We start from the raw sequence: 56,546 nt of genomic DNA on the forward strand, positions 1-56,546 counted from the left end.
CTCGTTCAGTGAGTGGGCTTATAATCCCACCCCCTTTTCTAAGTCAACAGCCATTCCAAAAGTTTTTTGACATTTTTGTAACAGGCTGATTTTGCTTAGCTTTTTGTTACAGTCTTTAAAAACCCGCAAAATTGCCGCCCGATTGGGCAGTTCTGAGGGTCTGTCTTAACCGAATCTCGCACAAATCGCTTCGAAGGCGTTGTCATGACCTATATGGGAAGTCTGCAGCTGTAATTCCAGGGCGCTTGCGTCTCACGTACGCCCCTCGCTAATTTGGCTGGAAGAACGATCCGGCGGAGTGAAGAATGCTTGTCCTCAACGAAGAACAGACGCGCGCGGCCCTGCCCTGGCCCAAGCTGATTGAAGCGATCGCCGCCATGTTTGCGAGCGAATGCGTGATGCCGGTGCGTCATCACCACGAGATGGACGTGCCCGGTGAAGAGAGCGCAACGCTGCTTCTGATGCCGGCCTGGGTTCCCGGGCGTTATGCCGGGGTGAAGATGGTTTCGGTCTTTCCCGGCAATGCACAGCGAAGCCTGCCGGCAATTTCAGGGACCTATCTTCTTTCCTCAGGCGCGACCGGCGAGATGCTGGCCGTGATTGACGGCGCCGAGCTGACGGCGCGGCGGACAGCAGCGGCATCGGCGCTCGCCGGCCGTTATCTCGCCCGCCCGAATGCGGAGGAAATGCTCGTCTGCGGAACCGGGCGCCTGTCGCTCAACCTGATGCTCGCCCACGGCACGACCCGGCCCATAAAGAGATACAGGATCTGGGGACGCAACGCGCAGGCGGCGGAGAAGATCGCGGCGGAAGCGCGAGTGCTGGGCCTCGATGCTAGAGCCGTCACCGACAGGGAAGCGGCGGCACGGACGGCCGACATCATTTCCTGCGCCACACTTTCCAGCGAACCGCTGGTATCGGGCGAATGGCTGAAGCCGGGCGCGCATCTCGACCTCGTCGGCGCCTTCAAACCGAGCATGCGCGAAAGCGACGACGAAGCCATTCGCCGCGCTTCGGTCCATGTCGATACCCGCGCTGGCGCCACCAGCGAGGCCGGCGATATCGTTCAGCCGATTAAAAGCGGCGTGCTCGACATGAACGATATCCAATCGGAGCTTGCCGAACTCGTCAGCGGCGCGCATGGCGGACGAAGCCATGATGAGGAGATTACGCTGTTCAAGTCGGTCGGCGCAGCACTCGAGGATCTCGCCGGCGCCATCCTTGCCTATGAGACGGTGGCGGGCCGCAAGTGACAATCAGTGCATCATTGCCGGAGCTTCCGGTTTCGCATGTCCTGCCAGCCGTCGCGGCGGCGCTGGGCGAGCAGCGACGCGCCGTTCTTTCCGCGCCTCCCGGCGCCGGCAAGACGACGCTGGTGCCGCTTTACCTGCTCGATCAGCCCTCGCGCGGCGACGGCAAGATCATCCTGCTCGAACCGCGGCGGCTGGCGGCGCGAGCCGCAGCCAGCCGGATGGCGTCGCTCATCGGCGAAAAGGTGGGCGAAACGATCGGCTACCGCATGCGCCTCGACAGCAGGATATCGGCGGCGACCCGGGTCGAAGTGGTGACAGAAGGGGTTTTCGCCAGGATGATCCTCGACGATCCGGAACTGACCGGCGTCTCGACCGTGCTTTTCGACGAATTCCATGAGCGGTCGCTCGATGCCGATTTCGGGCTGGCGCTGGCGCTCGACGTGCAGTCAGCGCTGCGCGAGGATCTGCGCATCCTGGTGATGTCGGCGACGCTCGACGTGGAGCGTGTGGCCGCCCTGCTCGATCACCCGCCTATCATCGAGAGCCTGGGACGCAGCTTTCCGATCGATATCCGCTATCAGGACCGGGCCGGCGGCGAGCGCATCGAGGACGCCGTCTCGCGGATGATTATCGAGGCTCACGCCGATGAGGACGGCTCTATCCTCGCCTTCCTGCCCGGCCAGGCGGAAATCACGCGCACCGTGGAGCGCCTGCAGGGGCGATTCGGGCCCGAAACCTTGATTGCCCCTCTCTATGGCAATCTTAGCCAGAAGGAGCAGGATGCAGCGATTCGCCCGGCGCCCAAGGGAGTGCGCAAGATCGTTCTTGCCACCTCGATCGCCGAAACATCGATCACCATCGACGGTGTTAGGATCGTGATCGACAGCGGATTGCAGCGTCTGCCGATCTTCGAGGCCTCGACCGGGATTACGCGGCTCGAGACGGTGCGGGTGTCGCAAGCCTCGGCCGATCAGCGGGCCGGCCGCGCGGGACGAACCGAGCCCGGCATCGCCATCCGGCTGTGGCACCAGGGGCAGACGGCGGCACTGCCGGCTTTCACACCGCCGCAGATCCTCTCCAGCGACCTCTCCGGCCTGGTGCTCGATCTCGCGCATTGGGGGGTCCAGGATGCCGCATCCCTTGCCTTCGTCGATCAGCCGCCGGAAACGACGCTTAAGGAAGCGCGGGCGCTGCTCGGTCAGCTCGGAGCGCTCGACAAGGATGGCGCGTTGACTGCCCGTGGCAAGATGATGCGCGATCTCGCTTTGCCGCCGCGACTTGCCGCTATGGTCGTCTCATCAGGCGAATCGGGCCATGCCCGGGAGGCGGCGATGATTGCCGTGCTCCTGACCGAACAGGGGCTTGGCGGATCGAGCATCGACATTGAGGACCGGCTGCGGCGATTCAAAGCCGAGCGCGGTGACAGAGCCGACGCCTCGCGGCGGCTGGCTGGACGACTGGCCGCCGGTCTCGAGACCGTCACAACAGCCGCACCCGTATTGGCGGGTCAGCTGCTGCTGCACGCATTCCCAGATCGAATCGCGCTTCTGCGCGGGGGGCGCGGGCGATTCGTCATGGCGAACGGGCGGGGAGCGGAACTGCCGGAGACTGAGCGGCTCGCCGGCAGCCAGATGCTCGTCATCGCCGATCTCACCGGGCGCGCGGCGCAGGGGCGGATTCTGGCGGCAGCGGAAGTGACACGTGCGGATATCGAAGCCAAACTGCCTGGCGAGATCAGAACCGATGACCAGATATTCTTCGACCGGCAAAGCCGGCAGGTGCGGGCGCGGCGGGCAACTCGGCTTGGCGCAATCGTCTTCGAAGAGACGCCCTTGCCGCGTCCTTCCGGAGCCGCCGTCACTCAGGCGCTGATGGAGGGCGTGCGCGAATTGGGGCTTGATCAGCTCGCCTTCTCGAAGGAGGCCATGCAGCTCCGCGAACGGATCGGTTTTCTTCATCGGACGATCGGTGATCCCTGGCCCGATGTCAGCGACGATGCTTTGCTTTCTCGGCTGGAGGATTGGTTCGCTCCCTTCCAGGAGGACGCCCGTAGCCTTTCCGAGGTCTCTGCGGCAGGGCTTTCGAACGGCCTGATGTCGTTGGTACCACACGAGCTGCAGCGCGATCTTAGCCGGCTTGCTCCGACGCATTTCGAGGCACCGACCGGTCAAAAACATCCCATCCAATATGAGGGCGAGGAGCCGGTCCTGACGATCCGCGTGCAGGAGCTGTTCGGGCTCAAGCAGCATCCGGCGGTCGCCGGAGGCCGCCTGCCGCTACTCCTGGAGCTGACGTCACCGGCGCACCGGCCGATCCAGACGACACGCGACCTGCCCGGCTTCTGGGTGGGCTCATGGAAGGACGTGCGCGCCGAGATGCGTGGACGCTATCCCCGCCACCCCTGGCCGGAGCGGCCGGAAGAGGCGTTGCCGACGACACGGGCAAAACCACGTGGTACATGAGAGCCATCAAGGAGCCCCGGCATGATCGACAAGCCCGGTGTCATCGACAAGACCGAAAGCCATACGCTGGAAGACCGGCACAGCAGCCGCAGGCTGCGGCTACAGACGCTGGTGCGGCTTCGCTGGCTTGCGGTCGGCGGCCAGGCGCTGACGGTGTTCATCGTCGCTTTCTGGCTGAAATTTCCCTTGCCGCTGATCGCCAGCTCTTTGCTGATCGCCGCTCTGGCCTGGGTGAATTTCTACCTGACAATCCGGTATCCACCGACGCATCGGCTGGAGCCGCCGGCCGCCTTCGCTTTGCTCGGCTTCGATCTTCTGCAGCTTTGCGCGCTGCTCTTCATCACGGGCGGCCTCGCCAATCCGTTCGCCGCACTCGTCTGCGTGCCCGTCATCATCTCTTTCGCCTCACAGCCAATCCGCTACAGCACGGCGCTGATCGGCTTTGCCATGGTCTGCATTACAGTGCTTGCCTTTTCGCCTTTCCCGCTGCCCTGGTTCGACGGGGTCGAGATCAATGTCCATAATGTCATGCAGTTCGGCGTCTGGTGCTCGATCGCCTCGACCATGGCCTTTGCCGCCTTCTATGCCTATCGCGTCTCGATGGAAGCGAGCCAGCTTGCCGATGCGCTCGCCGCGACCGAACTGGTGCTACAGCGGGAAAAGCATCTTTCGCAGCTTGACGGTCTGGCTGCGGCCGCCGCTCATGAACTCGGCACGCCGCTTGCCACGATCAGCGTCGTCGCCAAGGAAATGGAGCGCGAGCTCAAGGATGATGATCGCTTCCGCGAGGATGTCATGCTGCTGCGAAGCCAGAGCGAACGCTGCCGTGACATTCTGCGGCGGCTGACGACGCTCTCCTCCGAAGGCGAGGCGCATATGCGCCGGCTGCCGCTTTCCTCCATGATCGAAGAAGTCGTCGCACCGCACCGGGAATTCGGCATCACGCTCGAGCTCATCGAGAAGAGCCCGCGCAAGAGCGAGCCGGTCACCGATCGCAATGCCGGCATCATGTACGGGCTCGGAAACCTCATCGAAAATGCCGTCGATTATGCCAGGGAGAAAGTGACCGTCACCGTCGAGCACGATCAAGACAAAGTATTGATCGTCATCGAAGACGACGGCAATGGTTATTCGCCTGACATCCTGACGCGCATCGGCGAGCCCTATGTGACCAAGCGGCAGAAGGAAGATACGGCCGGCGGCCTCGGGCTCGGACTTTTCATCGCCAAGACACTGCTGGAGCGCTCGGGCGCATCGCTGGTTTTCGAGAACCGAGAGCCGGAAAGAGCCGGCGCGCGCATCCGCATCGAATGGCCGCGAATGCTGATCGACGCAAATTCGACAAAATGAGTTTGTGGGCATAAGTAGAATGAGAAACGGTTGACCAGGATCAGGCGCAACCGCCGGGACCCGAGACGATGACAGAACAGAATCATGGAAATTTCGCCACATCGGATGAAGACCATATCGGGCCCGACGCCAGCCTGCTGATCGTTGACGACGACGGGCCCTTCCTGCGCCGTCTCGCACGGGCGATGGAGACCCGCGGTTTCGACGTGGAGACGGCCGAATCAGTGGCGGAAGGCGTTGCGAAATCGAAAGGCAGGCCGCCGAAATATGCGGTAGTCGACCTTCGCCTCGGCGACGGCAACGGCCTCGACGTCATCGAAGCGATCCGGCAGCGGCGCGACGATACCCGGATCATCGTGCTGACCGGCTACGGCAATATCGCAACAGCGGTGACGGCCGTAAAACTCGGAGCCGTCGATTATCTGGCCAAGCCCGCGGACGCCGACGAGGTCTTTTCAGCGCTGACGCAACGGCCGGGGGAAAAGGCCGAGCTGCCGGAGAATCCGATGTCGGCCGATCGGGTGCGCTGGGAACACATCCAGCGGGTCTACGAGATGTGCGAGCGCAATGTCTCGGAAACAGCACGTCGGCTCAACATGCATCGGCGAACGCTGCAGCGCATACTTGCCAAACGCGCCCCGAAATAGACGAAACCTTCGTCAGACATCATCCACAGTGAATGGTTTTCCGTTGGCCCATTCGGCCATCATCAGCCTTTGCGCAGCGGCGCGCGAGAAACTGAGCGTGACGGATTTGCGCGTGGCCGGTGCCATGCGGTGTTCCGGCGCCTCGCGGATCATATGGGCGCCATAGCCATCCGAGAGGAAGAGCCCGCATTCCTCGGGAAAGATGTCAAGCGGCACACCTTCATGAGTCGCAAAGAACAGGCGGTCGCAATGCAGCCTGTATTCCGGCCATTTGCGATCCACCCGGAAATCCTCGATCGATGTCTTGATTTCGATGATCCAAACTTCGCCCTTTTCCGAAAGCGTGATCAGATCGGCGCGTCGGCCGCTGGCGAGCGGCAGTTCCGGCAGCACCGCATGGCGCATTTCGTGCAGCAATATCTGCGTTCCGCGCCGCACCATCATGGCCCTGTCCGATTGCCGGCCATCGATTAACGGATTGTTATTGTAAACGCTCAAAATCGTCATGGATAACCATCGCCGAGCCGGGTGTGTTGTTGCAAAAAAACCATGCGCTTTTAATTTGCGCGGCAGACGGATTCCTCGCGCCGAAGCAGTCTTGCAAAGCGCAAGTTAATCGAAAATAAACCATAATCAACGATGGTCGAAAGACTGTTCTCCTCGCCCGAAAACTTCAAGAGTTATCTATGCGCATCCGCAACGCATTCCCTGTATTTGGCCTGCTGACGACACTCGCACTGGCCGGCTGCTCCACCAATTCCGAAAGCGCATCCGTCGACGACAAGGGCGCAGGCCCGACGGTACAGACAGCTCAAATCTTCAACGACGCCTATGGCGTGACGAAGGACGCCGGATACTCCCTGCCGGCGATCCCGATCGACAGGGTCAAGCCGCAGTTCCGCCGCCAGGTCGTCAGCTACCAGACCACCGAGCGTCCAGGCACCATCATCGTCAATACGCGCGAGCGCTTCCTCTATTACATCCTGCCGAACGGCAAGGCGATGCGCTACGGCATCGGCGTCGGCAAGCAGGGCTTCGCATGGGCCGGCACTGCCTATGTCGCCTGGAAACAGGAATGGCCGACCTGGCACCCGCCGAAGGAAATGGCTGAACGCCGCCCCGACGTCGCCAAATACGTCGAGGAGGGCATGGGCCCCGGTCTCAGCAATCCGCTCGGCGCGCGCGCCATGTATCTCTTCAACGACGACGGCAAGGACACCCTGTTCCGCCTGCACGGCACGCCGGAATGGGCTTCGATCGGCACCGCCGCTTCCTCGGGCTGCATTCGCCTGATGAACCAGGACGTCATCGACCTCTACAGCCGCGTCCGCCCCGGCAAGGGGACCTCCAAGGTCATCGTCATCCAGTAGGCTAGATATCGAATTCGGTATAAAAAAGGCCGCCGGACAGTCGTCCCGGCGGCCTTTTTGTATTCTCGGTTACACCGATTGTTTCGCCTTGAGCTCGAGGCGGCGGCGGTGAAGCACCGGTTCGGTATAGCCGTTCGGTTGCTCCCTGCCCTTCAGGACGAGATCGAGGGCGGCCTGAAAGGCGATCGAATCATCGAAATTGCCGGCCATCGGCCGGTAGGCTGGATCGGATTTGTTCTGTCGGTCGACGACGGCAGCCATGCGTTTCATCGTTTCGACGATCTGAGCTTCGGTGACGACTTTGTGATGCAGCCAATTCGCCATGTGCTGGGCCGAAATGCGCAACGTGGCGCGATCCTCCATCAGGCCGACATTGTTGATATCAGGCACTTTCGAGCAACCGACGCCCTGATCGACCCAGCGCACGACGTAACCGAGGATACCCTGGGCATTGTTGTCGAGTTCCCGCTGGATTTCCTCGGGAGTCCAGTTCGGCCGCACCGCAACCGGCACGGAGAGAATGTCGGAAAGCTTGGCGCGAGCCCGGTCCTTCAGCCCCTGCTGAACCCGGGCGACGTTGACGCGGTGATAATGGGTGGCATGCAGGGTGGCGGCCGTCGGCGACGGCACCCAGGCGGTGTTGGCGCCGGCCTTCGGATGGGCGATCTTCTGTTCCAGCATCGCCGCCATCAGATCCGGCATCGCCCACATGCCTTTGCCGATCTGGGCGTGGCCGGAAAGGCCGCATTCCAGACCGATGTCAACGTTCCAGTTCTCATAGGCCGATATCCACGCTGCCTGGCGCATATCGCCCTTGCGAATCATCGGACCGGCTTCCATCGAAGTATGGATCTCGTCGCCGGTGCGGTCGAGGAAACCGGTGTTGATGAAGACGACGCGCTCGCGGGCGGCACGAATGCACTCCTTGAGATTGACCGTCGTGCGCCGCTCCTCGTCCATGATGCCCATCTTGATGGTGTTGCGCGCCATGCCGAGCGCGTCTTCGACCCGGGAGAAAATCTCGACGGCGAAGGCGACCTCTTCTGGCCCATGCATCTTCGGCTTCACCACATACATGGAGCCGGTGCGGGAATTCTTCTTCCGGCCGGCGGGACCGATATCGTAAAGCGCGATCAGAGCAGTGATGATGGCATCCATGATGCCCTCGGGCACTTCGTTGCCGTCCTTGTCGAGGATCGCGGGATTGGTCATCAGGTGGCCAACATTGCGCACCAGCATCAACGAACGGCGATGCACCTCGAACGAAGCGCCATCCGGGCCGGTATAGTCCAGATCCGGGTTGAGGTTGCGGATGAAGGTCGTTCCGCCCTTTGCCACCTCTTCCTGCAGATCGCCCTTCATCAAGCCGAGCCAGTTGCGATAGACGATCACCTTGTCTTCGGCGTCGACGGCTGCAATCGAATCCTCGCAGTCCATGATCGTGGTAATCGCCGATTCCAGCCAGACATCGGAAATATGGGCCGGATCGGCCTTACCGATCGCCGTCGTCGGGTCGATGACGATATCGATATGAATGCCGTTGTTCTTCAGGAGAATATGGCTCGGCGTGGTGGCATCGCCGCGATAGCCGGCAAAATGCCGGCCGTCTCTGAGCATTGTCTGCTCGCCGTCCACCGATTTGACGACGAGCATTCCGTCCTTGACGGCGAAGCTGCCGACATCCTTCCAGCTGCCGTCCCGCAGCGGCGTCGCCGTATCGAGGAAATCTCGCACCCAGGCGATGACCTTTTCGCCGCGCTTTGGATTATACCCCTTACCCTTCTCGGCGCCGTCGCTCTCGGGAATGGCGTCGGTGCCATAGAGCGCATCATAGAGCGAGCCCCAGCGAGCGTTGGCGGCGTTCAAAGCGTAGCGGGCATTCATCACGGGAACGACGAGCTGCGGACCGGCGATCGAGGCGATCTCGGGATCGACGTTTTCGGTCGAGACCTGGAAGTCCGATCCTTCCGGCAGGAGGTAGCCGATGCTGCGTAGAAAGGATTGATAGTCGTCCATATCCGACGGGGCGCCATGCTGGCGATACCAGTCATCAATCTTCGTCTGCAGCTCGTCGCGTTTGGCCAGCAGTGCGCGATTGCGCGGGGCGAGATCGTGAACGATCGCCGAAAAATCGGCAAAGAACCTGTCCACATCGATCGCCAGACCCGGCAGAACCTCCTGCGTCAGGAAATCGTGGAGGACGGTTTCGATGGCAAGACCGTTCTTATCAATGCGGCTCATGCGATATTCTCCCTGGCAGCGCCTGTGAATGCTGCCACTTTGCCCGGCTTTCATTCACAGTCAATTCCGCAATAGTTCGAAAGATTTATGCCGTTCCGGAAATTATGCGCGACGTCACGCGCATGGGAAGCCCGTTCTGCGGCTGAGTCGTCAGCTTCTGCACCGGCCAAGGATTGGTGGTTGCGGTCTGATCGAAACGGAAGCGGCGCATCATCACGGCCAGTGCGATCACCGCCTCCTGCAGCGCGAAGGTCGCGCCGATGCAGACGCGCGGGCCGGCGCCGAACGGCAGAAACTGAAACCGGCCGATGCTGCCGCGGTTTTCCGGCAGGAAGCGCTCCGGCATATAGGCGCGCGGCTTTTCCCAATAAAGTTCATGGCGATGCAGCGTCCACGGCATGATCAGCACGGTAATATCCGCCGGTATTTCGACCTTTTCGCCCTTGGCATTCGTCCAGAGGTCATCGGCTATGGCGGCGCGATTGATCGAAGGAGCCGGCGGGTAAAGTCTGAGGGCCTCTTCGAACGCCGCCCGCGTCACCGGCATCAGATCCAGCCATTCCACCGGTTCGGCTCCAGTCGCCAGGACGGCATCGATCTCCGTCTCCATCGCCTCACGAATATGCGGGCTGTTGGCCACACAATAAAGTGTCCAGGCAAGCGCACGCGCCGTCGTCTCGTGGCCGGCTCCGATGAAAGTCAGGATATTGTCCTCGATCTCCTCCTTGGTCAGGCCATCCGGACCTGCCTGTTCCAGGAGCAGCGTCAGAAAATCCTCCGGTGCGGCGGCGCGATCGGCCTTCATCTTCGCCAGACGCACATCCATGGTATCGCGGACGATAGCCCGGAATTTTTCCAGCACCTTCTGACCGCCGATACGGGTCAGGCGTGGCACCCAGGAGGGCGCGCGCAGCAGGTCCATCGGGTCGACGCGGCCCATCCGGTGGAGAAGCTGGTTGACGTCGTCGGCGAAATGGCCGCTCGACGAGATGATTTCGCCGGAGAAGAGCGTTTCGGCAAGGATAGCAAAGGTCAAATCGGTCATGTCGGCGGCAATGTCGAAAATTTGACCCGCCGCCTCGCCGTTCTCGTATTTGCGGACGAAATCTTGCGATTGCCGCAGCATCTGGCCGGCAAAGCCCTTGGCGTGGCGCGGCGTGAAGACTGGCGCGACCGCCTTTCGCGATCGCTTCCAGACCTGGCCTTCCGCCGTCAACAACCCGTCACGCAAGATTGGCCGCAGCACCAGCTGGCGAATGTCGGACATACGGTAATTGGCGGCATTGTCGACCAGCACGTGCTTGATCAAGCCGGGATCGTTGACGATGAGCGTGTGTTGCCCGAAGAAACTCGTTTTGATCCAGGGTAGCGTATAGGAGGGCTCGCCCCAGAGTTCGAGCGGGTTGCGCAGGATGATTCGGATGATATCCAGCCGGCTCGGCGGCACAGTGCGAGGCAGCGGTGCCGGCGGAACGAAGGGATCCGGACGCATGTCCATCGTCAAAGCCTTTCGGGGAAGAGCGACGCCTTCCCGGCAAGCTTGAAGCTAGAGCAGGCCCTTGAGTTCGTCCAGCTTGTCGTTGATCAGCCAGCCGTAATAATTCTCTTCAGGCCAAACAGTCGCACCGGAAGAGCGGTTTTTCGCCGCAAGGGCTGTGGCACGCTGGCGGGAATTGCCGACATTATACAGCGTCGCCGTCAGGCCGGGATTGCCCGAGATATCCATGCCGGCAATCTCCTTGTAATCTTCGATCGACCGGCGGATCGAGGCCGCGACGAAGGCGAGCGAGATATCTGGATCCATGATCGCCTTATAGACGTCGCCGGCATTCTTCTCGTTCAGCTTCGGATAGCCGGAGACGCGGCTGACGAGATCGGAGAGCATCAACGCCGTCAGCGGATTGACCTGACCGAGGCCGAAGGTCTGGCCGGCATAGAAAGGCTGAAAGAAGACCGCACTGAAGCGGTTGTTGGGGAAGCTCTCGCCACCCACGGTCTTGCCGCGGAAATCGCTTTCCCAGACATCTTCCCGGCAGGACCAGAGCGTGTAGGAATCACTCTTGCCCTTGCACTGCGCAAATTGCGGCCGCGCCACGAAATCGTCGACGTTTTCGCCGTCATAGGCGAAGCGGAAACTTTCCCCGGCATAGGAAGCGGCTTTGACATAATAGGCCTGCAGCCTGTCGTAAGCGTCGACGTTATAGGTATGTTCGCCAACGATCGCGCCGACGACATGGATGGGATTGATGCCGTAAGCGCTGGAGACCTTGCGGATCTTGGCCATCAGCTCGCGATCGGTCGCAAGAAGCTCGTGGACCTTCTCATATTTCAGATCGAAGCTGCTCTTGGTGCCCTTGGTGCGGCGGACGGACGCGCCGGGAATATCGGGCTGCTCAGCGTGGCGATTGCCGGCCGGCACCGTCTGCATGGCGAAGGCCGGCGCCGAATTCACCAGGGCAACGGCAATTAAAAGGCTTGTCAAAAGGCGTCGCACGATCCGCTATCCCGTCCGTTCATCGTCCTGTTCGCGATGCGGCTGACTGGACCAGAATCTTGGCCGAATAAAGCCGTAGCGGAAAACAAAACGGGCCTTCACTAAAAAGGAAAAGGCCCGCTGTCGATAGTCGAGGTCAACGGAATGCGGCATTCACATCGGTAAAGCCACGAGCCGGTGCGCCGATATCACAGAATGAAGCGTGACAGGTCGGTATTCTGCGCGAGATCGCCGACATGTTCGCGCACATAGGCTGCATCGATCGTGATGGCTGCCCCTGCCCGATCCGGCGCATTGTAGGAAATATCGTCCAGAACCCGCTCCATCACCGTCTGCAGACGGCGCGCACCGATATTCTCGACCGAGGAGTTCAAATGCACGGCGACATCAGCCAGCGCGTCGATCGCGTCCTCGGTGAAATCGAGGTTCAGATTTTCGGTTTCCATCAGCGCCCGGTACTGGCGGATGAGGCTCGCTTCGGTCTCTGTCAGGATCCGGCGGAAATCCTCCTTGTTCAGCGGGCGCAGCTCGACGCGGATCGGCAGGCGGCCCTGCAGCTCCGGCAAGAGATCCGAGGGTTTGGAGACATGGAAGGCGCCAGAGGCGATGAAGAGGATATGGTCCGTCTTCACAGGCCCGTATTTGGTCGAGACCGTCGTGCCTTCGACGAGCGGCAGCAGGTCGCGCTGGACACCTTCGCGTGAAACGCCGGCGCCCATGCCGCCGTCGCGGGCGGCGATCTTGTCGATCTCGTCGAGGAAGACGATCCCGTCATTTTCGGTAGAGCGGACGGCCTCGCGCTGGATCACCTCGTTGTCGATCAGCTTGTCGGATTCATCGCGAATCAGATCGGTATAAGAAGCCTTGACAGTCGTGCGCACCTTCTTAGTGCGTCCGCCCATTGCCTTGCCGAACATTTCCGACAGGTTGAGCACGCCGATATTGGCGCCCGGCATGCCGGGTATTTCGAAGCCGCCCATGCCGGAGCCGGCATCGGCCACCTCGATATCGATTTCCTTGTCGTCGAGCTCACCGTCTCTGAGCTTCTTGCGGAAACTTTCGCGGGTGGCGGGCGAAGCGGTGGTGCCGACCAGCGCATCGAGCACACGCTCCTCGGCGCTCACATGCGCCTTGGCCTGCACCTCGGCCCGCTTCTTCTCGCGCACCAGGCCGATACCGACCTCGACCAGATCGCGGATGATCTGCTCGACATCACGGCCGACATAGCCGACTTCGGTGAACTTCGTGGCTTCGACCTTGATGAAGGGCGCGCCGGCGAGTTTTGCCAGGCGGCGGGAGATCTCCGTTTTACCGACACCGGTCGGACCGATCATCAGGATGTTTTTCGGCATGACTTCGTCGCGCAGGCTCGGGTCGAGCTGCTGGCGACGCCAGCGGTTGCGCAGCGCAATCGCGACGGCGCGTTTGGCATCATGCTGGCCGATGATGTAGCGATCGAGTTCGGAAACGATCTCGCGGGGGGAAAAGGTCGTCATTGCGTATCATTCTCCTGGCGGTCCGGAGCCATCAACGCCCGGCCGAGATTCATCGTTGTCGCGCCGCGACGGGTCAGCCGCGGCAGCAGCCGGAAGGCCGGAATTCAGCTTTCGACGTCCAGCAATTCGACCACGATATTGTGGTTGGTGTAGACGCAGATGTCGGCGGCGATATCGAGGGCGCGCCGGGCGATCTCTTCGGCCGATTTGTCGGTATCCATCAGCGCTCGGGCGGCGGCGAAGGCAAAATTGCCGCCAGAACCGATCGCCGTCGTGCCATGTTCGGGCTCCAGAACATCGCCATTGCCGGTGATTGCCAAGGTGATCGACTTGTCGGCGACGAGCATCATGGCTTCGAGATTACGCAGGTATTTGTCGGTGCGCCAGTCCTTGGCGAGCTCGACGGCGGCGCGCATCAGCTGACCGGGATATTGTTCCAGCTTCTTTTCAAGCCTTTCGAGCAGGGTGAAGGCGTCGGCCGTGGCGCCGGCGAAACCGGCGATGACCTCGCCCTTGCCGATGCGCCGGACCTTGCGGGCATTGCCCTTCATCACGGTCTGGCCGAGGCTCACCTGGCCATCGCCCGCCATCACCACCTTGCCGCCTTTTCGAACTGTAATGATTGTTGTCATAAAACACCTGTCTGCCCATGAGCCGGGCCTTTACATGAGACCGCAAACCGGTCCTTGTTGAACCCTATGTAAGCCGGCCGGAGCCGATTGCAAATGGGCGAGCTTTTCTCCTGCCCGGCTTCTGGATATTTGCCGATGCGCCTGATAAGGAACGGCCTTATTCCGATGGAGGGCCAGATGGCCGAGACCGCAGCAAGCCGTACCGGCAGCGTTGCCCGCAAGACCAACGAGACGTCGATTTCAGTTTCCGTTAATCTCGACGGCACCGGCAAATCGAAGATTTCGACCGGCGTCGGCTTCTTCGACCATATGCTCGATCAACTTTCGCGGCATTCGCTCATCGACATGGAAATCGAAGCCAAGGGTGACCTGCATATCGATGATCATCACACGGTCGAGGATACCGGTATTGCGATCGGCCAGGCGATCTCGAAGGCGCTCGGCGACCGCCGGGGCATCACACGCTACGCTTCGATCGATCTCGCTATGGACGAGACGATGACCAAGGCGGCGGTCGATCTTTCCGGCCGGCCCTTCCTCGTCTGGAATGTCGCCTTCAGCGCGCCGAAGATCGGCACCTTCGACACGGAACTCGTGCGCGAATTCTTCCAGGCGCTCGCCCAGAACGCCGGCATCACCTTGCATATTCTCAATCATTATGGCGCCAACAACCACCATATTGCCGAGACATGCTTCAAGGCGGTCGCGCGCGCATTGCGCACGGCGACAGAGATCGATGCGAGACAGGCGGGCCGTGTTCCCTCGACGAAGGGCACGCTCGTCTGAGCCCCTCAGGGAGCGGCGACAATGACCTCCAGCTATATTTTCCTGACACCGCCCGGCGCGAACCCAGCGACCGATGAGGTGCGCACTATTCGCGACGGCTTCACCTGGCTCGGCTTCATGTTTCCATGGGTTTGGCTTCTGGTGCACCGGCTATGGCTGCATGCGGCCGCGGCGTTTATCCTGCAGGGAATCGGCGGCGCACTGATGGACGAACCCGGTCTGGGACCGGCGGGCGCGGCGATCATGCTGGGCGTGAATATAGTGGTCGGTCTCGAAGGCCAGAACTTTCGCATCCGCCATCTTGCCGCCAAGGGCTGGAACGAGGACGCCCTCATTGCAGCCGATAAGCTCGATATTGCCGAGCAGGTCTATTTTGCGGACAAGACAGTCCCTGTGAGCAGTGACGATACGGTCGCACCGGATTGGCAGAACAAGCCCGGTGCAAACAGCCTGCGCGGCCAAGCGACATCGCTTGATCTCTTTGGTTTTGATGGAGGACGCTGACGATGCGCGTCGCGATTATCGACTACGGTTCCGGCAACCTTCGTTCGGCGACCAAGGCTTTCGAACGTGCCGCGCGCGAGGCGGGCATCAATGCCCATATCGATCTCACCGATAAGGCGGAGGAGGTTGCTGCGGCCGATCGCATTGTGCTGCCCGGCGTCGGCGCATACGCCGATTGCCGGCGCGGACTGGACGCCGTGCCCGGCATGAACGAAGTGCTGATCGAGGCTGTCGAGAACAAGGCGCGGCCTTTCCTCGGCATCTGCGTCGGCATGCAACTGATGTCGTCGCGCGGTCTGGAGAAGACCGTGACACACGGCTTCGGCTGGATCCCAGGCGACGTCATCGAGATGACGCCTGACGATCCCGCCTTGAAGATTCCGCAGATCGGCTGGAACACGCTCGACCTGAAGCGCGAGCATCCGCTCTTCGACGGCATTCCCACCGGGCCGCAGGGGCTGCATGCCTATTTCGTCCATTCCTACCATCTTGCCGCCGAAAATGCCGAGGATGTCATTGCGACCGTCGATTATGGCAGGCCGATGACCGCCCTCGTCGGGCGCGACAACATGGTGGGGGCCCAGTTTCACCCGGAAAAGAGCCAGAAGCTCGGCCTCGCCCTGATCGCCAATTTCCTGCGCTGGAACCCGTAATACCTCCGCCTTATTTCCTCTTTATGAAAAGAGCGGAACAGGAGTGCGCTCGATGCCGGCTTCGCGGAAATCAGGCAAGGTGTTCTATATGCTGAGACCCTCCAGAGAGGGTCTGCCTCCCTTCTCGGACATCCGGCTTCCCGACGGGACGATCATTCGCCGTGTCGACGAAGCCCTCCATAGAAAAGCGCTTTCCAATGCGGCCAAGGCATTGAAAGAAAGGCCGGACCGATGATTCATGAATTTCTTGCCGGCAACGAGAATTCGCAGCTGCGCGCCAATGGGATCAATGCCGGCGATATCACCGAAGCCGTGCTGGAATTCTATATCGAAGGCGAAGACGATCTGATCGGCCTGCTTGCCTACGCCCTTTACGAGCGGCAGAAGCGCGATTTCGTCGTCAGCTATCGAAAGCGGAATGCCGGCCGTTCGCCCAATGAGGCCGAGCTTGCCGCAGTTTCCAGCAATTATCTCTCCACTGACCTGCGCAATACGCTGCGCGATCGCGCCTCGCAGATTCTTTCGAGCTATGCCGAGACCTATGTGGAAGCGATGGAGCCTGAGATCCGGCTCGCCGCCGTCAACAGCGACGCCCTGCGGCGGGTGCGGGAGATCGAGAAATCGGTGAAGAAGCGCCTCGGTTTCTGGCGGCAGGTGCGTGCGGGCTTCATCGCCATCCTTCTGCTTCTGCTGCTTTTGAGCGCGGCCGCCATTGCCGCTGTCTTTTTCCGCTCGGATATCGTAGATGCGTGGAATGCGCTGATGGCAGCGATCACTCTACGGACGTAAGACGACATGATCCTTTTTCCCGCGATCGATCTGAAGGGCGGCCAATGCGTTCGCCTGAAGCTCGGCGACATGCAACAGGCGACGGTTTACAATACCGATCCGGCCGCCCAGGCGAAGTCCTTCGAAGACCAGGGTTTCGAATGGCTGCACGTGGTCGATCTCGATGGCGCCTTCGCGGGACATTCGGCCAATGGCGACGCCGTCGAGGCGATCCTGAAGGCGACAAAAAATCCGGTGCAGCTCGGCGGCGGCATCCGCACCCTCGACCACATCGAAGCCTGGCTGTCGCGCGGGTTGCGGCGGGTCATCCTCGGCACCGTCGCCGTCAGAAATCCGGCGCTGGTCATCGAGGCCTGCCGGAAATTTCCGGGCGGCGTCGCTGTCGGTATCGATGCCAAGGGCGGCAAGGTGGCCGTCGAGGGTTGGGCTGAAGCTTCCGAACTCGGCATCATCGAGCTTGCCCGGAAATTCGAGGGCGCCGGCGTTGCGGCGATCATCTACACCGATATCGACCGCGACGGCATTCTGGCCGGCATCAACTGGAGCTCGACACTGGAACTCGCCGATGCCGTCTCCATTCCTGTTATCGCTTCGGGCGGCCTTGCTTCTATCGAAGATATCAAGCGCATGCTGCAGCCCGACGCGCAGAAGCTGGAAGGGGCGATTTCAGGCCGGGCGCTTTACGACGGCCGCATCGACCCCCAGGAAGCGCTGGCGCTGATCAAAGCCAACAAGGCCAAGGAGACTGCCTAATGACCCTCAAGGCTCGTGTCATTCCCTGCCTCGACGTCAAGGACGGCCGTGTCGTCAAGGGCGTCAATTTTCTCAATCTCGTCGATGCCGGCGATCCGGTCGAAGCGGCAAAGGCCTATGACGCGGCCGGCGCCGACGAGCTCTGCTTCCTCGACATCACCGCATCCTCGGACAATCGCGAGACGATTTTCGATGTCGTGGCGCGCACGGCCGAGCAATGTTTCATGCCGCTGACCGTCGGCGGCGGGGTCAGAACCATTGCCGACATCCGCAAGCTCCTGCTGTGCGGCGCCGACAAGGTGTCGATCAACTCGGCAGCTGTCAGCAATCCCGATTTCGTCGCCGAGGCGGCCGATAAGTTCGGCGACCAGTGCATTGTCGTCTCGATCGACGCCAAGCGCAGGCGCACGCAAGCGGTCGGCGGCGACAATCTCAGCGCCTGGGAAATCTATACGCATGGCGGCCGCAACGCGACCGGCATCGATGCCATCGAATTCGCGCAGAAGATGGTGGCGCGCGGGGCCGGCGAACTGCTGGTCACCTCCATGGACCGTGACGGCACCAAGGTCGGCTACGACCTTGAGCTGACGCGGACGATCGCCGATGCGGTGCGTGTGCCGATCATCGCATCCGGCGGCGTCGGCGACCTCGACGATCTCGTCGCCGGGGTGAAGGAGGGCCATGCCAATGCCGTGCTGGCCGCATCGATCTTCCACTTCGGCACCTATACCGTTGGCGAGGCAAAACACTATATGTCGAAGTGCGGCATCGACATGCGTCTCGACTGAAGCCTGAGAACGAACAATGAGCGGATTTTCCCTTTCCGACCTCGAACGCATCGTCGAAGAGCGATCGAAAGCCTCACCGGAGCAGTCCTGGACAGCCAAACTCGTGGCCGCCGGCCAGCCTAAAGCGGCGAAGAAGCTCGGCGAAGAGGCAATCGAAGCGGTGATGGCGGCGGTGACGGGCGATCGCGACAATCTGACCTATGAGGCGGCCGATGTGCTCTATCACCTATTGGTCGTATTGAAGATTGCTGAAATACCGCTAGAGAATGTCATGGCCGAACTCGAGCGCAGAACCGCGCAGTCCGGTCTCAAGGAAAAGGCCAGCCGGCAGAGTTCATGAGTATCGCGACTGAGATTATCGGGGTGCCGGAGATATTGGATCACTTCCAGTCTGAATCCTATTCGCCCTACCATTTCTTCTCTTCCGAGCAATGGGCGAAATTCCGCGCCGACACGCCGCTGACGCTCACCGGTGACGAGGTCAAGCGGCTGCGCTCAATGGGCGACCCGATCGATCTCGACGAGGTCCGGCGCATCTACCTCTCGCTGTCGCGCCTGCTCTCGTCGCATGTCGAATCTTCGCAGATGCTGTTCGACCAACGCAACCGCTTCCTCAGCATGTCGGATGTAACGAAGACGCCTTTCGTCATTGGCATCGCCGGCTCGGTCGCTGTGGGAAAATCGACCACAGCCCGTATCCTGAAGGAGCTCCTGGGCCGCTGGCCTTCCAGCCCGAAGGTCGATCTCATCACGACAGACGGCTTCCTCCACCCGAATGCGGTGCTGCAGCGGGAAAAGCTGATGCAACGCAAGGGTTTCCCGGAAAGCTACGATACTGGCGCGATCCTGCGCTTCCTCTCGGCGATCAAGGCCGGGCGGCCCGATGTGAAGGCGCCGTGTTATTCGCATCTCGTCTATGACGTGCTGCCGGACGAATACAAGATCGTCGACCGGCCCGACATTCTGATCTTCGAAGGCATCAACGTGCTGCAATCGCGCAACCTGCCAGCCGACGGCAAGATCGTGCCGATGGTGTCCGACTTCTTCGACTTCTCGATCTATATCGATGCCGCGGAAGACCAGATCCACAACTGGTACGTGACGCGCTTCATGCGGCTGCGGGAAACCGCCTTCCGCGATCCGAACTCCTATTTCCATCGCTACGCCTCGATCACCGATGGGGAAGCGCTCGAAATCGCCGAAGATCTCTGGGCGAACATCAACCTGAAGAACCTGCGCCAGAACATCCTGCCGACGCGGCCGCGCGCCGATCTCATCCTGAAAAAGGGCAAGGATCATCTGATCGAACAGGTCGCGCTCAGAAAACTATAGCGATCAAATTTCACGGACGAACGCGGCGCAGCGTCAGATTGATGCGGCCGCCGTTTCTCAACAGCGTCGATGTCGCGGGGTAGATGCGGTCGACGCCATGATAACAAAGCCTCCCCTCGCCGCCCAGCACGACCAAATCACCGCTCGCAAGCTTGAAGGACAGCGTGCGATCATTGCGGTTGAGGCCGCCGATGCGGAAGAGGCAGCTGTTGCCGAGCGAGATCGAGACGACCGGCGCCTGCAGATCCTGCTCGTCCTTGTCCTGATGCAGGCCCATGCGGGCGTCGTCGGAATAGAAATTGACGAGGCAGGCCTCCGGTGGCTTCTCACAGCCGGAAACCTCATTCCAGATATCGAGCAAAGGCGCCGGCATCTCAGGCCAGGGCCGGCCGGTTGCCGGGTGCGTCGGCTGATAGCGATAGCCGCGCTCCTTGTCCGTCACCCATCCGAGCGGCCCGCAATTGGTCATCCTGACCGACATCGGTTTGCCGGTGCCGGGCATCGCGGGCACATAGAGCGGCGCTTCAGCGACGACGGCACGGATCACCTCGACCAATTCCGCCTGGCGCGCCCGGTCGAGATAGCGGGGCAGATGGCGGATGCCGTTCAGAAGCTCGGGCATGTCATTCGCCGCCGCCGGGGCGGCCCCGCATTTTCTTGACTTCCGAGCGGCCGGATTTTTCCTTCAGGCGGCGTTCGACCGAACCCTTGGTCGGCTTGGTCTTCTTGCGCGGCGGCGGCGGCGGCTTGGCCGCCTCCAGAATCAGTTCCTTCAGCCGCTCGCGCGCATCCTCGCGGTTGCGGTCCTGGCTGCGAAAGCGGCTCGCCTCGATCATCAGCACGCCCTCCTTCGACATGCGTCGGCCGGCGAGCTTGATCGCATTGGCTTTGACGCGATCATTGAGGGAAGGCGAATTCGCGATGTTGAAGAACAGCTGGACCGCGGTCGAAACCTTGTTAACGTTCTGCCCGCCGGGACCGCCCGCGAGGACGAACTGTTCAGTCAGTTCCCATCCCGCGATGGTGATCCTGTCGTCGATATAGAGTGCGTCGCTGGCCATGCGGCGTTCTATCTCATATCGGCCGCCAATTGAAAATATCGGCCGTTAAAGAGAAAACCCGGCAATCCTGCGATGCCGGGTTTCACGTGAATCAGAGATTCTGTTTAGCGCAATTCCCGGCAAAAGCGCTTCGCGCTTTGCCTGGCAAAACCGCTGCACACTGGCTGCGCTTCTTATTCGGCTGCGACCTTCACACCTGGAGCCGCATCGCGGACGCCGCCATCGACGTGGTTCTCGAACTTCGCGAAGTTGGCGATGAACATCGAGACCAGCTTTTCGGCCTGCGCGTCATAGGCTGCCTTATCGGCCCAGGTCGAGCGCGGATCGAGAATGCCGCCGTCGACTCCATCGACGGAAACCGGCACGGCAAAGCCGAAATTCGTGTCCGTGCGGAATTCGACCTTTCCGAGTTTGCCGCTGAGCGCGGCAGCGAGAAGAGCTCGCGTCGCCTTGATCGGCATGCGCTTGCCGGTGCCGTAGGCGCCGCCTGTCCAGCCGGTGTTAACGAGCCAGCACTCGACGCCGTGGCGGCTGATCAGCTCCTTGAGCAGGTTGCCGTATTCGGCCGGATGACGCGGCATGAAGGGCGCGCCGAAACAGGTGGAGAAGGTCGCTTCCGGCTCGACGACACCTTTTTCGGTGCCGGCCACCTTGGCGGTGTAGCCGGAGAGGAAGTGATACATCGCCTGATCGGGCGTCAGCCGCGCGATCGGCGGCATAACGCCGAAGGCATCGGCGGTCAGCATGATGATCGTCTTCGGATGCCCGGCCCGGCCGGTTTCCGAGGCATTCGGAATGAAATGCATCGGGTAGGCGCAACGGGTGTTTTCAGTCAGCGAACCGTCATCGAAATCGGGCTCGCGATTTTCGTTGAGGACGACGTTTTCGAGCACAGTGCCGAAGCGCTGCGTCGTTGCGTAGATTTCCGGCTCGGCCTCGGCCGAGAGGCGGATGGTCTTGGCGTAGCAGCCGCCTTCGAAGTTGAAGATGCCGTTTTCGCTCCAGCCATGTTCGTCGTCACCGATCAGCGTGCGGGCCGGATCGGCCGAAAGCGTCGTCTTGCCGGTGCCGGAAAGACCGAAGAAGACCGCCGCGTCACCGTCCGGGCCGACGTTGGCCGAGCAGTGCATCGGCATGACACCCTTGGCCGGCAGCAGGTAGTTGAGCACGGTGAAGACCGACTTCTTCATTTCGCCGGCATAGGAGGTGCCGCCGATGAGAACGAGACCGTTGGTGAGATCGCAGGCGATCACCGTTTCCGAACGGCAGCCGTGGCGGGCCGGATCGGCCTTGAAGCTCGGCAGATCGATGATCGTCAGCTTCGGCACGAAGGTCGGCAGCGCCGCCGCCTCGGGGCGGATCAGCAGATTGCGGATGAACAGCGAATGCCAGGCGAATTCGGTGATGACACGGGTCGGCAGGGCATGGCCTTCCTCGGCACCGCCAACAAGATCCTGAGCGAACAGCTCCTTGCCGGCTGCATGCGCCAGCATGTCGTCGCGCAGCAGGGCAAAATGCTCCGGCGAGAGCGGCTTGTTGTTGTCCCACCAGATTTGACCATCGGTATTGGCGTCGCAAACGATGAATTTGTCGCGCGGCGAACGGCCCGTATGCTGACCGGTGAGGGCCCGAAGCGCGCCCTGAGCGGTCAGTTCGGCTTCACCCCGGCGGATCGCTTCTTCATAGAGCGCTGCGGCGGAAAAGTTATAGCGGACGCTGGCTGCGCCGCCCAATCCAACCGTTGCAAGCTCCGTTGCCGGGTTATGAACTCCGAACTTTTCCATGGCTAGTTCCCTTTGCTCAGGCTCGTTGCCGTTAAAACTAACCGGGAAAATACGGGGAGAAATTTTAAAAGACAAGAGACAAAAATCAAGAAAATATAGTAATATCAATTAATTAATCGATTTAAATTTGTTTCGGTCTTTTTAAATCGTTTGAAGAGACAACGTTGAAAGATTTTCGGCCACAACTTACGCGTGCCGCCGAATTTAGCGACAATCTTCCCCTTTATCTTTGCCACAATTTGTTCCACCTTTATCCTCCATAAGCGCATCCGGTCATTGAGACCGCCTGGGGACGACGAAAATCCGGGAGATTGCGCACTGATGACGGAGACCAACACCATGCCGACAATCGCGCTCGTTGACGACGACCGCAACATCCTCACCTCGGTGTCGATCGCACTGGAGGCAGAAGGATATAAGGTCGAGACCTATACGGACGGTGCTTCGGCGCTCGACGGCCTTCTGGCGCGACCGCCGCAGCTGGCGATCTTCGACATCAAGATGCCGCGAATGGACGGCATGGAGCTGCTGCGCCGCCTGCGGCAGAAATCGGATATTCCGGTCATCTTCCTCACCTCTAAGGATGAGGAGATCGACGAGTTGTTCGGCCTGAAGATGGGCGCGGACGATTTCATCACCAAGCCGTTTTCGCAGCGTCTGCTGGTGGAGCGCGTCCGCGCCGTCCTGCGTCGCGCCTCCAGCCGCGAAGCCGCGGCCGCCGGCGGCACAAGCCCCGGCGCTGCGCCGAAAGCCGGAGCGGTGCAGCAGGCCCGCTCGCTCGAGCGCGGACAGCTGGTCATGGACCAGGAGCGCCATACCTGCACCTGGAAGGGCGAGGCCGTGACGCTGACGGTGACGGAGTTCCTGATCCTGCATTCGCTGGCGCAGCGCCCCGGTGTCGTGAAAAGCCGCGACGCGCTGATGGATGCGGCCTATGATGAACAGGTCTATGTCGACGACCGGACGATCGACAGCCACATCAAGCGGCTGCGCAAGAAATTCAAGATGGTCGATACCGACTTTGATATGATTGAAACGCTCTACGGAGTGGGATACCGCTTCCGCGAAGCAGCTTGAGCCCGAGCGGCACAGCTGGAAATATTGAAGGTTGCCGGCCAGTTTATCGGGCCCAACCTTTCGAAAGGGCCTATCATTGGCACAGTTGGTGCAGGAAAGGGATTTGGACGACGCGGAGGGCGTGAGCACCCGTCGCGTCCGAGGCCGCCGTTGGTCGCATCCCTTTACGCTGATCCGCCGCATCTTCGGCAATGCGGTGTTTTCGAGCCTGACGCGGCGCATCCTGTTCTTCAATCTCGTCGCGCTGGTGGTGCTCGTCGGCGGCATTCTCTATCTCAACCAGTTTCGCGAAGGCTTGATCGACGCCCGCGCCGAAAGCCTGTTGACGCAGGGTGAAATCATCGCCGGCGCCGTTTCGGCTTCCGCGTCGGTCGATACGAACTCGATCACCATCGATCCGCAAAAGCTGCTCGAACTGCAGGCCGGCCAGAGCATCACCCCGGTGCCGAACGACGAGGACCTGGAATTTCCGATCGACCCCGAGAAGGTCGCTCCCGTCTTGCGTCGGCTGATCTCGCCTACGCGCACACGCGCGCGCATCTTCGATGCCGACGCCAATCTGCTGCTCGATTCGCGTCACCTCTATTCGCGCGGTCAGGTGCTGCGCTTCGACCTGCCGCCGGTCGAGGAAGAGAAGCAGACCTGGAGCGATTGGTTCGCGACGCTGTTCAACAAGGCGCTGCAGCCGGGCAATCTGCCGCTCTACAAAGAAGCGCCGGGCGGCGACGGCTCGATCTATCCGGAGGTCATGAACGCGCTGACCGGCGTGCGCGGCGCGGTCGTGCGCACCACCGAGAAAGGCGAACTCATCGTTTCCGTCGCCGTTCCGATCCAGCGCTTCCGCGCCGTGCTCGGCGTGCTGCTGTTGTCGACGCAGGCCGGTGACATCGACAATATCGTCCATGCCGAACGACTGGCCATCATGCGCGTTTTCGGCGTGGCGACGCTCGTCAACGTACTGCTGTCGCTGGTGCTCTCATCGACGATCGCCAATCCCCTGCGTCGTCTTTCGGCAGCCGCCATCCGCGTTCGCCGCGGCGCCAAGACACGTGAGCAAATTCCCGACTTTTCCGCTCGCCAGGACGAAATCGGCAACCTCTCCATCGCATTACGCGAGATGACGACAGCGCTTTATGACCGCATCGACGCCATCGAGAGCTTTGCCGCCGATGTCAGCCACGAGCTCAAGAACCCCCTGACCTCGCTGCGCAGCGCCGTCGAAACGCTGCCGCTCGCCAGGTCGGAGGATTCCAAGAAACGGCTGCTTGACGTCATTCAGCACGATGTCCGCCGCCTCGATCGCCTGATCAGCGACATTTCCGACGCCTCGCGGCTCGATGCCGAACTCGCACGCGTCGACGCCGCCTCCATCGACATGGAGGTGCTGCTGCGCGACCTGATCGACGTGTCGCGCCAGATCAGGGGCAGCAAAAAGCAAGTGCAGATCGACTATGTCGTGGAGCGCAAGCCGAACATCAAGACGCGCTTCGTCGTCAACGGTCACGACCTGCGCATCGGCCAGATCGTCACCAATCTGATCGAGAACGCCCGCTCCTTCGTCCCTGAAAAGGACGGGAAGATCATCGTGCGGCTGATGCGGACACGGTCGCGCTGTGTCACCACGATCGAAGACAACGGTCCCGGCATCCAGGCGGAAAATATCGATCGCATCTTCGAGCGCTTCTATACCGACCGACCTGAATCCGAAGGCTTCGGCCAGAATTCGGGGCTCGGCCTGTCGATCAGCCGCCAGATCGCCGAAGCGCATGGCGGGTCGCTCAGAGCAGAGAACATTACCGACGCCGAAAGCGGGCAGGTGCTCGGCGCGCGCTTTATTCTCGCCCTGCCCCTCGATCCAGCCGCATGACGGCGGCCGCCAACATCCATGCCACGGCGATCGTCGTCGGCAGAACGGGGCTGCTGTTCGGCGGTCCCTCGGGCTGGGGGAAATCGATGCTGGCTTTCACCTGCATGACCGAGGCGCGCCGCCTTGGGCTGTTCACGGCGCTGGTCGCCGATGATCAGGTGCTTCTGTCGGGAGAGACCGGCACGGTGATCGCCACCTGTCCGCCGTCGATCGCCGGGTTGATCGAACTTCGCGGCACTGGCATCGTCCGGCAGGATCACGTGTCCCCGGCAACCATGCATTATGCCGTGCTTCCCGGCAGCGCTTCCGGTGAAAACCGCGTCCCTGCGGAGGGCGAAATCGTCAGTCTCGCCCCGGGTTTTTCGCTTCCCGCATTGCGGCTGCTCACAAATGTTGCCTCGCCGCTGGCGATCCTGATGGCGAAAGCGCCTGACATCGGATGCTGAAGGCTTCCGGATTGATCAATCCGCCTTATATATTTGCATTTTTATCTTGCACTTCGGCTTTTCATAGCCAAGATGTGCCGCCACCGGTGGACGAAATTGCTGCATTGCGATATCTCAGCCACCGTTTGCGTATATGGGAGCAGTAATATCATGATCGGACTTGTGCTTGTCACTCATGGCAAGCTGGCTGAAGAGTTTCGTCATGCTGTCGAGCACGTCGTCGGTCCTCAGAAATTCATCGAGACGGTCTGTATTGGCCCCGAAGACGATATGGACCAGAGACGGCAGGACATTCTGCAAGCCGTTTCCGGCGCCGATGACGGCCATGGCGTTGTTATCCTGACCGATATGTTCGGCGGCACGCCTTCCAACCTCGCCATCTCGGTCATGAGCAGCGGCCATACCGAAGTCATTGCCGGCATGAACCTGCCGATGCTGATCAAACTCGCCGGCGTACGCGGCGAGAACAACATGGAGAAGGCGCTGGTGGAGGCTTCCGAAGCCGGGCGGAAATATATCAATGTCGCGAGCCGCGTGCTCAGCGGAAAATAACGGCGCTTCATGACATCGCTTTCCCGGGAACTCCTCATCATCAACAAGCGCGGCCTTCACGCTCGCGCCTCCGCTAAATTCGTGCAGATGGTCGAGAATTTCGATGCAGCCATCACCGTTTCCAAGGATGGAATGACGGTCGGCGGCACCTCGATCATGGGTCTCATGATGCTTGCGGCAAGCCCCGGCTCCAGCGTCGTCGTCTCGGCAAGCGGCAGCCAGGCTCAGGAAGCCCTGGAGGCCCTGGATCAGCTGATCCAGAACAAGTTCGGCGAAGAAATGTGAGTTCGCCCGAGCTCATATAAACATATAAAGACTTCTTTATATCCTTATTGCCATCCCAGGCGAAGCCTGCTAAACGGCGGATATGCCGTGCGCTTGCTTGCGCCTGCGCCAATTTTTGAGACGTTTTTCAGCCTGGAGACCTCTATGAGCACTGAAAAAGATTATGTCGTCGCCGATATCGGGCTTGCGGATTTCGGCCGCAAGGAAATTACGATCGCCGAAACCGAAATGCCGGGGCTGATGTCCTGCCGCGCCGAGTTCGGTGAGGCAAAGCCGCTCAAGGGCGCGCGCATCACCGGTTCGCTGCACATGACCATTCAGACAGCCGTGTTGATCGAAACCCTGGTTGCGCTCGGCGCCGAAGTCCGCTGGGCTTCCTGCAACATCTTCTCGACCCAGGACCATGCTGCAGCCGCGATCGCCGCCGCCGGCGTTCCGGTCTTCGCTATCAAGGGCGAGTCGCTCGAGGACTATTGGGTCTATACCGACAAGATCTTCCAGTGGGCCGATGGTGGCCTTTCCAACATGATCCTCGATGACGGTGGCGACGCCACCATGTACATCCTGCTCGGCGCCCGCGCCGAAGCCGGCGAGGACGTGCTCTCAAACCCGCATTCGGAAGAAGAAGAAATCCTCTTCGCCCAGATCAAGAAGCGCCTCGCCGCTTCTCCGGGCTGGTTCACCAAGCAGCGTGACGCGATCAAGGGCGTCACCGAGGAAACGACGACCGGCGTCAACCGCCTTTACCAGCTCAGCCAGAAGGGCCTGCTGCCCTTCCCGGCGATCAACGTCAACGACTCCGTCACCAAGTCGAAGTTCGACAACAAGTACGGCTGCAAGGAATCGCTGGTTGACGGCATCCGCCGCGGCACCGACGTTATGATGGCCGGCAAGGTCGCCGTCGTCTGCGGTTACGGCGACGTCGGCAAGGGTTCCGCTGCCTCGCTCTCCGGCGCCGGCGCCCGTGTAAAGGTGACCGAAGCCGATCCGATCTGCGCTCTGCAGGCCGCCATGGACGGTTACGAAGTCGTACTTCTGGAAGACGTCGTTTCCTCTGCCGACATCTTCATCACCACGACGGGCAACAAGGACGTCATCCGCATCGATCACATGCGGCAGATGAAGGATATGGCGATCGTCGGCAATATCGGCCATTTCGACAACGAAATCGAAGTCGCCGCGCTGCGTAACCTCAAGTGGACCAACGTCAAGCCGCAGGTCGACCTGATCGAGTTCCCCAAGGGCAACCGCATCATCCTTCTCTCCGAAGGGCGTCTGCTCAACCTCGGCAATGCGACCGGCCATCCGTCCTTCGTGATGTCGGCTTCCTTCACCAACCAGACGCTGGCGCAGATCGAACTCTTCACCAAGCCCGGCCAGTACGAGAACAAGGTCTACATCCTGCCGAAGCATCTCGACGAAAAGGTCGCACGCCTTCATCTCGACAAGCTCGGCGTGAAGCTGACCCAGCTCAGCGAAGAGCAGGCTGCCTATATCGGCGTGAAGCCGCAGGGCCCGTTCAAGTCCGACCACTACAGATATTGATAGGGTCGTCGATATCCACAAGATGTAGAAGCCGCGGCATTGACAAATGCCGCGGCTTATTTTTTGGCCGCTCCCTTCCCGCCGATTCCCTTCCGAAGTATTGTTTTAAGACTTGATTCGGGACGCCGGACTCCGTCCGACCGCTCCGAAAATGGGATGTCTTGTCGTAATGCGGCACATTGAAGGACGGAGACATACCGCGGATGTCGGAAGTGAAAAACAGCCTGCCCGGTCAGGCGGATGATGATGCTTGTAAGCATCGCCGTCCGTTCATGGCAGGCCAGGGATATAAATCTGCAACGGCACACGAGGCCGCAAAGCAAAAGCATGGATCATTGGCGCGCTTCTTGAAAACTTGCGCGGCCGGCACGGCGCTTGCCGCGCTGGCGCGGCCGGTCCTGGCACAAAGCGAGCAGCAGGCGGCGGCCTCGGCTCATCTTTTCACCTCCTCGCAGGTCGTTGGCGTTTCCGTCGTCATCGGCGTCATATCGGCGGCCCTGCTTTCAACGCTCTGGCTCGTGCGCCAGCGCGGCAATCTGGAAAACGAGAGCCGGGACATCCGCTCGGCGCTCTCGGATGCCCAGCAACGCATTTCGCAATATCAGGCGCTGATCGCCGACAAGAACCGGCGCATCGTCATCTGGGACGGCAATGCGCGCCCGGAACTGCTTGGGCAGCTTCCGCCCGAGACTGGCGCACCGCAGGATGGCGAATTCCTGGCCTTCGGCCTCTGGCTGAAGTCACACTCCGCCTCGGAGCTGGAAAAGGCGATCGACCGGCTGCGCGACGGAGCGCAGAGTTTCGACATGGTGGTCGAGACCATCCGCGATGAAATCCTCGAGGCGCAGGGCCGGGTTTCCGGCGGACGCGCCTTCGTCCGCTTCGTGGCACTCAACAATCTGCGCGCCGAGCTTGCCGAACTCAGGATCGAGCGCGACCGGTTGATGACCTCGATCTCGGCCTTCCAGACCATGCTCGACGCGATCGACATGCCGGCCTGGCAGCGCGACCCGGCGGGCCGCCTGACCTGGGTCAATCAGGCTTATGGCGATGCGGTCGAGGCGCGCTCGCCGCAGCAGGCGATCAACGAAGGCCGCGAGATGCTGACGACCGTGGCACGCGAACGCATTCGCGCGACGGCGACGCCGGAATCACCTTTCCATGACACGATCTCGACGGTCGTGCGCGGCAACCGAACCTTCTTCGACGTCGTCGACGTCAAGGTTCCCGGCGGCTCGGCCGGCATTGCTGTCGACGTATCCGACATCGAAGCGGTCCGCGCCGAGCTGGAGCGGACCCTGAAGAGCCACGCCGAAACGCTCGATCATCTCGCGACACCCGTCGCCATCTTCGACGGCGAGCGGAGGCTGCAGTTCTACAACCAGGCCTTCGTCGCCCTCTGGGAACTGGATATCGCCTTCCTTGAAAGCCGGCCCGACAATAGCGAGCTGCTCGAGCGGCTGCGGGCGGCCAAGAAACTGCCGGACCAGCTCAACTGGAAAAGCTGGAAGGAAGCGGCCCTTTCGGTCTATCGCACGCTCGATACGCAATCGGATCTCTGGCACCTGCCGAACGGCCAGACGCTGCGCGTCTTTGCGACCGCCCATCCCCAGGGCGGCGCCACCTGGGTTTTCGAAAATCTGACCGAACAGGTCGATCTCGAAACCCGCTACAACACGCTGGTCAAGGTACAGGGTGAAACGATCGATCACCTTTCCGAAGGTGTCGCGGTATTCGGGCCCGATGGACGTATCCGCCTGTCGAATCCGGCCTTCCGGGCGCTCTGGGGAATTACCGAAACCGAAGCCAAGCCCGGAACCCATATCCGCGCGCTGGGCGAGGCGTGCGCACCGTCATATGATCGGCCGGACGGCTGGAAGACCTTTGCGGAACTGATCACCAGCTTCGATGACGAACGTCGCTCGAGCCAGGGGACGCTGGAACTCTTCTCCGGTCTCGTGCTCGACTACGCAGTCATCCCACTGCCGAACGCGCAGACGATGCTCACTTTCGTCAACATGACGGACAGCGTTCGCGCCGAACGCGCGCTGACCGAGAAGAACGAGGCGTTGCGTAAGGCGGACGAATTGAAGAACGACTTCGTCCAGCATGTTTCCTACGAACTCCGCTCGCCGCTGACCAATATTATCGGCTTCACCGACCTTCTCCGCACTCAGGGCGTCGGGCCGCTGAATGAACGGCAGGCCGAATATATCGACCACATTTCGACTTCGTCCTCGGTTCTGCTGACGCTCGTCAACGATATCCTCGACCTTGCGACAGTCGATGCCGGCATCATGCGGCTCAACTATGCCGAGATTGATCTCAACGACCTGCTCGATGACGTCTCGATGCAGATCGCCGACCGGCTGCACGAAAGCGGCGTCGCACTCGAAATCACTGCGCCCGCCTATCTCGGCTCGATCGTCGCCGATCCGCAGCGGCTGAAGCAGATCCTTCTGAAGCTTCTTGCCAATGCCGCGAATTTCTCGCCGGAGGGCACTTCGATTTCACTGGAATGCCATCGCGAAGGCACGGATTTCGTCTTCTCCGTCCGCGATCGCGGTCCCGGCATATCGCCTGATATGATTGCCACCGTCTTCGACCGCTTTGCGACAGGGGCTAAAAGCGGCAAACGTGGCGGCGCCGGCCTCGGCCTCTCGATCGTCGACAGCTTCGTCAGCCTGCATCACGGCGACGTGATGATCGACAGCGAGCCAGGCAAGGGCACGACGGTCGTCTGCCGTATCCCCTCGGTCAACATACCGCATTCCGCCGCCGCCGAATGACCCCGGAAGATGCAATCTCGCTGTTCCTGAAAGACGAAGCGGCCACGGTTCGCCTCGGCGAAGACCTGGCATTGGCCTTGAAGGCCGGCGATTGTCTTGCCCTGTCGGGCGATCTCGGCGCCGGCAAATCCTCGCTTGCCCGTGCGATCCTGCGTGCCATTGCCGATGACGATGGGCTCGAAGTCCCGAGCCCGACCTTCACACTGGTGCAATCCTACGACCTGCGTATCCCGGTTTCGCACTTCGATCTCTACCGGCTCGGCGATCCCAGTGAATTGACGGAGCTCGGATTCGACGAGGCCCTGCAGAACGGCATATGCCTCGTCGAATGGCCGGAGATGGCAGCGAGCGAGTTGCCTGAGGAATGCATCACGTTGACGCTGACCCATGAAGGCAACGGCCGCCGGGCGACGATCAGCGCCGCCGGCGCACAGGCTTTGCGCATCCGGCGCGTCCTGGCGATCCGCAATTTCCTCGAAGACGCAGGCTGTTCCGATGCCAAACGTCGCTTCCTGACTGGCGATGCATCGCTGCGTGCCTACGAGGCGATCTATTGTGAGAGCATCAAGGGCCGTCTCATCCTGATGGACTGGCAGCCGCATGCCGAGGGACCGCCGGTCCACGACGGCAAGCCCTATCCCAAGGTCGCACATCTGGCACAGAACGCCTATCCCTTCGTTGCGATTGCCGATGCGCTGCGCGAACGGGGATTTGCGGCGCCGGAGATTTATAAGGTCGATTATGACAAGGGCATCCTCTTGATCGAGGATCTCGGCACCGAAGGCGTGCTCGATGACGAGGGGCGGCCGATCGTCGAGCGTTACCGGCAAAGCGTCGCCTGTCTTGCCCATCTTCATTCCATGCAATTTCCGCAGGATATACCGGTTTCCGCCACCCATAGGCATCGCATACCGGACTTCGATCGCACGGCGATGAAAATGGAGGTGCAGCTTCTGCTCGACTGGCACATTGCCTGGAAGCGCGGCACCGCCCCCTCGGAGGCAGAGCGCAAGGAATATCTGGCGATCTGGGACGCCCTGATCGATGAACTTGCCACGGTCGAAAAGAACCTGCTGCTGCGCGATTTCCACTCACCGAACATCATTTGGCGGCCGCGGGAGCCGGGCATCAGAAAGATCGGCCTCATCGACTTCCAGGACGCCATGATCGGGCCCACCGCCTATGACCTTGCCTCCATTGTCCAGGACGCCCGCGTCACGATCGAGCCGCAGCTTTTCCGGCAGCTGATGGATGATTATATGGCGCTTCGCCGCAGACAGGGCGGCTTTGACGAAGTCGGATTTCTGAAAGCATGGGCGATCATGTCGGCGCAGCGCAATTGCAAGCTTGCCGGTCTCTGGGTGCGGCTGCTGCAGCGGGACGGCAAGCCCGGCTATCTCAAACATATGCCGCGCACACTCGCTTATCTGGATGTCGCGCTCGAGCACGAGGCGCTTACCCCCTTGCGCGATTGGTGTGCAAGGGCTGGAATAGGCCAGAGCGAATCATAAGTTCCGGATCAAGATGACCATCAGACAAGCCATGGTACTGGCCGCGGGTCTCGGGACCCGCATGCGCCCGATCACCGATACGATTCCGAAGCCGCTGGTGAAGATCGACGGCAAGCCGATGATCGACTATGCGCTGGACGCGCTGGTTTCGGCCGGTGTCGAGCGGGCCGTCGTCAACGTTCATCATCATGCCGAGCAGATGCTCGACCATCTCGGCAAGTATCGCGGCCTCGACATCGTCATATCGGACGAGCGGGACGGACTGATGAATTCCGGTGGCGGGCTGGCGAAGGGCCTGACGCTGCTGGACCGTGACGATCTTTTCGTCATGAATGCCGATCTCTTTTGGATCGGCGAACAGCCGGGACGGCCGACGAACCTGCAGCGCTTAGCCGGATTCTTCGATGCCGAACACATGGACATGGCGCTCCTTTGCGTTGGGATCGAGGATACGACGGGTCACAACGGCAAGAACGATTTCAGCCTCGCTGCAGATGGCCGGCTGACGCGCTATCGCGACGATCCATCCAATCCCGTCGTCTACGCCGGGGCGATCGCCATGAATCCGGCGCTATTTGACGATGCGCCGAAGGATGCCTTCAACCTCAACATCTATTTCGACAAGGCGATCGCGCGCCGCCGGCTGTTCGGCATTATACTCGAAGGCCATTGGCTGACAGTGGGAACGCCAGAGGCGATCGGCGAAGCGGAGGAAACGATCCGCCGACTGCGGGCGTTCGCGTGAGCTCATGGCGGACCGGCACCAGCCACGCATCCTGACGATCCCGGCGGGCCTCCCCTTCCTGAAAACGCTGGCAACGACGCTTTGCGACGGACGCCTGACGCCGCTCTTTCGGCATGAGCCCGCTGATCCGCTGTCGCTCGCCAGGGTGACGATCTACCTGCCGACCCGGCGCGCCGTGCGTGTGCTCCGTTCGGAATTCGTCGATCTGCTCGGCGGCCGCTCGGCGATCCTGCCGGTCATTCGTCCGCTCGGCGAAACCGATGACGACAGCGGATACTTCGAAGAGGCGCTGCCGGTAACGATCGATCTCGCCCAGCCGCTGTCGAATACCGCCCGGCTGCTGGAACTGGCGCGCCTGATCCTTGCCTGGCGAAACAAACTGCCGGAGATCGTCCGTCATATCCATTCGGACTCGCCTTTGGTTGCGCCGGCCAGCCCGGCGGATGCTATCTGGCTCGCCCGCAACCTTGCGGAGCTGATCGATTCCATCGAAACCGAGGATCTTGACTGGTCGGAACTGTCGAAACTCGACACCGGTGACTACGCCGCCTGGTGGCAGCTGACGGCGGAGTTCCTGCAGATCGCCAGCGCCTTCTGGCCGGAGCGGCTTTCCGAGCTCGGCAGGTCCTCGCCGGCGCGGCACAGGAACGCCATTCTGCGGGCCGAGGCAGCCAGGATTTCTGCGGCGAAGCCGGCGGGGCCGATTGTCGTCGCCGGTTCGACGGGTTCGGTCCCTGCCACGGCCGATCTCATCGCCGCCGTTGCCAATCTGCCCGAAGGCGTGATCGTCCTTCCCGGCCTCGATCTCTCCATGCCCGATAGGCATTGGCAAATGGTCGCGCCGGAACCGGCACCGGGCCAGCATGCCAATCCGGCCAGCCGGAGCCATCCGCAATATGGCCTGTCCTCGCTGCTGAAGAGGCTGAGGCTGAACCGAGCCGACATCAGCCTGCTTGAGAGGCCTGAGACCGATCTCGATCGGCGCGCCGAAATCCTATCGCGCGCGCTCTCGCCGGCAGAGGCGACCAGCGACTGGGGGGCCTGGAAGAGCGCGTTGCCCGAGGGAGCGCTGACTTCGGCCTTCGCCGATGTTTCGCTGATCGAAGCCGCCAATGAACGCGAGGAAGCAACCGCAATTGCCATCGCGCTCAGGCTCGCACTGGAAAGGCCGGGCCAGGACGGCGAAAGCCGGGCAGCGCTGATTACGCCCGACCGCAATCTCGCCCGTCGGGTGATGGCCGAACTTTCCCGCTTCGGCATCCTCGCCGACGATTCGGCCGGCACGCCGCTTTCGGCCACGCCGCAGGGCACCCTGCTGCAATTACTGCTGGAGGCGGCGCTGCGCCCGGGCGATCCGGTGGCGATCGTCTCGCTGCTCAAACATCCGCTGGCCCGCTTCGGCCTCGAACGTGGGGCCCTGATTTCTGCGACCGAGGCGCTTGAGCTGCTGGCACTGCGCGGCGGCGTGGCGGAGGTGGATATCAGTGCGCTCGAGTCGCTCCTGGCCCATCAGCTCGGCGAGCAGGCTCTGGACCGACACACGCCGCAATGGCGAAAAACGCTGCCAGCCGAGGCGGCCAATGCCGCATGCGAGCTTGCCCGCCGGGTTGCCCGCGCAACCGAGCCTCTGGCTTCCGCGCTGGTCCGGCACCGGCCGGAAGAACGCGGCAAGACGGCGCGTTTCACGCTGTCCGAATGGGCGGAGCGGACCGGCCGTTCGCTCGAAGCTATCGCGGCAGATCCGCACGGCAATCTTGCCGATCTCTGGTCGCACGAGGCAGGAGACGCCCTTGCCTCGCTTCTCAGCGAAGTGATCGACACGGATGGCCAGATGGAGGCCGACGGGCCGCAATGGATCGACATCATGGCCGCACTTGCCGCCGGCCATGCGGTGAAACCCCGGGCACTCAGCCATCCCCGCCTCTTCATCTTCGGCACGCTCGAAGCCCGCCTACAGAGCGTCGACACGCTGATCCTCGGCGGCTTGAACGAAGGCTCCTGGCCAGGGCAGAGCGCAAACAATCCCTTCATTCCGCGCATGATGAAGACGGAGATCGGGCTCGAACCGCCGGAGCGGCGCATCGGCCAGCTGGCGCATGATTTCGAGATGGCGAACGGCACTCGCCACCTGATCTATTCGAGAGCGCTGCGCCAAGGTTCGACGCCGACCGTCGCCTCGCGCTGGCTGCAGCGGCTGCTGGCGCTCGGCGGAGAGACATTTGAAGCGGCATTGAGAGGGCGCGGTAACCGGTATCTGCAATGGGCCGGCCTCATCGATCGGGGAGAGGTTCAGGCGCCGGCGCAGCGACCCTCGCCGAAACCGCCTCTGGCGCTGCAGCCGAAGTCCTATTCCTTCAGCGAGGTCGGCCGGCTGCGCCGCGATCCCTATGCGATCTATGCCCGCCGCATCCTGCGGCTCGATCCGGTCGACGCGTTCAACCGGGATCCGGGAGCGGCCGAACGCGGAACGCTCTACCACAAGATCATCGACCGGTTCATCCGCGAAGCCCATGTCGCCGGCACGCCGGAGGCGGCAGCGGCGATGGAGCAGATTCTCACCGAGCTTTTCGACATGGAGAAGCTGCCGCCACATGTCGATGCCGTGTGGCGGCCGCGCTTTCGCGACGTGGCCGGCGCCTTCCTCGAATGGGAGGCCGGACGACGTCCCGCCATCCGCAGGACACTGACGGAAGTGCGCGGCGGCGTGGAGCTGGAGGCGATCGATGTCCGGCTGAACGGCGTTGCCGACCGGATCGATATTACGGGACCGGGGGCGGCCGATATCATCGACTACAAGACCGGCTACAACCCCTCACCGGCACAGGCACGCGCGCTTCTCGATCCGCAGCTCGCGCTCGAAGCGGCCGCGTTGAGCGCCGGCGCCTTCCGCGATGCCGGCAGTCTCATCCCGCAGGATCTGCTCTATGTCCGTCTGCGTCCGGGACGCCGGTTCCAGGTCGATACGGTGAACAACGAAAACTCGGCCCGCAGCGACAAGGCAAAATCGGCGATGGACCTTGCCGCGGACTCGGTCGACCAGCTGATCAAGTTCGTCAGTTTGCTGCAGTCCGGCGAAAAAGGCTTTACCTCGCGGCTCATTCCGGCGCAGCAGTTTGATTTCGGCGGCGACTATGATCATCTCGCCCGCGTCTCCGAATGGTCGACGGCCGAGACCGAGGAAGGCGGCGGCGATGAGTGACCAGACTGCACTTCCGATTGACGACGATCCCGGCGCCTGGATCGGCTGGACCACGATTCAACAGGCAATCGCCTCCGATCCCGAGCGCTCGGCCTGGGTCTCGGCCAATGCCGGTTCCGGCAAGACGCATGTCCTGACCCAGCGTGTCATTCGTCTCCTGCTCGCCGGCGCACGGCCTTCCGCCATTCTCTGCCTGACTTATACCAAGGCCGCGGCCTCCGAAATGTCGAACCGCGTCTTCGAACGGCTGGCAGACTGGGTGGTGCTTGACGACGAAAATCTCAGCCGGCGCATCACGCAGATCGAGGGTACGGCGCCGGATGCCTTAAAGCTTGCCGAGGCGCGCCGGCTGTTTGCGAAGGCACTGGAAACACCGGGCGGATTGAAGATCCAGACGATCCATGCCTTTTGCGAAGCGCTGCTGCACCAATTCCCGCTGGAGGCCAATGTTGCCGGGCATTTCTCGGTCATCGACGATCGCGCGGCGGCGGCACTGCTTTCCGATGTACGCCGGGCGCTGCTGACGGCAACGGCGCCGGAGGAAGGCAGCGCTCTTGCCGAGGCATTCGCCTATGTGCTCAATCTCGGCGATGAATCCGGGCTGGAGAACCTGCTCGCCGACATCATCGCCAACCGCAATGCCATTCGCCGCTTCACGGCGGCTGCCGAGCGACAGGGCGGCGTGGAGACGGCTCTGCGCGACAGGCTCGGCCTTGCCGTGGGCGATACTGAAAGCCGGATCGCGGCGCAATATTGGCCGTTGCCGGAGCTTTCAGGCGGCATGCTCGAGCTTTATTTGGCGCTTGCCGACCATAAGGGCGGCGCCAAGGCGCAGGAGATTGCTTATGGCCTCAAGCTCGCCGGCCGGGAGCGCGATGATGCCAAGCGCGCCGAGATGCTGGAGAAGATCTTTTTGACGGCAAAAGGCGAGCCGAAAACGGACTCGCAGTTCCTGGTCAAAGCCATGCTTGCGGAAGCGCCGGAATTGACAAGCGCCATAGCCGCCGCCCGCGCGCATGTCGCCGCAAGCCGTGACCGGTTGAAGCTGATGCGGATGTTCGGCGCCACGAGGGCGGCGCTGGTGCTCGCCGGTCGGCTGAACCACGATTACGAGGAACTGAAGAAGCAGCGCAGCCAACTCGATTTCGAAGACCTGATCACACGCACCGCCGACCTGCTGACGAAGAGTGGCGTCGGTCCCTGGGTCCATTACAAGCTGGACCGGGGTATCGATCATATCCTCGTCGACGAGGCCCAGGATACCAGCCCGATCCAATGGAGCGTGATCCAGTCGCTCGCCGAGGATTTCTTTTCCGGCGAGAGCGCCCGGCCGGTCGTGCGCACGCTCTTTGCCGTCGGCGACGAGAAACAGTCGATCTACTCCTTCCAAGGAGCGCGACCCGAGCGTTTTTCCGAAGAGAGCGACCGGACACGGCGGCGGGTCGCCGATAGCGGGCAGAGATTTTCCTCCGTGCGGCTGCCGCTCTCCTTCCGCTCGACCGCCGACGTGCTCGAAGCCGTCGACCAGATCTTCCGGACGGCGGACAATGCGCGGGGTCTCAGCGCTGTCGGCGAACCGGTCATACATCGATCCAGCCGCATCGGACATCCCGGCGCCGTCGACCTCTGGGAGATGGTCGCGCCTGAGGCGGTGGTGAAGGAAGAGGATTGGACGGCGCCCTTCGATGCGACGCCGGAAAGCGCGCCGGCCGCAATCCTCGCGCGGCGGATCGCCCATGCGATCGGCACGCTCGTCGGCCGTGAAACGATCGTCGACAAAGGCACGGAGCGGCTGATCGAAGCCGGCGATATCCTCGTTCTGGTGCGCAAGCGCGACGCCTTCGTCAATGCCTTGACCCGCGCCTTGAAGCGCCGTGGCGACATTCCCGTCGCCGGCGCCGACCGACTGACGCTGACCAGCCATATCGCGGTGCAGGATCTGCTGGCGCTCGGCCGTTTCCTGCTTCTGCCGGAGGACGACCTTTCGCTCGCTGCCGTGCTGAAGAGCCCGCTTTTCGATTTTTCGGAGGACGATATCCTTGCAATCGCCGGCCTTCGGGGCGACAACGAGAGCGTCTGGAGCCATCTCAAGAGGTTTGCGGCCGATGGTACTGAACGATTCCGTGCTGCCGTCGAAAGGCTGGAGCTGTTTCTTCAGCAGTCGCGGCATCTGTCGGTCCACGATTTCTATGCGCGCGTGCTGGGCAGCCATGGCGGTCGGCGGCAATTCCTTGCCCGTCTCGGCACCGAGGTCAGCGATATTCTCGACGAGTTCCTGACCTTTACGCTCGACCACGAGAGTTCCGGCCTTCCCGGGCTGCAATCCTTCATCTCAACGCTAGAGCTCGAAGCGCCGGAGGTTAAGCGTGAGCAGGACAAGGGGCGCAACGAGGTCAGGATCATGACCGTGCATGCCTCCAAGGGTCTTGAAGCACCGATCGTCTTCCTCGTCGACGGCGGCTCCAAGCCGTTCACGCATACACATCTGCTGAAGCTTCGCCTGATCGAAACGGACGCCGACGAGCCGCCGCTGCCGGCCTGGGTTCCCGTCTCCGACCTCGCCAATTCGCTGACGCAAAACGATGCAGCACGGATCCGGATGCTGGCGGAAGAGGAGTATCGCCGGCTGCTTTACGTCGCCATGACACGGGCTGCCGACCGGCTTGTTGTTTGCGGCTACCGTGGCGTTCGTGTCAACAACGATACCTGGCACATGATGATCTCAGCCGCGCTCAGCGAAGGCCATCCGCACGTGGAGGCGGCCACCTTCTCCGGCCCAGACGGGGAATGGCCGGGCATCCGATGGCGGGTGCCGCGGGTGGAGCGGCGCTTCGAGCGTATCGACCGCCATGAGGCGCGCGACAGCCAGGAGGCGTTGCCGGAAGGCCTATTGCGGCCACTGCCGCCGCAGGCTGAGCTGCCCCGCCCCCTCAGCCCATCCGGCGCCGGGACGATCGTCGACGAAGACGAGGGCAGCTTGTTTGTCGCTTCGCCGCTGTTCGGCGAGAAGGAGCGCAGCGATCGTTCCCTGGAAAAGGGCAGGTTGATCCATCGCATGCTGCAGGCGCTTCCCGACATTCCCCCGGTCAAACGGCCGGATGCCGCAAGCCGCTATGCCGAGCGGGCGGCGCGGTTCTGGCCTGAAGCGGAACGCCGCCGGCTCGTCGATTCGGTTCTGAGACTAATGGACGAAGAAGGTCTGCAGCCGGTTCTCGGAGTAGAGGCCCAGCCGGAAGTTTCGATCATGGGAACATTGACGCTCGCAGACAGGCGCTATGCGGTCTCCGGCCGTATCGATCGGCTCGCCGTGCTTGCCGATCGCGTCGTGATTCTTGACTACAAGACCAATCGGGTGCCACCTTCGACCGAAGAGGCGATCCCTTTCGCACATAAGGCTCAGCTCGCGATTTATCGTGAGATCCTGGCACCGCTCTATCCCGGCAAACGCATCGACTGCATGCTCGTCTACACCGAGAATGCGTCGCTCTACACTTTGAGCGAAGAGGCACTCGGTTTGGCGCTTGCAGGACTCAAGACAAAGTGAAATACCGGACATTGAAAATTTGGCGCCGCACCATCACATGTGGTTCAACATCTTCTTCGGTCAAAGGAGCAGCCTATGGCTACCGTGAAAGTCGATATCAATAACTTCCAGTCGGAAGTTCTGGAATCCGCAGAACCCGTCGTCGTCGATTTCTGGGCTGAATGGTGCGGTCCGTGCAAGATGATTGCTCCGAGCCTCGAGGAAATCTCCGTCGAGATGGAAGGCAAGGTCAAGGTCGCCAAGCTCAATATCGATGAAAACCCGGAACTCGCCGCCCAGTTCGGCGTGCGCTCCATTCCGACGCTCGCGATCTTCAAGGGCGGCGAAGTCGCTGATATCTCCGTCGGCGCCAAGCCGAAGACAGCGCTTTCGAACTGGATTTCGAACGCCGCCTAATCGATATCGTCTTCATATATCGCATGGAAAAGCCCGGCTTCGGCCGGGCTTTTTTCGTCTGCTTATTTCGGGGGCGTGCCGTTGTCGGCAAGCACATCCCCGACGAGATAGAGAGAGCCGCCGATGAGGATGCGGGGCGGCAGTGCCGCTGGGTCGAGGGCCGATTTTATCGCTTCCAGCGCCTCGCCGACCGTCGACATCGGTTCGGCGATCAAACCGGCATCATAGGCGGCGTTCGACAATATCACAGGGTCGATCATCGCGTCGCTGCCGCGGATCGGCACGCAGAACACCTTCTCGACCAGGCCTGTGAAAGCCTTGAAATAACCGATCGGGTCCTTGGTGTTGATCATGCCGATGATCAGGAAAAGCGGCCGCGGCTGGCGCTCCTCGAAATTGGCCATGGCTTCGGCGATCACTTCGCCGGCGCCGGGATTATGCCCGCCATCGACCCAGATCTCGGCACCGGCCGGCGCATATTGCATCAGCCGGCCTTCGCTGAGGCGCTGCAGCCGGCCCGGCCACTCCACGAAATTCATCGCCTTTTCCATCATCGTCTCGGTGACAATGAAACCCGCGGCCTTGACGGCGCGGATGGCCGCGGCGGCGTTGGCATACTGATGGCGGCCGGGAAGGCGCGGCAGCGGCAGGTCGGCAAGGCCGAACTCGTCCTGATAGACGAGCCGCCCATATTCCTCATGCGCCATGAAATCCTGACCGAAGACGGCGCTCGGGCAATGCAGCCGCTCCGCCGTCGACATCAGCACGTCGAGTGCCGCATCATATTCCTGGTGGCCGATGACGACAGGCAATCCCGGCTTCATGATGCCGGCTTTTTCGGCCGCGATCAGCTCAACCCTGTCGCCGAGATAGGGCTGGTGATCCAGCGAGATTGGCATAATCACCGAGACGGCCGGATCGGAAATGACATTGGTCGCGTCGAAACGGCCGCCGAGACCGACTTCGATGATCGCGGCATCGGCCGGATGTTCGGAAAACAGAATGAAGGTGACCGCCGTCAGGATTTCGAAGACGGTGATATGCTGCCCGGCATTGGCATCCGCCACACGTCGCACAGCATCGGCGAAGACGGCGTCATCGACGAGCTGCCCGCGCCCGCCCTTGACACCGATGCGATAGCGCTCGTGCCAATTGACGAGATGGGGCGAGGTATGGACATGGGCGCTGTAGCCGCCGGCCTCGAGCAAGGCGCGGCAGAAGGCGGTGACCGAGCCCTTGCCGTTGGTGCCGGCGACATGGATCACAGGTGGCAGTTTCCGGTGCGGGTTGCCGAGTTGATCAAGAAGACGGGTGATGCGATCGAGAGACAGATCGAACCCCTTGGGATGCAATCCCATGAGTTTTTCTATCTCTTGCGCTGCCTCACTCACCGCGGTTTGGCCTCTTGGTATCAATTCGGCACCCCCGCCTGTGTGTCGGTTATCAGGCGCTCGCCGCCAGAGCGATCGCGCCGCCATTCATGTCGTTGGCCGCCGAAACGGGCTTCTTCGTCAGGATCTTCAGCAGACGCGCCAGTGTCTCCGGAATATCGTGACGTTTGACGACCATATCGACCATACCATGTTCCAGTAGATATTCGGAGGTCTGGAAACCCTCAGGCAGCTTCTCGCGCAGCGTCTGCTCGATCACGCGCTTGCCGGCAAAGCCTATTTCGGCGCCGGGCTCTGCTAGATGAATATCGCCGAGCATGGCGTAGGAGGCCGTCACACCGCCTGTGGTCGGGTTGGTGAGCACAACAATATAAGGCTGGCCGGATTCCTTCAGCAGGTCAACGGCAACGGTTGTCCGCGGCAGCTGCATCAGCGACAGAATGCCTTCCTGCATGCGCGCGCCGCCGGAGGCGGGGAACATCACCAGCGGGCACTTTTCGGAGGTCGCGCGTTCGAAAGCCTTGACGATCGCCTCGCCGGCGGCAATGCCGAGCGAACCGCCAATGAAGTTGAATTCATGCACAACGGCAACGAGTTTCAGACCGTGCACCTTTCCGAGGCCGGCAAGGATGGTATCCTCCTGTTCGGTCTTCACCCGGCTGTCGCGGAGCCGATCGATATATTTTTTGGAATCGCGGAACTTCAACGGATCCTGGGCGACCTTCGGCTGCGGCAGCGATTCATATTCGCCATTGTCGAAAAGGTCGGCAAGGCGCGCCTTGGCCGGCATCTTCATGTGATAACCGGATGCGGGAATGACCCATTTGTTGGATTCCAGATCCTTGTGGAAGACCATTTCGCCCGTTTCCGGGCACTTGATCCACAGGTTCTCGGGAACTTCGCGGCGGCCCAGCATGGAATTGATCCGCGGGCGAACGTAGTTGGTGATCCAGTTCAACTCGAAATCTCCTAACTGATTGGTGCCAATGTGGGAAAACTATTCGGCAGCAACAAGGCGCGCCGAACGTGTTCCCGAGGAAAGGCCGCGCACCAGCGTTGCGACCGCCTGAACGGTGTCGGCCGTCGCCTTTCCGTCTTTCGTCAAACTGGTTGCGACCTGATTGACAATGGCAGTGCCCACGACAACGCCATCGGCAGAGCCGCCGATGACCTTGGCATGTTCCGCCGTCTTGACGCCGAAGCCGACGCAGACGGGCAGCTCCGTATGCTGCTTGATGCGCTGGACGGCGCCAGAAACCAGCGACGGATCGGGCAGCGCCGAGCCGGTGATGCCGTTCATCGAGACGTAATAGACGAAGCCGGAGGTGTTTTTCAGCACCGCGGGCAGGCGCTTCTCGTCCGTGGTCGGCGTCGCCAGGCGGATGAAGTTGATGCCCTTGCGGATCGCCGGAATGCAGAGTTCGTCATCCATCTCGGGCGGCAGGTCGACGACGATCAGGCCGTCGATACCGGCGGCAAGCGCATCATCCAGGAACGTCTCGACGCCGTAGATGTAGATCGGATTGTAATAGCCCATCATGACGATCGGCGTCGCATCGTTGGTCTTGCGGAAGTCGGCAGCCAGCTGCAGCGTCTTCTTCAGCGTCTGGCCGCCTTTCAGCGCCCGCTGACCGGCCAGCTGGATCGCCGGGCCGTCGGCCATCGGATCGGAGAAAGGCATGCCGAGCTCGATAATGTCGGACCCCGCTTCCGGCAGTGCCTTCATGATACCGAGAGAGGTGTCGTAGTCAGGATCGCCGCCCATGAAATAGGTCACAAGCGCCGGACGGCCCTCGGCCTTCAGCGCGGCAAAGCGTTTGTCCATGCGTGCGGTCATGTCTTACAGTCCCATTCCCAGAATCTTGCCGACGGTGAAGATATCCTTGTCGCCGCGGCCGGAGAGATTCATCAGGATGATCTCATCCTTGCCCATCTTCGGCGCGCGCTTGATGACTTCGGCAATCGCATGCGCGGCCTCGAGCGCCGGGATGATGCCTTCGAGGCGGGTCAGGGTCTGGAAGGCCTCGAGTGCTTCGTGGTCCATGATCGGCACATAGTCGACGCGGCCGATATCGCTCAGCCAGGAATGTTCGGGACCGATGCCAGGATAGTCGAGACCGGCCGAAATCGAGTGACCTTCCTTGATCTGGCCATCGCCATCCTGCAGCAGGTAGGTGCGGTTGCCGTGCAGCACGCCGGGCGTTCCGGCGGTGATCGAGGCGCAATGTTCGTCGCCCTGCAGGCCCTTGCCGCCGGCTTCGACGCCGACGATCTTCACGGAGGAATCATCCAGGAAGGGATGGAAGATGCCGATGGCGTTCGAGCCGCCGCCGACGGCAGCAATGACGAGATCCGGCAGACGGCCTTCGGCTGCCAGCATCTGCTCTTTCGCTTCGGCGCCGATCACCGACTGGAAGTCGCGGACCATCTCCGGATAAGGATGCGGGCCGGCCGCCGTGCCGATCAGGTAGTAGGTATCCTCGACATTGGTGACCCAGTCGCGCAGCGCCTCGTTCATCGCGTCCTTCAGCGTGCCGCTTCCTGCCGTAACCGGCTTCACTTCGGCGCCGAGCAGCTTCATGCGGAAAACGTTCGGCGCCTGGCGCTCGACGTCGGTGGCGCCCATGTAGACGACGCAGGGAAGGCCAAAGCGGGCGGCAACGGTGGCCGAAGCGACGCCATGCTGGCCGGCGCCGGTTTCGGCGATGATCCGCGTCTTGCCCATGCGCTTGGCGAGCAGGATCTGGCCGATGCAGTTGTTGATCTTGTGCGAACCGGTGTGGTTCAGCTCCTCGCGTTTAAAATAGATCTTCGCGCCGCCGAGTTCGGCCGTCAGCCGTTCAGCGAAATAAAGCGGGCTCGGGCGGCCGATATAATGGGCGCCAAGATGCTTTAGTTCCGCCTGAAAGGCCGGATCGTTCTTCGCCTTGTTCCATTCATCCTGCAGATCGAGGATCAAAGGCATCAACGTTTCGGCAACGAAACGGCCGCCATAGATGCCGAAGCGGCCATCTTCATCGGGCCCGGAACGGAAGGAATTCGGTTTAGGCGTTTCGTTCACTCTCAACTCCCTGAGGCCACGACGGACTTATCCGCCTCTTCGACCGCATCGAAAAATTCATCGATCAACGCGACGCTCTTGACGCCGGGCTCGGTTTCGACACCGGAGGAAACGTCGATACCACGTGCCTTTGTCTTCACAAGCGCATCCGCGACATTGTCCTTGTTCAGCCCGCCGGACAGCATGTAGTCGATGCTGCCGTCGAGCCAGCCGAGAAGGCTCCAGTCGAAGGAAATCCCGTTGCCGCCAGGCAGTTCCGAACCCTTCGGCGCTTTCGCATCGAAGAGGAAACGGTCGGCGATGCCGATATAGGCTTCGACGCGCTTGAGATCGTCGGCCGTACGCACGGAAAAGACTTTCATCACAGGCAGACCATAGAGCGCCTTGATGGTCAGCACATGTTCGGGACTCTCGTTGCCATGGAGCTGCAGAATGTCAGGCTTCAGCAGCGACACGATTTCGTCCAGATCGTCATTTGTGGGATCGACGACGACGGCGACGATCTTCGCCCTGCCACGCGCCGGTCCGGCAAGCTTTGCCGCCACATCCGGCTCGACGTAACGCGGGCTCTTTTCGAAGAAGATAAAACCGATATGGGTCGCGCCGCGTTTCAACGCGCGATCAATCGCTTCGGGCGTCTTCAAGCCACAGATCTTGATATCGGGTTTCATGGCAGCGAAGTGACACGAAATGCTGCAAGAGTCGAGCCAATTTGCATGGAAAGCTGTATTTAGCGCGGCTTGGGTCTAATCGAAATCGATGGCGTGCAGCTGGCTACCGTGCCGCTTCAGCCACAATTTCGCTTCCTCCATGCCGGGGCAAAGCTTCTTGCAAAGTGCCCAGAAGCGGGGGCCGTGGTTCATCTCCTTGAGATGGGCAACTTCGTGAGCGGCCAGATAATCGATCACCGAAGGCGGCGCCATGACGATACGCCAGGAGAAACTCAAATTTCCCTCCGACGAGCAAGAGCCCCAGCGGCTGCGGGTATCTTTCATCGAGATCGAGCGGATCGGTGCCCGGATCGTTGCCGCATGCATCGTCGCCAGCCTCTCGAGATCGGCGCGCGCCTCCTTCTTGAGGAAGGCCGAAATGCGCCGTCCGACATGCTCGGGCAGGCCGCTGACGCGCAACACAGGGCTGCCATCCACAGCGACCGCCTCCGTCAAGCCGCGCAGACTGCCTGTGTGCTCGATGCGATGGGAAACGCCGCGCAGGAGAATCTTCCCGCCGTCGCTTAAGCCGGTATCGATCGAAAACTTGGCGAGCTTGGTGAGCAGCCATCCCTGGTGCCGATCGAGGAAAGCGTTGACCTCACGCGCCGCAAGGCCTCTTGGCACCGTCATCCTCAGAGCCCGCCCGCCCGGCTCGATGCGCAGGGTAATACGGGTTGCCTGATCGTGCTGCTTGATGGTCAGCGGCATGAGCCGGCCGGCGACATCGAGCGTCCGCGTTTCGGGCGGAGCCGGCTTTCGCGCCTTTGGCCGTGTCTTCAGAAGCGGAAACATGGGGGTTTTCTATACGATTCGCCGGTGAATCCTAAACGATTTGCGAGGCTGGCGGACATGGAAAAACCGGCATCGGTGAGATGCCGGTCACCATTTCATCGCCTGAAGCGCGTCGCGATCTTTCAGATTCGCTCCTTGCGCTTTAGGTCTTCGTTTACGCATGTCGTTGCCGCAAAAGCGCTTCACACTCCTGCGCGACATGCTTTAAGCCTTCACGGCGTCTGGAACTCCGCGACCGGGCCGTTATCGTCGCGCTTGGCGTTTTTGCGGTCACGCATGAAGCGGTCGAACTCTTCCTGGTCCTTAGCGCGGCGGAGTTCACGCAGATACTCGTCGAATTCCTCGCGCATTTCGTCGAGCTTGCGGCGCTCTTCCTCGATCCGGTCGAGCTCGGCCTTACGCCAGTCGTCGAATGCGACGTTGCCGGTCGAAAAATGCGGGCGGTGGCGGCCATGCGAACGGCGGCAGGAGGCAAAAAAGCCGTCGGTCGCCTGATTGACGTCGCGCTTGAAGCCGCGCAGACGATCGCCGAAAATGATGTAGGCTAGCATGGCCAGACCCAGAGGCCAGAAAACCATGAAGCCGAGAATCATCAGGGCAATGGTAGCCGGAGTCCAATCCGGTCGAAGCAATGCTGACTGGTTCATCGTGCGGTATCCTCGCTTTCCGCGGCCGGCAAGATGCCGAACGCTGGAAATCGATGTGGTTACCGCAAGAACCGCCTTCAAGACGATTGCCTGCGAAATCGAACAAGGCCTTGAATCCACTTCCCTAATTCAGCTGTCGCTAAATCAGGCGGTGCGACCGCCCTTGATGACGCGCGGCACCTGCGGCTTGACGGCGGTGCGGGAATGCTGGCGGACAAAATTGACGATGCGCGGCGCGATCTCGCGACGGAATCGCGAGCCGTTGAAAACGCCGTAGTGGCCGACATCCGGCTGGAGATAATGCATGCGCATGTCTTCGGGGATGTTGACGCAGATGGTCTGCGCCGCCCTGGTCTGGCCGACGCCTGAAATGTCGTCATTCTCGCCCTCGACGGTCAGGAGCGCGACCCTGCGGATCGCCGCCGGATCGACCCGCTTGCCTCGGTGCATCAATTCGCCCTTCGGCAGCGAATGCTTCATGAAGACCTGTTCGACCGTCTGCAGGTAGAACTCGGCGGTCAGATCCATGACGGCGAGATATTCGTCATAGAAATCGCGATGTTTTTCCGGTTCGCCGTCGTTCTTCACGAGATGCATGAAGAACTCCTTGTGGGCGACGAGGTGCCGGTCGAGGTTCATCGACATGAAGCCCGACAACTGCAGGAAACCGGGATAGACAGGCCGCATGAAGCCCGGCTGCGGCCAGGGCACGTTCATGATGACATTGTCGGAAAACCACTGCAGCGACCGCTCCTGGGCGAGCTTGTTGACCGCCGTCGGATTGATGCGCGTGTCGATCGGGCCGCCCATCAGCGTCATCGATGACGGCGACAGCGGATCCTGGGCTTCCTCCATCACCGCGGCTGCGACCAGCACCGGCACCGACGGCTGACAGACGGCGATCACATGCGTGTCGTGACCGAGGAAATGCAGCATCTCGATGACGTAGTCGACGTAATCGTCGAAATCGAAGCTGCCTTCCGTCATCGGCACCATGCGGGCGTCGATCCAGTCGGTGATGTAGACATCGGCGCTCGGCAGCAATGCCTCGACGGTACCGCGCAGCAGCGTCGCATAGTGACCGGACATCGGCGCAACGATCAGGATGCGCGGATCGCTGGCGCGGCCAGGCGGGACGTTGCGCGAGAAATGAAGGAGGTTGCAGAAGGACCGCGACCAGACGATCTCTTCACGAACGGAAACCGTCTGATCGCCGATCACCGTCTGCTTCAGTCCGAACTCCGGTTTCCCGTAGCGGCGCGTCGTGCGCTCGAACATTTCGAGGCTTGCCGCCATCGTGCGGCCGAACGGCGTCTGGGCGAACGGGTTCAGCGGATTGGCATAGGCAAACCGCATGATGTCAGCCGCGGCGCGAAACGGCGCCATGGCGGCATGATTCAATTCATAAAGCTGATAGAACATAGAAGGCGCTGCCTTTCTCTATCGAAAAGATGACGTCGGGTGATAGACGTCGAGCTCTTTCCGCACGCTGGCACGTAACGCAGACTAACAGGTTTTTGTTGCACAGCAACATGGACGTCCCAGACCTGCACAGGAAATGCCAGAGAGTTGATCTCTGGCATCACCATAGAACCGAAAGTTTAAGGTTCAGCTGAGGTAGCGTCGTTAACGATCCGCAACAAAGCTCTGCTTCTGGCTGCCGAGCCCTTCGATGCCGAGCTCGACGACATCGCCATTCCTGAGGAAGCGCGGCGGCTTCATGCCCATTCCGACGCCGGGCGGCGTCCCCGTCGAGATGACGTCGCCAGGATGCAGCGACATGAATTGGCTGAGATAGGAAACGATTTGCGCGACGCCATAGACCATGGTCTTGGAGGAACCATTCTGCATCGTCTGACCGTTGACCTTAAGCCACATACCGAGATTCTGCGGATCGTCGATTTCATCCTTGGTGACCAGCCAAGGGCCGATCGGGCCGAAGGTGTCGCAGGACTTGCCTTTGGTCCATTGGCCGGCGCGCTCGGTCTGGAAGGCGCGTTCGGAAACATCGTGCGACACACAGTAACCGGCGACATAGTCGAGCGCCTCGGCTTCGCTGACATATTTCGCCGTCTTGCCGATGACGACGCCGAGCTCGACTTCCCAGTCGGTTTTTTCGGAACCGCGCGGGATCAGAACGGTGTCGTTCGGGCCTGATATGGCCGACGTCGCCTTCATGAAGATGACCGGCTCCGGCGGCACGGTGGCTCCGGTTTCGGCGGCATGGTCGGAGAAATTGAGGCCGATGCAGATGAATTTGCCCGTGCCGGCGACGCAGGCGCCGATACGGCCGGGGGCAAGTTCCGGAAGGCTCTTCGGATCGAGCGCCGCGATCCTTGCAAGGCCGGACGGCGATATTGCCTCGCCAGCGATATCGGCGACATGCGCCGAAAGATCGCGGATCTTGCCATCCGCATCGAGAAGCGCCGGCTTTTCTCGACCTGCTTCGCCAACACGCATCAGCTTCATGGAATGCCTCCTCATCGAAATCGAATGTGCGACCACATATGAACGAATTATTCATCGGTGTCATTACGGCTTTGCCCGGAAGCGGTACGGCGTTCCTAGAAAATTTCGGAGAGATCTGGACCGGCAGGAACGATTTTCGTCAAGTTCAGGCTTTCAACCGAATAGTAGCCTCGCTTGATATGGTCGAGACCCATTGTCTCAGCGATATCCGGCCAGTGCAGTGTGAGCCAGCAGAAGGCGCTTAGATCGGCATAGTCCGAAAGCCGGTGTTCCGCGAAGAGGTAAGACCAGTTTTCGAATTGCGGCTCGATCCAATCGAAGACATCGGCGAAGGCTTTCTCATCGGCGATCGGCTTGCTGGCAAAACCGGCGCGATAGGCCCCATTTGAGGGCGGGATAGACGCGGTCGTTGAAACCATCGATTTTCAACCCGTCTGTCGACGGGACAGAGATCGATTGGTTTTTTCGCTTTGGCGCGCGCTCAAGGCCGATCCTCATGGAGACTCTCCGTTCACCCAGCTGCGACGACGCTGCGCTTGCCAAGACGGCGAAGCAGGAAATATGACTTTGGCCTCAGTCCAACATGAGATGGAGTTCGACATGCACCTCTCCAAGGCCGCCGTACGCACCGAACATGCGAGCCGCTACCTGCAGCAGCTCTGCAAACATTGGAGCCACAAGTTCAGCGTCGATTTCGATCCGCATAGGGGCCGGGTGCCGTTCAGCGAAAGCGACGAGGTGATATTCACCGCCGACGATGCGGCGCTCACCATGACGCTTTCCGTTGCCGATCCCGACCAGCAGGCAAGGATGCAGGGGGTGATCGACGATCATCTGAAGCGCTTCGCCTTCCGCGAGGAACTCGACATCGTCTGGACCGATTGACCTCAACGATTTTTATACCCCAAGCCTGGAACAAGCATGACACAGAGCAATAACCGCGAATCCCAATATCCGATCGATCCGATGTTTCTCGACCGCTGGTCGCCTCGCGCCTTTACCGGCGAAGTCATCGATGAGGCACAGCTGCTCAGCCTGCTCGAAGCCGCCCATTGGGCGCCCTCCTCTTCCAACCAGCAGCCCTGGCGCTTCATCTATGCCCTCAAGGGCTCGGAGCACTGGGAGAAATTCGTCACACTGCTCGTCGACGCCAATCAGGAATGGGCGAAGAACGCATCGGCATTGATCTTCGTTGTCTCACGCAGCTTCACCGGCGTTGCCGGATCCGGCGAGGAAAAGCCGAGCTACACCCATTCCTTCGACGCCGGTGCAGCTTGGGGGTACCTGGCGCTGCAAGCGCGCCTTTCCGGCTTCTATGCCCATGGCATGGGCGGCATCAAACATGAGGAAATCAGAAAAACCTTCGATATCCCCGAGGGTTACCGGATCGAAGCGGGCGTTGCCGTCGGCCGTCTGGCCGACAAGAGCGTTCTTTCCGAACGCAATCAGGCGCGCGAATTCCCGAGCCAGCGCAAGCCGCTCTCCGACCTTGCCTTCAACGGCCATTTCCTAGCCAACTGAGCGACAGAACAAGCAAAAGCCCCGCCGTCTTGCGACGGCGGGGCTTTTATTGAAGGCACATCGATCAGATGTCGAGATTGGCGACGCTGAGCGCGTTGTCCTGGATAAATTCGCGCCGGGGCTCGACTTCATCCCCCATCAGGCGGGCGAAGAGGCCGTCGGCATCGGTGGCGTCGGCAACCTTGACCTGCAGCAGCGAACGGACATTCGGATCGAGCGTCGTTTCCCAGAGCTGCTCGGCATTCATCTCACCGAGACCCTTGTAGCGTTGCATGGTAAGACCCTTGCGGCCGCTGGCAAAGATCGCATCGAGCAGGGCGCGCGGCCCTGAAATCTCAATGTCGCCTTCGCGCCGGTGCAGCGACGGCGGCGTCTGATAGATTTCCTTGAGACGCGCGGTCAGCTGGTCGATGTGGCGGGCATCGGAGGAGCCGATCAGCGCCATGTCGAGCACCACCACTTCCTTGACGCCGCGAACCATGCGCTCCAGGCGCAGGCCGCCATCGCTCGTCAGGTCGCCCTGCCAGCCGCGTTCGGTCTCTTCGGCAATGATGTCGAGACGGCTTGCGACCTCGCTCGCCAATGCCTGCGCTCTCGCCTGATCGCTGACGAGCTCGGCATTGAGCGCGCCGGCGATCGCCGCCTGTTCGACGACGGCGCGATTGTAGCGCGAATGGAGATTGTCGAGCAGAGCGCGCATACGCAGCGCATCGAGGATGACCTCGCGCAGGTCCTGTCCGGTGCGGACCTCGCCGCTGCCGAGTCTCAACGCGGCATCCTCCAGACCTTGGGCGATGAGATACTCCTCGAGCGCCTTCTCATCCTTCAGATACTGCACCGACTTGCCGCGCGCGACCTTATAGAGCGGCGGCTGAGCGATGTAGAGATGGCCGCGCTCGATCAGTTCCGGCATCTGCCGGAAGAAGAAGGTGAGCAGCAGGGTGCGGATGTGGGCGCCGTCGACATCGGCGTCCGTCATGATGATGATCTTGTGATATCGCAGCTTTTCGGCGTTGAACTCGTCCTTGCCGATGCCGGTGCCGAGCGCGGTGATCAGCGTGCCGATTTCCTGGCTCGACAGCATCTTGTCGAAACGGGCCCGTTCCACATTCAGGATCTTGCCGCGCAGCGGCAGGATCGCCTGGTTTTCGCGCGACCGGCCCTGCTTGGCCGACCCGCCGGCGGAATCGCCCTCGACCAGGAAGACTTCGGATTTGGCCGGATCGCGTTCGGAGCAGTCGGCGAGCTTGCCCGGTAGTGAGGCAATATCGAGCGCACCCTTGCGGCGGGTCAATTCACGGGCCTTGCGGGCCGCTTCGCGCGCGGCTGCCGCCTCGACGACCTTGCCGACAAGGATCTTGGCTTCGCTCGGATGCTCCTCGAACCAGGTGTTCAGCGCCTCATTAACGAGGCTTTCGACGACAGGACGGACTTCCGAAGAAACGAGCTTGTCCTTCGTCTGCGATGAGAATTTCGGATCGGGCACCTTGACCGACAGCACCGCGGTCAGGCCTTCGCGGCAGTCTTCGCCCTGCAGCGTCACTTTTTCCTTTTTGGTGATGCCGGAATTGTCGGCATAGGAAACCACCTGACGGGTCAAGGCCGCGCGGAAGCCGGCCATATGGGTGCCGCCGTCACGCTGAGGAATGTTATTGGTGAAGCAGAGCACGTTCTCGTGATAGCTGTCGTTCCACCACATCGCCACTTCGACGGTGATGCCGTCCTTCTCGCCGCGGATGGCGACCGGCTTGTCGACGAGCGGCTTCTTGGCGCGGTCGAGATAGGAGACGAAGGCCTCTAGGCCGCCGTCATAGCGCATTTCTTCCTGCTTGATATCGGAATGACGCTTGTCGCTCAAAAGGATGCGCACGCCCGAATTCAGGAAGGCGAGTTCGCGCAGGCGGTGCTCCAGCGTACCGTAATCGAATTCGGTCATGGTGAAGGTTTCGCTGCTCGGCATGAAGCTGACTTCCGTGCCGGTCGAATCAGGGGCATCGCCCGTGACCTTCAGCGGTGCGTCGGCCACGCCATGGGTGAAGCTCATTTCATGGATCTTGCCATGGCGTCGGATCTTCAGCTTCAGCCAGACAGAGAGGGCGTTGACGACGGAAACGCCGACGCCATGCAGACCGCCTGAGACCTTGTAGGAATTCTGGTCGAATTTGCCGCCGGCATGCAGCTGCGTCATGATGACTTCGGCGGCCGACACGCCTTCGCCGCTATGAATGTCCGTCGGGATGCCGCGGCCGTTATCGGTGACCGTTACCGATCCATCCGGATTGAGGGTGACGGTGACGATGTCGGCATGGCCGGCCAGCGCTTCGTCGATCGCGTTGTCGACGACCTCATAGACCATGTGATGCAGGCCGGAGCCGTCGTCGGTATCGCCGATATACATGCCGGGGCGCTTGCGCACGGCATCGAGGCCCTTCAGGACCTTGATGGAATCTGCGCCATATTCGGTGCTTACGCCGTTTTCCGTCGCGGATGTATCGCTCATTCTGTCGAGATTTTCCCTGTTGTCGTAAAGCGGCGGCGCGCCCTGCGAATCACCGGCTTTCTTCACTCTTGTATATAGGTTTTTTGAGCCCGGTTCCCAATGGCAAGCCCCCCTGAACAAGCCATAAAACAGGGGATTATGACGCTTTTCCGTCACCTTTGCCGCCATTTTCGAGAACAGCCGATAACCGGGCGATCTCGGCGCTGTCAAGGTCGCGGATCCGCCGGGCCAGCCGGTTGGCGAGTTCGGTATATTCCGGCGGCAGGCCCGAGGTGTCGATGACGACGCGAGGGTCGGAGGAGCGGGCAAGCAGGAACAGTTCCTCGGCCTCGTCCCAGATGATGTTGAAGTAGCCGGCGATGCGCTGCAGCAGGTCGAATGTCGGCAGGCCGCGCTTGCCATGTTCGAGCGCCGAGAGATAGGCGGGGGAGACGTTCAGTGCTTGCGCCATCTCCTTCTGCGAGACGCCCTTTCGCGCCCTCAGCCTGCGAACCGCCTCTCCAAAGGGTGTCATGGCTTTTCCCCATGCCGCCGCGACAGCCGGATATAGAGCGCTCCCTCACCGCCATGATGCTGTGCGGCTGGCTCATAGGAGGAGATCAGGTAGCGGAATTCCGGCTTCGAGAACCACAGGGGAACCGCTCTTTTCAAGGCACCTTCGCTGCCCAGCGAGCTGCCCTTGCCGGTGATGACAAGCACATGGCGCATGCCGCGTTCATGGGCGCGGATTAAAAAATCGAGCAGGATGACATGGGCCTCGCTCTGCACCAGGCCATGCAGGTCGATGCGCGCCTCGAGCGCCAGCCGGCCTTTGGCGATTTTGCGCTTCACCGGTCTTTCCAGCGGATGGTGCACCTTCGCCGGCTGTCTCGGCGTCGACGGTGGGGCCGGCTGTGCTGCCGTCGGCGCAACGGAGGTCTGCTTTTCGGCTGTCTGCCGTTCTGCCGCCGCTTCCGCTTCGGCCAGAAAGGCGTCAAGCTCGGTCAACTCGTTCGCTTTTCCGGGCATCGGCCGCGCGCTGCGCGCCACCTTGCCCCACAGGATCCTCTCATCGGCGCTGAGCTTGCGATCCCTGGCCATCAGTCGAAACGTCCGGCGGCGGCTTTGGGAATGAGGATGACGAAATCGGCATCGTTGCGGACGGTGCCGGAGCGCTCTCCGGCCAAGTCCCCCGAACCGGTGAAGATATCGCCGCGCGCCGGCCCGACGATCGCCGAGCCGGTGTCGAGCGCCAGCATCAGCCGACGGAACGGGCGGCCTTGATCAAGATGGGTGAGGCTGTCGGCGCGGATGAAAATGGGGAAACCGAAGGTATGGATCAGCCGGTCGACCGCGAGCGAGCGCCCGGCGAGAAGCGGCACCTTGGCGGCGGCAATCGGACCCGCTTCAGGATCGGCAACCGCCGCTTCCCGGAAGAAAATATAGGAGCGGTTGTGCCATAGCACCTGGTCCACCCGCTCGGGATTGCGGGCCAGCCAGGCGCGGATCGACTGCATGGAAATCTCGGCGCGGTCGATCTCACCGCGGTCGATCAAGAGCTTGCCGATCGCCGAGAAGGGATGCCCTGCCTTTGCCGCGTAAGTGATGCGGCCGATACGCCCGTCTCGATAACGCAGGCGCGCGGCACCCTGCACATGCACGAAGAAGACATCGACCTTCGATTTCGCCCAGGCGATTTCCAGGCCGCGACCGGCGAGAAAGCCTTGATCGATCTCGCGGCGATCCGGATAAACGCCAACGCGGCCATCATCATGCAAGCGGCCGAAAACATAGGATCCATCCAGTTCGGCCGGGCGATTGCTGTCATCGATATCGATCAGATCGTTCGGGCGGCTGTAGAAGGGAAAACGGAAGAGCTCGTTTTGCCGATCCGATACCTCGACCTCCGGCTCGTAAAAGGCGGTGACGAAACCGGACTTGCCGTCCTTGCGGCGGATCAGAAATGGCCGGCAACGCGTCTCGAAAAAGGCGCGCGCCGCTGCCGGCGACGACGGCGTAAAATTTTCAGCGTCCATCAGAAGTGGAAGCAGGTCCTCGGCGCTCAGGCCGAGCGAGCCAGTACGGTAGGGCTTTACGTCGGTGATCTGCCGGCGGCAGCGCCGCATCACTTCAAAAAGGCCGGAGGGATCATCATCCTTCCAGCCTTCCAAATTATCGAAGCTGATGGCCTGCAGGACGAAGTCCGATGCCTGATCACTCATGTTCCGATTCGGTCGCCACAAGTTTCCAGTTCGGATCACGCGAGCGGGTGTCGCGGGCGAAGGTCCAGAGGTCGTTGACCTCGGCGACGTTTTCGGCGTCGCCCTCGATCAGGACGTCAGCCTTGTCGTAAGTCGCCGAGATCAGCTGGCTGACAATGCGCACGGTGATCTGCGCTTCGCTGCCCTTCGTCTCGGCATGGGTGATTTCGGCCTTGTCGATGCCGACGAAGGTGGACTTGACCTTTTCGCCGCGGGCTTCGCGCTCGGCAATCGCCGCCTCGAATCCGTCATAAACCTCACGGGACAAAAGGTTCTTGAGGGTTTTGCGGTCGCCATCGGCATAGGCCATGACGATCATTTCGTAGGCCATGCGGGCGCCGTTCAGAAACTCCTTCGGGCTGAAGGAGGAATCGGCCTTATTCAGGGCGCGCAGCGATTCGTTGAGCGGGGTCCCCGGCGCGGCAAAGGCGTCGATGGCAGAGAAGCGCTCGTCGTCCTCGGCCGTCGCATCACGGCGCGGCAGCGTCACGACCTTGCCGGCGTCGGCAGCCTCAGCCGGAGCAGCATCCCTTGGCCTATAGAGATCGCGGGGCGGCTTCTCATTTCCTGTGCGGCGCCCGAGCACGGAGCGGAGCTGAAAGAAGATCAGCACCGCCGCCACCAGGAAGAATAATGTGATGAAGTCGTTCGAACTCATATCCTGTCGCAACCGCCGTTAACATCTCTGATTTGTACTCCCATATAGTCCGCCTATACAGATGATTCAAATGATGGCTGGCATCTTCGCCGGCGCCACGAGGAGACCGGCAAAAGCCGGGACATGACGACCATGCGTTTTTCAATTCTGCCGGCTTTCATTCTGTTGCTGCCGCTTGGCGAAATTGCCGGCTTCGTCATTGT

Annotated in this window: 52 protein-coding genes and 1 pseudogene (1 of these 53 running past the window's edge); 29 read left to right on the top strand and 24 right to left on the bottom strand. The window is 61.3% G+C overall.

Annotated elements, in window-relative coordinates; all coding sequences use genetic code 11:
• The first annotated feature begins 305 nt into the window (after positions 1-305).
• The 4 genes from FHT70_RS25855 to FHT70_RS25870 all read left to right on the top strand — a co-directional run bounded on the left by FHT70_RS25855 (position 306) and on the right by FHT70_RS25870 (position 5,712).
• Positions 306-1,253 (top strand): ornithine cyclodeaminase family protein, encoded by a 948-nt coding sequence (locus tag FHT70_RS25855; RefSeq protein WP_183705785.1) that lies wholly within the window; start codon positions 306-308, stop codon positions 1,251-1,253.
• A complete protein-coding gene (gene hrpB / locus FHT70_RS25860) occupies positions 1,250-3,715 on the top strand; it encodes an ATP-dependent helicase HrpB (protein ID WP_183705787.1) in 2,466 nt (821 codons plus the stop codon). The genes FHT70_RS25855 and hrpB overlap by 4 nt, the downstream gene beginning before the upstream one ends.
• Positions 3,716-3,736: 21 nt before the next feature.
• A complete protein-coding gene (locus FHT70_RS25865) occupies positions 3,737-5,065 on the top strand; it encodes an ActS/PrrB/RegB family redox-sensitive histidine kinase (RefSeq protein ID WP_085776464.1) in 1,329 nt (442 codons plus the stop codon).
• Positions 5,066-5,133: 68 nt separating this feature from the next.
• Entirely contained in the window at positions 5,134-5,712 is a 579-nt protein-coding gene (locus tag FHT70_RS25870; RefSeq protein WP_097601342.1) for an ActR/PrrA/RegA family redox response regulator transcription factor, read from the top strand.
• Between the two features lie 12 nt (positions 5,713-5,724).
• Here FHT70_RS25870 and FHT70_RS25875 read toward each other — a convergent pair whose 3' ends face one another.
• Entirely contained in the window at positions 5,725-6,219 is a 495-nt protein-coding gene (locus tag FHT70_RS25875; protein WP_011423458.1) for an MmcB family DNA repair protein, read from the bottom strand.
• A gap of 179 nt (positions 6,220-6,398) precedes the next feature.
• On the opposite strand from FHT70_RS25875, the gene FHT70_RS25880 reads away from it, so the two are divergent.
• Positions 6,399-7,082 (top strand): L,D-transpeptidase family protein, encoded by a 684-nt coding sequence (locus tag FHT70_RS25880; RefSeq protein ID WP_011423457.1) that lies wholly within the window; start codon positions 6,399-6,401, stop codon positions 7,080-7,082.
• A gap of 69 nt (positions 7,083-7,151) precedes the next feature.
• Here the strand turns inward: FHT70_RS25880 and FHT70_RS25885 are convergent, their stop codons facing one another.
• The 5 genes from FHT70_RS25885 to hslV form a co-directional block, all read right to left on the bottom strand.
• Complete coding sequence (locus FHT70_RS25885; protein WP_183705789.1) at positions 7,152-9,323, bottom strand: malate synthase G; 2,172 nt, start codon at positions 9,321-9,323, stop codon at positions 7,152-7,154.
• 85 nt (positions 9,324-9,408) lie between these two features.
• The gene (locus tag FHT70_RS25890; RefSeq protein ID WP_183705791.1) at positions 9,409-10,821 is read right to left on the bottom strand and encodes a cytochrome P450; all 1,413 of its coding nucleotides are present in this window, start codon (positions 10,819-10,821) and stop codon (positions 9,409-9,411) included.
• 48 nt (positions 10,822-10,869) lie between these two features.
• Positions 10,870-11,817, bottom strand: coding sequence for a DUF1402 family protein (locus tag FHT70_RS25895; protein ID WP_183705793.1), 948 nt, complete (start codon positions 11,815-11,817; stop codon positions 10,870-10,872).
• Positions 11,818-12,005: 188 nt separating this feature from the next.
• Positions 12,006-13,313: an ATP-dependent protease ATPase subunit HslU gene (gene hslU / locus FHT70_RS25900; protein ID WP_064708200.1), complete on the bottom strand. Its 1,308-nt coding sequence runs from the start codon at positions 13,311-13,313 to the stop codon at positions 12,006-12,008.
• A 104-nt stretch (positions 13,314-13,417) separates the two neighbouring features.
• Positions 13,418-13,945 carry an ATP-dependent protease subunit HslV gene (gene hslV / locus FHT70_RS25905; RefSeq protein WP_064800163.1) on the bottom strand — a complete coding sequence of 176 codons (528 nt, stop codon included), beginning with the start codon at positions 13,943-13,945 and terminating at the stop codon, positions 13,418-13,420.
• Between the two features lie 177 nt (positions 13,946-14,122).
• Here hslV and hisB point away from each other — a divergent pair, with 177 nt between their 5' ends.
• From hisB to coaA, 9 genes are read left to right on the top strand one after another with little or no spacing between them, the layout of a single operon-like run.
• A complete protein-coding gene (gene hisB, locus FHT70_RS25910; protein ID WP_183705854.1) occupies positions 14,123-14,731 on the top strand; it encodes an imidazoleglycerol-phosphate dehydratase HisB in 609 nt (202 codons plus the stop codon).
• A gap of 21 nt (positions 14,732-14,752) precedes the next feature.
• On the top strand, positions 14,753-15,235 hold the full coding sequence (locus FHT70_RS25915; protein WP_183705794.1) for a DUF2628 domain-containing protein: 483 nt from the start codon (positions 14,753-14,755) through the stop codon (positions 15,233-15,235).
• A 2-nt stretch (positions 15,236-15,237) separates the two neighbouring features.
• Positions 15,238-15,888, top strand: a complete 651-nt coding sequence (gene hisH, locus FHT70_RS25920) for an imidazole glycerol phosphate synthase subunit HisH (RefSeq protein WP_097601337.1) — start codon at positions 15,238-15,240, stop codon at positions 15,886-15,888.
• Between the two features lie 52 nt (positions 15,889-15,940).
• Positions 15,941-16,123 (top strand): hypothetical protein, encoded by a 183-nt coding sequence (locus tag FHT70_RS25925; protein WP_183705795.1) that lies wholly within the window; start codon positions 15,941-15,943, stop codon positions 16,121-16,123.
• Positions 16,120-16,677 carry a hypothetical protein gene (locus tag FHT70_RS25930; protein ID WP_085776455.1) on the top strand — a complete coding sequence of 186 codons (558 nt, stop codon included), beginning with the start codon at positions 16,120-16,122 and terminating at the stop codon, positions 16,675-16,677. Before FHT70_RS25925 ends, FHT70_RS25930 begins: the two co-directional genes overlap by 4 nt.
• Positions 16,678-16,683: 6 nt before the next feature.
• The gene (gene hisA / locus FHT70_RS25935; protein ID WP_183705798.1) at positions 16,684-17,430 is read left to right on the top strand and encodes a 1-(5-phosphoribosyl)-5-[(5-phosphoribosylamino)methylideneamino]imidazole-4-carboxamide isomerase; all 747 of its coding nucleotides are present in this window, start codon (positions 16,684-16,686) and stop codon (positions 17,428-17,430) included.
• On the top strand, positions 17,430-18,218 hold the full coding sequence (hisF, locus tag FHT70_RS25940) for an imidazole glycerol phosphate synthase subunit HisF (protein ID WP_183705800.1): 789 nt from the start codon (positions 17,430-17,432) through the stop codon (positions 18,216-18,218). Before hisA ends, hisF begins: the two co-directional genes overlap by 1 nt.
• Before the next feature lie 16 nt (positions 18,219-18,234).
• Positions 18,235-18,558 (top strand): phosphoribosyl-ATP diphosphatase, encoded by a 324-nt coding sequence (locus FHT70_RS25945; RefSeq protein WP_128403852.1) that lies wholly within the window; start codon positions 18,235-18,237, stop codon positions 18,556-18,558.
• Entirely contained in the window at positions 18,555-19,550 is a 996-nt protein-coding gene (coaA, locus tag FHT70_RS25950; protein WP_085776451.1) for a type I pantothenate kinase, read from the top strand. Before FHT70_RS25945 ends, coaA begins: the two co-directional genes overlap by 4 nt.
• 10 nt (positions 19,551-19,560) lie before the next feature.
• Here coaA and FHT70_RS25955 read toward each other — a convergent pair whose 3' ends face one another.
• The 3 genes from FHT70_RS25955 to FHT70_RS25965 all read right to left on the bottom strand — a co-directional run bounded on the left by FHT70_RS25955 (position 19,561) and on the right by FHT70_RS25965 (position 22,395).
• Positions 19,561-20,172: an alpha-ketoglutarate-dependent dioxygenase AlkB gene (locus tag FHT70_RS25955; protein WP_183705802.1), complete on the bottom strand. Its 612-nt coding sequence runs from the start codon at positions 20,170-20,172 to the stop codon at positions 19,561-19,563.
• 1 nt (position 20,173) lies between these two features.
• Positions 20,174-20,611, bottom strand: a complete 438-nt coding sequence (gene arfB / locus FHT70_RS25960; RefSeq protein ID WP_183705804.1) for an alternative ribosome rescue aminoacyl-tRNA hydrolase ArfB — start codon at positions 20,609-20,611, stop codon at positions 20,174-20,176.
• A 173-nt stretch (positions 20,612-20,784) separates the two neighbouring features.
• Positions 20,785-22,395: a phosphoenolpyruvate carboxykinase gene (locus tag FHT70_RS25965; protein WP_183705806.1), complete on the bottom strand. Its 1,611-nt coding sequence runs from the start codon at positions 22,393-22,395 to the stop codon at positions 20,785-20,787.
• Between the two features lie 339 nt (positions 22,396-22,734).
• On the opposite strand from FHT70_RS25965, the gene FHT70_RS25970 reads away from it, so the two are divergent.
• The 12 genes from FHT70_RS25970 (at position 22,735) to trxA (ending at position 40,351) form a co-directional block, all read left to right on the top strand.
• On the top strand, positions 22,735-23,472 hold the full coding sequence (locus FHT70_RS25970; protein WP_210282952.1) for a response regulator transcription factor: 738 nt from the start codon (positions 22,735-22,737) through the stop codon (positions 23,470-23,472).
• 76 nt (positions 23,473-23,548) lie between these two features.
• Positions 23,549-25,339, top strand: a complete 1,791-nt coding sequence (locus FHT70_RS25975; RefSeq protein ID WP_085776446.1) for a sensor histidine kinase — start codon at positions 23,549-23,551, stop codon at positions 25,337-25,339.
• Positions 25,336-25,785: a serine/threonine protein kinase gene (locus tag FHT70_RS25980; protein WP_183705808.1), complete on the top strand. Its 450-nt coding sequence runs from the start codon at positions 25,336-25,338 to the stop codon at positions 25,783-25,785. Before FHT70_RS25975 ends, FHT70_RS25980 begins: the two co-directional genes overlap by 4 nt.
• Positions 25,786-25,935: 150 nt before the next feature.
• Entirely contained in the window at positions 25,936-26,337 is a 402-nt protein-coding gene (locus FHT70_RS25985) for a PTS sugar transporter subunit IIA (RefSeq protein WP_011423437.1), read from the top strand.
• Positions 26,338-26,346: 9 nt separating this feature from the next.
• Entirely contained in the window at positions 26,347-26,622 is a 276-nt protein-coding gene (locus FHT70_RS25990; protein ID WP_011423436.1) for an HPr family phosphocarrier protein, read from the top strand.
• Positions 26,623-26,766: 144 nt separating this feature from the next.
• Complete coding sequence (ahcY, locus tag FHT70_RS25995; RefSeq protein WP_011423435.1) at positions 26,767-28,167, top strand: adenosylhomocysteinase; 1,401 nt, start codon at positions 26,767-26,769, stop codon at positions 28,165-28,167.
• 203 nt (positions 28,168-28,370) lie between these two features.
• On the top strand, positions 28,371-30,956 hold the full coding sequence (locus FHT70_RS26000) for a PAS domain-containing sensor histidine kinase (protein WP_183705809.1): 2,586 nt from the start codon (positions 28,371-28,373) through the stop codon (positions 30,954-30,956).
• Positions 30,953-32,467: a tRNA (adenosine(37)-N6)-threonylcarbamoyltransferase complex ATPase subunit type 1 TsaE gene (gene tsaE / locus FHT70_RS26005; RefSeq protein ID WP_183705810.1), complete on the top strand. Its 1,515-nt coding sequence runs from the start codon at positions 30,953-30,955 to the stop codon at positions 32,465-32,467. Before FHT70_RS26000 ends, tsaE begins: the two co-directional genes overlap by 4 nt.
• Positions 32,468-32,480: 13 nt before the next feature.
• On the top strand, positions 32,481-33,212 hold the full coding sequence (locus FHT70_RS26010; RefSeq protein WP_183705811.1) for a nucleotidyltransferase family protein: 732 nt from the start codon (positions 32,481-32,483) through the stop codon (positions 33,210-33,212).
• A 4-nt stretch (positions 33,213-33,216) separates the two neighbouring features.
• Entirely contained in the window at positions 33,217-36,411 is a 3,195-nt protein-coding gene (gene addB / locus FHT70_RS26015) for a double-strand break repair protein AddB (protein WP_183705812.1), read from the top strand.
• Entirely contained in the window at positions 36,404-39,955 is a 3,552-nt protein-coding gene (gene addA, locus FHT70_RS26020; protein WP_183705813.1) for a double-strand break repair helicase AddA, read from the top strand. The genes addB and addA overlap by 8 nt, the downstream gene beginning before the upstream one ends.
• A gap of 75 nt (positions 39,956-40,030) precedes the next feature.
• Positions 40,031-40,351 (top strand): thioredoxin, encoded by a 321-nt coding sequence (gene trxA, locus FHT70_RS26025; RefSeq protein ID WP_004672616.1) that lies wholly within the window; start codon positions 40,031-40,033, stop codon positions 40,349-40,351.
• A 62-nt stretch (positions 40,352-40,413) separates the two neighbouring features.
• On the opposite strand, the gene FHT70_RS26030 is transcribed toward trxA, so the two are convergent.
• From FHT70_RS26030 to FHT70_RS26075, 10 genes and pseudogenes are all read right to left on the bottom strand, one after another.
• On the bottom strand, positions 40,414-41,709 hold the full coding sequence (locus FHT70_RS26030; RefSeq protein ID WP_097601322.1) for a folylpolyglutamate synthase/dihydrofolate synthase family protein: 1,296 nt from the start codon (positions 41,707-41,709) through the stop codon (positions 40,414-40,416).
• 85 nt (positions 41,710-41,794) lie between these two features.
• Complete coding sequence (gene accD, locus FHT70_RS26035) at positions 41,795-42,700, bottom strand: acetyl-CoA carboxylase, carboxyltransferase subunit beta (protein ID WP_183705815.1); 906 nt, start codon at positions 42,698-42,700, stop codon at positions 41,795-41,797.
• Between the two features lie 39 nt (positions 42,701-42,739).
• Positions 42,740-43,579 carry a tryptophan synthase subunit alpha gene (gene trpA, locus FHT70_RS26040; RefSeq protein WP_085776437.1) on the bottom strand — a complete coding sequence of 280 codons (840 nt, stop codon included), beginning with the start codon at positions 43,577-43,579 and terminating at the stop codon, positions 42,740-42,742.
• 3 nt (positions 43,580-43,582) lie between these two features.
• Positions 43,583-44,803: a tryptophan synthase subunit beta gene (gene trpB / locus FHT70_RS26045; RefSeq protein WP_097601320.1), complete on the bottom strand. Its 1,221-nt coding sequence runs from the start codon at positions 44,801-44,803 to the stop codon at positions 43,583-43,585.
• Between the two features lie 2 nt (positions 44,804-44,805).
• The gene (locus tag FHT70_RS26050; protein WP_183705817.1) at positions 44,806-45,474 is read right to left on the bottom strand and encodes a phosphoribosylanthranilate isomerase; all 669 of its coding nucleotides are present in this window, start codon (positions 45,472-45,474) and stop codon (positions 44,806-44,808) included.
• A gap of 75 nt (positions 45,475-45,549) precedes the next feature.
• Positions 45,550-46,308, bottom strand: a complete 759-nt coding sequence (locus FHT70_RS26055; protein WP_085776434.1) for a SprT family zinc-dependent metalloprotease — start codon at positions 46,306-46,308, stop codon at positions 45,550-45,552.
• Positions 46,309-46,520: 212 nt separating this feature from the next.
• Positions 46,521-46,955, bottom strand: a complete 435-nt coding sequence (locus tag FHT70_RS26060; protein ID WP_064800136.1) for a DUF2852 domain-containing protein — start codon at positions 46,953-46,955, stop codon at positions 46,521-46,523.
• Positions 46,956-47,099: 144 nt separating this feature from the next.
• Positions 47,100-48,377: a polyhydroxyalkanoate depolymerase gene (gene phaZ / locus FHT70_RS26065; protein WP_097601318.1), complete on the bottom strand. Its 1,278-nt coding sequence runs from the start codon at positions 48,375-48,377 to the stop codon at positions 47,100-47,102.
• A gap of 204 nt (positions 48,378-48,581) precedes the next feature.
• The gene (locus FHT70_RS26070; RefSeq protein WP_183705818.1) at positions 48,582-49,424 is read right to left on the bottom strand and encodes a fumarylacetoacetate hydrolase family protein; all 843 of its coding nucleotides are present in this window, start codon (positions 49,422-49,424) and stop codon (positions 48,582-48,584) included.
• Positions 49,425-49,519: 95 nt separating this feature from the next.
• A pseudogene (locus tag FHT70_RS26075) lies at positions 49,520-49,893 on the bottom strand (glutathione S-transferase family protein); the annotation flags it as partial.
• A 131-nt stretch (positions 49,894-50,024) separates the two neighbouring features.
• Here FHT70_RS26075 and FHT70_RS26080 point away from each other — a divergent pair.
• Both FHT70_RS26080 and FHT70_RS26085 read left to right on the top strand, forming a co-directional pair.
• Positions 50,025-50,309: a DUF2218 domain-containing protein gene (locus FHT70_RS26080; RefSeq protein ID WP_183705856.1), complete on the top strand. Its 285-nt coding sequence runs from the start codon at positions 50,025-50,027 to the stop codon at positions 50,307-50,309.
• Positions 50,310-50,345: 36 nt separating this feature from the next.
• Positions 50,346-50,945 (top strand): nitroreductase family protein, encoded by a 600-nt coding sequence (locus tag FHT70_RS26085; protein WP_183705820.1) that lies wholly within the window; start codon positions 50,346-50,348, stop codon positions 50,943-50,945.
• A gap of 64 nt (positions 50,946-51,009) precedes the next feature.
• Here FHT70_RS26085 and gyrB read toward each other — a convergent pair whose 3' ends face one another.
• The 5 genes from gyrB to FHT70_RS26110 form a co-directional block, all read right to left on the bottom strand.
• The gene (gene gyrB, locus FHT70_RS26090) at positions 51,010-53,445 is read right to left on the bottom strand and encodes a DNA topoisomerase (ATP-hydrolyzing) subunit B (protein WP_183705822.1); all 2,436 of its coding nucleotides are present in this window, start codon (positions 53,443-53,445) and stop codon (positions 51,010-51,012) included.
• A 136-nt stretch (positions 53,446-53,581) separates the two neighbouring features.
• Entirely contained in the window at positions 53,582-53,959 is a 378-nt protein-coding gene (locus FHT70_RS26095; RefSeq protein ID WP_085776430.1) for a helix-turn-helix domain-containing protein, read from the bottom strand.
• The gene (locus tag FHT70_RS26100) at positions 53,956-54,525 is read right to left on the bottom strand and encodes a Smr/MutS family protein (RefSeq protein WP_183705823.1); all 570 of its coding nucleotides are present in this window, start codon (positions 54,523-54,525) and stop codon (positions 53,956-53,958) included. Before FHT70_RS26100 ends, FHT70_RS26095 begins: the two co-directional genes overlap by 4 nt.
• Positions 54,525-55,646, bottom strand: coding sequence for a murein transglycosylase A (locus tag FHT70_RS26105; protein WP_183705825.1), 1,122 nt, complete (start codon positions 55,644-55,646; stop codon positions 54,525-54,527). The genes FHT70_RS26100 and FHT70_RS26105 overlap by 1 nt, the downstream gene beginning before the upstream one ends.
• A complete protein-coding gene (locus tag FHT70_RS26110) occupies positions 55,639-56,343 on the bottom strand; it encodes a Tim44/TimA family putative adaptor protein (protein ID WP_085776427.1) in 705 nt (234 codons plus the stop codon). Before FHT70_RS26110 ends, FHT70_RS26105 begins: the two co-directional genes overlap by 8 nt.
• A gap of 132 nt (positions 56,344-56,475) precedes the next feature.
• On the opposite strand from FHT70_RS26110, the gene FHT70_RS26115 reads away from it, so the two are divergent.
• On the top strand, positions 56,476-56,546 hold the beginning of the coding sequence (locus FHT70_RS26115) for an FxsA family protein (protein ID WP_348649567.1). Its footprint extends 436 nt past the window's final position; 71 of the gene's 507 nt are visible here — the first part of the coding sequence; the start codon lies at positions 56,476-56,478; its stop codon lies off the right edge, out of view.

Source organism: Rhizobium sp. BK049, from assembly GCF_014193135.1.
GTDB lineage: Bacteria > Pseudomonadota > Alphaproteobacteria > Rhizobiales > Rhizobiaceae > Rhizobium.

What these genes read in the sequence shown, in the direction of transcription:
- addB (WP_183705812.1), top strand. Translation starts at nt 33,217, where the DNA reads ATGGCGGACCGGCACCAGCCACGCATCCTGACGATCCCGGCGGGCCTC.
- tsaE (WP_183705810.1), top strand. Translation starts at nt 30,953, where the DNA reads ATGACCCCGGAAGATGCAATCTCGCTGTTCCTGAAAGACGAAGCGGCC.
- hslU (WP_064708200.1), bottom strand. Translation starts at nt 13,313, where the DNA reads ATGACGACCTTTTCCCCCCGCGAGATCGTTTCCGAACTCGATCGCTAC.
- trxA (WP_004672616.1), top strand. Translation starts at nt 40,031, where the DNA reads ATGGCTACCGTGAAAGTCGATATCAATAACTTCCAGTCGGAAGTTCTG.
- FHT70_RS26050 (WP_183705817.1), bottom strand. Translation starts at nt 45,474, where the DNA reads ATGAAACCCGATATCAAGATCTGTGGCTTGAAGACGCCCGAAGCGATT.
- hisB (WP_183705854.1), top strand. Translation starts at nt 14,123, where the DNA reads ATGGCCGAGACCGCAGCAAGCCGTACCGGCAGCGTTGCCCGCAAGACC.
- phaZ (WP_097601318.1), bottom strand. Translation starts at nt 48,377, where the DNA reads ATGTTCTATCAGCTTTATGAATTGAATCATGCCGCCATGGCGCCGTTT.
- hisH (WP_097601337.1), top strand. Translation starts at nt 15,238, where the DNA reads ATGCGCGTCGCGATTATCGACTACGGTTCCGGCAACCTTCGTTCGGCG.
- FHT70_RS26030 (WP_097601322.1), bottom strand. Translation starts at nt 41,709, where the DNA reads ATGGGATTGCATCCCAAGGGGTTCGATCTGTCTCTCGATCGCATCACC.
- FHT70_RS26080 (WP_183705856.1), top strand. Translation starts at nt 50,025, where the DNA reads ATGCACCTCTCCAAGGCCGCCGTACGCACCGAACATGCGAGCCGCTAC.
- FHT70_RS25955 (WP_183705802.1), bottom strand. Translation starts at nt 20,172, where the DNA reads ATGCCCGAGCTTCTGAACGGCATCCGCCATCTGCCCCGCTATCTCGAC.
- FHT70_RS25855 (WP_183705785.1), top strand. Translation starts at nt 306, where the DNA reads ATGCTTGTCCTCAACGAAGAACAGACGCGCGCGGCCCTGCCCTGGCCC.
- FHT70_RS26010 (WP_183705811.1), top strand. Translation starts at nt 32,481, where the DNA reads ATGACCATCAGACAAGCCATGGTACTGGCCGCGGGTCTCGGGACCCGC.
- FHT70_RS25990 (WP_011423436.1), top strand. Translation starts at nt 26,347, where the DNA reads ATGACATCGCTTTCCCGGGAACTCCTCATCATCAACAAGCGCGGCCTT.
- FHT70_RS26060 (WP_064800136.1), bottom strand. Translation starts at nt 46,955, where the DNA reads ATGAACCAGTCAGCATTGCTTCGACCGGATTGGACTCCGGCTACCATT.
- FHT70_RS25885 (WP_183705789.1), bottom strand. Translation starts at nt 9,323, where the DNA reads ATGAGCCGCATTGATAAGAACGGTCTTGCCATCGAAACCGTCCTCCAC.
- FHT70_RS25980 (WP_183705808.1), top strand. Translation starts at nt 25,336, where the DNA reads ATGACGGCGGCCGCCAACATCCATGCCACGGCGATCGTCGTCGGCAGA.
- FHT70_RS26105 (WP_183705825.1), bottom strand. Translation starts at nt 55,646, where the DNA reads ATGAGTGATCAGGCATCGGACTTCGTCCTGCAGGCCATCAGCTTCGAT.
- gyrB (WP_183705822.1), bottom strand. Translation starts at nt 53,445, where the DNA reads ATGAGCGATACATCCGCGACGGAAAACGGCGTAAGCACCGAATATGGC.
- FHT70_RS25945 (WP_128403852.1), top strand. Translation starts at nt 18,235, where the DNA reads ATGAGCGGATTTTCCCTTTCCGACCTCGAACGCATCGTCGAAGAGCGA.
- addA (WP_183705813.1), top strand. Translation starts at nt 36,404, where the DNA reads ATGAGTGACCAGACTGCACTTCCGATTGACGACGATCCCGGCGCCTGG.
- coaA (WP_085776451.1), top strand. Translation starts at nt 18,555, where the DNA reads ATGAGTATCGCGACTGAGATTATCGGGGTGCCGGAGATATTGGATCAC.
- hisF (WP_183705800.1), top strand. Translation starts at nt 17,430, where the DNA reads ATGACCCTCAAGGCTCGTGTCATTCCCTGCCTCGACGTCAAGGACGGC.
- FHT70_RS25930 (WP_085776455.1), top strand. Translation starts at nt 16,120, where the DNA reads ATGATTCATGAATTTCTTGCCGGCAACGAGAATTCGCAGCTGCGCGCC.
- FHT70_RS26000 (WP_183705809.1), top strand. Translation starts at nt 28,371, where the DNA reads ATGTCGGAAGTGAAAAACAGCCTGCCCGGTCAGGCGGATGATGATGCT.
- hslV (WP_064800163.1), bottom strand. Translation starts at nt 13,945, where the DNA reads ATGACAACAATCATTACAGTTCGAAAAGGCGGCAAGGTGGTGATGGCG.
- FHT70_RS25965 (WP_183705806.1), bottom strand. Translation starts at nt 22,395, where the DNA reads ATGGAAAAGTTCGGAGTTCATAACCCGGCAACGGAGCTTGCAACGGTT.
- FHT70_RS25985 (WP_011423437.1), top strand. Translation starts at nt 25,936, where the DNA reads ATGATCGGACTTGTGCTTGTCACTCATGGCAAGCTGGCTGAAGAGTTT.
- ahcY (WP_011423435.1), top strand. Translation starts at nt 26,767, where the DNA reads ATGAGCACTGAAAAAGATTATGTCGTCGCCGATATCGGGCTTGCGGAT.
- FHT70_RS26070 (WP_183705818.1), bottom strand. Translation starts at nt 49,424, where the DNA reads ATGAAGCTGATGCGTGTTGGCGAAGCAGGTCGAGAAAAGCCGGCGCTT.
- FHT70_RS25880 (WP_011423457.1), top strand. Translation starts at nt 6,399, where the DNA reads ATGCGCATCCGCAACGCATTCCCTGTATTTGGCCTGCTGACGACACTC.
- arfB (WP_183705804.1), bottom strand. Translation starts at nt 20,611, where the DNA reads ATGGCCAGCGACGCACTCTATATCGACGACAGGATCACCATCGCGGGA.
- FHT70_RS26110 (WP_085776427.1), bottom strand. Translation starts at nt 56,343, where the DNA reads ATGAGTTCGAACGACTTCATCACATTATTCTTCCTGGTGGCGGCGGTG.
- FHT70_RS25970 (WP_210282952.1), top strand. Translation starts at nt 22,735, where the DNA reads ATGCCGACAATCGCGCTCGTTGACGACGACCGCAACATCCTCACCTCG.
- FHT70_RS26100 (WP_183705823.1), bottom strand. Translation starts at nt 54,525, where the DNA reads ATGGCCAGGGATCGCAAGCTCAGCGCCGATGAGAGGATCCTGTGGGGC.
- FHT70_RS26085 (WP_183705820.1), top strand. Translation starts at nt 50,346, where the DNA reads ATGACACAGAGCAATAACCGCGAATCCCAATATCCGATCGATCCGATG.
- FHT70_RS25875 (WP_011423458.1), bottom strand. Translation starts at nt 6,219, where the DNA reads ATGACGATTTTGAGCGTTTACAATAACAATCCGTTAATCGATGGCCGG.
- FHT70_RS25915 (WP_183705794.1), top strand. Translation starts at nt 14,753, where the DNA reads ATGACCTCCAGCTATATTTTCCTGACACCGCCCGGCGCGAACCCAGCG.
- FHT70_RS25870 (WP_097601342.1), top strand. Translation starts at nt 5,134, where the DNA reads ATGACAGAACAGAATCATGGAAATTTCGCCACATCGGATGAAGACCAT.
- FHT70_RS25925 (WP_183705795.1), top strand. Translation starts at nt 15,941, where the DNA reads ATGCCGGCTTCGCGGAAATCAGGCAAGGTGTTCTATATGCTGAGACCC.
- FHT70_RS25865 (WP_085776464.1), top strand. Translation starts at nt 3,737, where the DNA reads ATGATCGACAAGCCCGGTGTCATCGACAAGACCGAAAGCCATACGCTG.
- FHT70_RS26095 (WP_085776430.1), bottom strand. Translation starts at nt 53,959, where the DNA reads ATGACACCCTTTGGAGAGGCGGTTCGCAGGCTGAGGGCGCGAAAGGGC.
- hisA (WP_183705798.1), top strand. Translation starts at nt 16,684, where the DNA reads ATGATCCTTTTTCCCGCGATCGATCTGAAGGGCGGCCAATGCGTTCGC.
- FHT70_RS25890 (WP_183705791.1), bottom strand. Translation starts at nt 10,821, where the DNA reads ATGGACATGCGTCCGGATCCCTTCGTTCCGCCGGCACCGCTGCCTCGC.
- FHT70_RS26055 (WP_085776434.1), bottom strand. Translation starts at nt 46,308, where the DNA reads ATGTTTCCGCTTCTGAAGACACGGCCAAAGGCGCGAAAGCCGGCTCCG.
- trpA (WP_085776437.1), bottom strand. Translation starts at nt 43,579, where the DNA reads ATGACCGCACGCATGGACAAACGCTTTGCCGCGCTGAAGGCCGAGGGC.